Raw genomic sequence first — 57,671 nt, 5'->3', positions numbered from 1 at the left:
CAACGCCTGTGCGCAGTGCCCGATGGCGACCTGTTCAAGGCGCTGCGCGGGGGTAAGGCATCTGTCGTCACCGACCGCATCGAGACATTCACCGAAACCGGTATCCGTCTGGCCTCCGGCCAGGAACTGCCCGCCGATCTAGTGATCAGCGCAACCGGACTGAATGTACAGACGCTCGGCGGGATGAGCTTGGAGGTGGATGGCGAACCGGTGGCCATCCATGATCGGGTGATCTACAAAGGAGCGATGCTCGACGGAGTGCCGAACATGATGATAGTGCTCGGCTACACCAACGCATCGTGGACGCTGCGTGCCGACCTCTCGGCCGAATACTTCTGCCGTGTGCTCGAGCACATGAAAGCCAAGGGTTTCGTCCGGGTCGAAGCCATAGCCCACGACAGCGATCGTGGCCGGAATTCTGTGCTGGACGGCTCGCTGAGCTCCGGCTACGTGCAGCGTGGTGACGCAGTACTGCCGCGGCAGGGCACCAACGGCCCTTGGAAGGCAGTCAACGACTACTACCGCGACAGCAAGATACTGCGCTCGCATGAGCTCGAAGACGGCGTGCTCACTTTCCGCCGAGCAGGCGCCGACCATCGTGTATCTCTGGAAGGCTCGAAAAGCGCCTGAGCGCAGTGCCCGAAAAGCGCCTGAGCGCAGTGCCCGACATTTCGGCTCAACGGCGGGCACCTCGACCGGATGGTCATTGGGATAGAACGCTATCGGGTGGGACGGTAGGTTCTCAACCCATGACGACCGCGACACCGCAGCCGCTTCCTCGTTCCTTCGACCGAGTGCTGGCGATCGCCGCCCACCCGGATGATGCTGAGTTCGCCTTCGGTGCCACTACCGCACGACTGGTCGAAGAGGGTGCGCAGGTGGCTTATCTGGTGGTGAGCGACGGGGCACAGGGAGGTGAAGATCCGAAGGTGCCAGATGCTGAACTGGTAGCATCCCGGTACGCCGAACAGCGGGACGCGGCAAGAATTCTCGGAGTCACCGACGTGTCGTTCCTCGGTTTACCGGACGGGTCGGTCACCGATTCACCCGAGCTGAGATTGGCGCTGACTCGCCAAATCCGCAGAAAGAAGCCGGATCTCGTACTCACCCACCAGCCGCTGCGCTCGCTGCTGTTTCCGATCGGCGCCTCGCATCCGGACCACCTGGCGGTCGGCGCGGCCGCACTGAACGCAGTGTATCCCTATGCGAGAAATCCGCGGGCCTTTCCGGAACTGCTCTCCGAAGGGCTGGCTCCGCATCGGGTTGCCGAGGTGTGGCTGCCCGGTTACGAGCACACCGATCTGCTGATCGACGTCGATAACACGGCTGATCGAAAAGTGGACGCGATTCTGGCGCATCGCAGCCAGTTTCGTGACCTGCCGGATCCGCGCGGGTCCGTGTCCTGGGTAGTGGAGCGGATGCTGCGCTACGGTGAGCGCCTCGGCTGCCGCTACGCTGAAGGGTTCAAACGCATCGTCACGGATTAGCACGACGGCCGAGTACGCGACTTCACCGCTAACATGTCGAACACCACATCCGGACCTCTGACCGTGGACTCACACCGGCACAGTAACTCCTGGCGCCGAGTATCTGATCAAACACCACCAAGGCCTCGATATCCGCTGCCGGACAACCACTATCGTATCCAGAAACCGGCCGATCGAAGATCCTGGACCGAGAAGGACAACAGGACCTGGGATTGTTGCGGAACCGCCACCAAAGATGCGTTGCGAAAATACCACCGCCGGTGGGTTACTGGATACAGCGGTGGTGCGACCACCATGACATCCTTTGTATAACAACCTGTTTCCATGGTTGGGAGGCCCCACGATGGCGCCTGTGCTCACCTCGCTCGATCCGAGTTCCGGTCCCGAATCCGGTGGCAACACGGTACAGATCTTCGGCGGCGGGTTCGCCGGTGCCGGGCCGCTGACAGTGCGGTTCGGGGCGACGGCGACCACGTTCACCATCGTCTCCGACACCCAGATCAACGCCATCGCCCCGCCCGGTACCGGCACGGTCGAGGTTACTGTCGCCGCCTTGTTGGGCGGCACCAGCAACCCCTTGCCCTACACCTACGGAGGCGCAGGCCTGCTGTTCTTCACCGATAACAACATCCCCGGAAATGTGTATTCGGTGCCGCAAACCGGGGGCACACCGACTCTGCTGGCAAGTGGCCTGAGTATTCCCGATGATCTCGTCCGGGCCGGTGACCTCCTCTACATCTGCGAGGCCGCGGCCGGTCGGGTGTCGACGGTATCGATCACCGGTGGCACGCCGACCCCCTTGGTGACCGGACTGTCGATCCCTGTGGGGATCACCGTCTCCGGCAGCACCCTGTTCATCACCAATACAGGTACCAGTCAGGTGGTGTCGGCACCGATCACCGGCACCACCACTCCCACCGTGGTCGCCACCAGCCCCACCGGCATCTTCGGCATCACCGACGGGGTGCCCATCCAATCAGGGCTCGTGCCGGTCGCGGCGGCGCTGCTGGCCGTACCCGTGCTCACCACGCTCAACCCGATCTCCGGTCCCGAATCCGGCGGCAACACGGTGCAGATCTTCGGCAGCGGGTTCACCGGCCCGTTGACCGTGCGGTTCGGGGCGACGGCGACCACCTTCACCATTATTTCCGACACCCAGATCAACGCCATCGCCCCACCCGGCACCGGCACCGTCGGGGTCACCGTCACCTCCGTGGACGGCACCAGCAACGCACTGCCCTACACCTACGGCGGCTTGTTGTTCTTCACCGATGGCAGCACCAGTGCGTATTCGGTACCGCAGACCGGCGGCACACCGACTCTGCTGACGGCCGGCTTGACCGGTGCCGCAGGTCTCGTCCGAATCGGTAACCTCCTCTACATCTGCGAGTTCGCGACCGATCGGGTGGTGACTGTTCCGGTCACCGGAGGAACACCGACTCCTCTGGTGACCGGTCTGTCGAGCCCTGTGGGGATCACCGCCTCAGGCAGCACCCTGTTCATCACCAATACAGCTACCGTGCAGGTGGTGTCGGCGCCGATCACCGGTACCGCCACTCCCACCGTGGTCGCCACCAGCCCCACCAGTGTATTCGGCATCACGACTTGAGCGGCAACCCAACAGCTGAACTGTATGGCACGGTCACTGTATGGCACGGTCGAAATACCCCTCGGACCGGCGCCGAACAGCCCCTGCACGACCACACGGCCGATACAACGGGCTGGGTGGTCAGGTCGAGAATGCCCTTTGCGCCGGGCGCGGTGACTCCGAAGATCTCGGCGAAATGCGTCGAGATCTTCCCGGTGGTCAGCCCGTATGGCTGGTTGCTATGCGTTCGGGGGTGAATGGTGAAATGTCCACTGCGGAATATCCGTCGATGGCGAGTTGCGCCAGCGTTTCGCCGATTGCGGGCGCGAATTTGAAACCGTGCCCGGAGCAGACGCTCGCATAGACGACGCCTTCCACTTCCCTGGATCGACCGATCAGGAAACTCTCGTCTCGTGACATCGTGTACACACACGAGAGTCCGAGCCCAGTGCTGCGGACTCCCGGCAGCAGCGGCCGGATCGTCCGCCAGAGTTCGAGGCGTTCCGCTTCACTCGGCGGCTGCCGGTGACTGTCGATATCTACAGGGGACAGCTGCCGGTTGTGGAAGCCGATTTTCATACTGTTGTCGACGGCTCGCCATTCCGGCAGCCCGTACATCAGCGCCCCCGCATCGTTCTCGTAGAGGAAAACTGGCATACGGCCCGGCAGATGGTCTCGCTCGTACTGTGGCGTGAGATCGAAAGTGTAGACCGGAATGCGCATCGGCGTGACCAGGGACGCGATCTCCTGCGGCAGGAAACCCCCGATCCAGCCACCGACCGTCAGAATCACTGTGCCGCAACTGACCTGCCAATCATCACCGCGAACAAGCAGTGCTCCGCCGTTGTGTCGGGTCACCGAACGCACGGTCTGCCCGTACGCCACATGGGCGTGGCCATCGGCGGCCCGCGACAGATAACTGAGCCGAGCGCGATCAGCGAACAGCATCAGCGCATCCGGTTCGTACACTGCGACCGCGTCCTCGTCCGGATGGAACGCTGGAAATCGCCGGGATACCTCGCTCGCATCAAGGTATTCGTGCGCGAGCCCGCACCGGGCGGCTGTCGCCCGAGATCCTCGCACCAGCTTCGACTCCGATGAGCCGATGAACAGCCCGCCGGTTTTCAGCGCGACCGTGTCGTAGCTCGCCGCGTCGAGCTCCGTCCAGCCCGCATATGACCGATTCAGCAGTGGAACGAACTGATCACCTTCCCAGTAGGCCCGCCGGAAGATTCGGGACTGGCCATGTGAGGAGCTCAGATCGTTGAGTGGACCATGCGCCTCGACACCGATCACCTTCACACCTCGTCGGCTGAGGTGAAACAGCGCCGATGACCCCATAATGCCCAGTCCGACCACAACCACGTCGTACGTCGGTCGGATGGCCGGGGATACCGCGTCCACGACAACCTCCTACCGTTGGTTGGTGTGTGGTGCTGCGGATCCGGCCAGCAGCGGCAGCTCGGACAGCGACGTCGGCTCCAGTGCGGTTATGCTGACCTCGGTGATCTCGTAGAACCAGTATATGCTCTCACCCTTGTCGATGTAGGTCGCCGCGTATTCTTTCCGCCCCCGCTCGAATGCGGCGAGTAGGAAACTGCGCGCCTCCAACCATTCGTCGGTGTAGAACGTCAACGGGAATTCGAAGCGCTCCAATAGTCTGGTGAGAATCGACGAGCCGTTCTTCGGTAAGTGGGCCGACTGCGCACGCCGTAGGATGTCGGCGATGCCGATCAGCGAATTGAGCCCGATAATCGCACGACCGTTGTCGGCCAGCTGCTCCGGCAGCAGTTGCAAGAACCGCAGCACCACGCTGTCGCCGTAGAACATGGCGCTCAGATCGAGCGAATGGTGCTTGTATTCTTCCAGGAATCCGGGTGGCGTCCGCCATCCCGGCGGATTGAAGACGATCAGATCGAACGGCTTCTCCGCCGCGGATTCCCCGGCTGGAAACAGATCACAATGCACGAAGTCGATAAGCGCATCGCCGAAATTCTCGCGTTCGTTCTGTCGGGCCGTTTCCACTGCTGCCGCCCAGATATCGGTGGCGACTAGGGAGTCTGCGCCCATGGCACGCAGTAACATGGCGATCACGCCGCTGCCGGTACCCACATCCAGAATACGCCCGGCCAGCTCTTGTTCGTTCAGATTGTGGACCAGGTGATTCCCGATCGCCAGTCCGGCTTGGCTCAGACGGAAAGTGTCCGGTCGGTCGAGTAGACGGAATCGGTGCCCACCGTCGAACGCGACTTCGTAGTACTCATCGGTACAGTGCGCCTCATCGGTCATGGTTCGCTCCATGCCTCGCGGTGGCGCTCATGTCCGAGGCGAGTTCTCGCGATCGCTGTGCCGACGCGTCGAGCGCGGTGAGCACGGAGTTCGTCAGATCTGCGGCATCGAAGGCGGCGATACCGCGCTCGGTGGTGCCGTTCGGGGTCATCACTTCCTGGCACAGCCGCATGGGTGGTTTGTCACTGTCGCCTATCAGAGCGGCAGTGCCACCGAAGACCTGCACGGTCATTTCCCGCCCGGCCGTCTCGGTGAATCCACGGGAGACGGCGAACCGGCAGAATGCGTCGGCGATATAGCTGACGAATGCCGGTCCGCCGCCGCACAGTGCGGTGGCGTCGTCGACCAGTTCCTCCCTATCGACGCGCAGGGCCTTACCGATCGTCTTCAGCAGCTCGTCGGCACGGGCAATCGTCTGCTCGGCGACGTCCATACCCGCGTAATACACAGCCATGCCCGCGAACACCTCCGACGGCGTATTCGGAATCGCGCGTACGACCTGGGTAGTGCCCAGTGCCTCGGCGATGGAATGGGCAGTCAGTCCTGCCATCACTGACAGCACCGGGGTGTCGGATATGAATTTGTCCCGCTGGGTGCGGGCGAACTCACCGAAAACCTGCGGTGGCACGGCCAGTACTACGAAATCTCCTGGGGTGATGGACAATTCTTCAGAGATTGTCATTCCTTCGTGCGTGCGCAGGAACGTCCGGCGTTCAGCACTTGTCTCGACCACTACGATGTCCCACTCGGGCGCGGCACCTAGCAGACCTCGTACGATCGCGAAACCCATGTGACCGCAGCCGACAATGATCAGGCGTGCGCTATCGGCCATCACGGCATACCAATCTGCTGCGCTAGTAGATTCTCACTCGCGACGATGGTCTGCTGGGCATCGGTCGCTCGCTCCTGGAACGCGGTGACCACATCGGATACGGTCGCGCGGTGCAGGACTCGACGTTGGGACATGTCGTAAGGTCGGCCACGATGCATGGTGCAACGGTTGTCCCACAACACCAGGTCGCCGACGGCCCAGTTCTGGGTGTAGACGAACTGTTCCTGCGTAGCGAATTCGATCAATTCCTCCAGTATCGCCCGGCCTTGCTCGACCGGCATGCCGGCAATATGCGAGGCGTGCGAGGCGATATAAAGGCTCGTCCGCCCGGAATCGGGATAGTAGTCGACCATCCGTTGTGGTACTGGAGGCAATGAGCCGGGGATATCGTCATTGAATCCCTTGAAGCCGATTCGGCTGCGCGAGTAGGCGATGCTGTGCAACGCTACCAGATCGGCGATCTGTTCCTTACGCTCGACTGGTAGCGCATCGTAGGCCGAGCGCATATCCGCGTACTGGGTTTCACCACCAGTCGGTGTGACTTCCCTGGCCGACAACAGTGAGCACTTGGCTCGCCGTGCTTTGAATGATGAGTCCGTGTGCCACAGCTGATTTCCCAGATTGTACCTGTTGAGCCGGTCGTTGGGGTCGAGTAGTTCGCCCGTGTGATCAAGGTTGGAGATATCGGTGAACTGATTGCTCAGCCGCAGTGCTTCGCCGGCGTAATTCGGCGCGGACTCCAGCGGCCCGAACCTCTCGCTGAAGGCTAGTTGCTGTTTGTCGGTCACCGGCTGGTCCGGAAAGACCAGCACAGCGTATCGGTCGAAGGCCGCGTGAATTTCAGCGAAGGTGTCGTCCGGAACCGGCGAGGTCAGGTCCGTCCCAGTCACTTCAGCGACGAAGAGTGGATGGAGTTCTCTGAGCTGAACGACCATTGGTCCCTCCTATCGTTGGCGGTTCTGTTTGAAAGCGGCACCGATTGTCGGTGTCCGCGAATTATTCGGAAGTAGTCAATGGTCGACACAATCAGAATGGCGCGCAGGATGAATTCCTGTCGAAAGACCTGCACCCCGCATGACACTATCGAGGTGGGCGCGCGAAGTTGTCGAATAGATTCGCCTCATGATGGACCCAGCTTGCAGATCCACCCGATTGTGTCACTGCACCGCGCGTACGACCCCCTCTTACTTTCGGCCGGATGCGAATCGTGTTCGCAAGGACAACGACACCCGATGCCGGTGGAGCGTTATTCCCACGCATTTCGTACCCAGCTGACCGTATTTGAAATCTTCTGGCGAGCGTACCTTGTGATCTGTTGTATTGCAATACAATTCATGCCACTCGAACCATTTCGGCGGATCGCTTAACGACAACGCCGACGAACCCGGCCGCTGGAATGCGGCCAGGTCGAAGGATTTCTGGATTCACTGGTTCACGGTCGAAATAGAACCAGTGTAATGGTATTCAGAACGGAGAAAAGGTACTGCTTATACAACCCCTTCCGCCGCAGCGGTCATTGCGACCGCCGCGGCTACTGCAGGAACCACACGTGGGTCCAGCGGGCTCGGCACGATCTTGTCGATGGCGAGTTCGTCGGCTACGACCGAGGCGATGGCGTGCGCGGCGGCGATCTTCATTTTATCGGTAATCCGGCGCGCTCCTGCATCCAATGCACCCTTGAATACACCTGGAAACGCCAACACATTGTTGATCTGGTTCGGGAAATCGCTGCGCCCAGTCGCTACGATCGCGGCGTACTTGGCCGCCACATCTGGGTGGATCTCCGGGTCGGGGTTGGACATAGCGAACACGATGCAGTTCTGCGCCATCGATGCCACCAGTTCTTCGGCGATGCTGCCGGCCGACAGCCCGAGGAATACGTCCGCGCCAACCATGGCTTCGACCGGGCCACCGGTTATCCCGCGCGGATTGGTGCGGTCTGCCAAGACCGCTTTGACCGGATTCAGATCATCACGGTCGGTACTCACTATGCCCTTGGAATCCAGCATTACAACATCGGTGACCCCCACAGCCAGCAGAATATCGGCACACGCCACACCGGCCGCACCCGCACCGGAGATGACCACTTTTAGGCTCTCCATATCGCGGCCCTGTATTTTCGCCGCCCCCAGCAGCGCGGCCAGTACCACGATCGCGGTCCCGTGTTGGTCGTCGTGCATGACCGGGCAGTCGAGTTGGTCGATCAGCCGCTGCTCGATCTCGAAGCAGCGCGGCGCCGAGATGTCTTCCAGGTTGACCGCACCGAAGCTCGGTCGCAGCCGGACCAGTGTCGCGACGATCTCTTCGGTGTCGGTGCTGTTCAGCACCAGTGGAATCGAGTTGAGCCCCGCGAACTTCTTGAAAAGCGCGGACTTACCTTCCATGACCGGCAGTGAGGCGAGAGCGCCGATGTCGCCCAGACCCAGCACCGAGGTGCCGTCGCTGACCACCACCACGAGCCGGTCAGCCCAGGTGTGTGTCTTCGCAATACCCTCGTCCTCGGCGATCGCGCGACTGACCTGCGCGACGCCAGGGGAGTAGGCCATAGACAGATCCCGCTGCGATTCCACTCGCATGGACAGTTCGACGATCAGCTTGCCACCGAGATGACCAGCGAAGATCTCCTCCTCGGTAATTGTCGCGAGGGAATCCTGCGGTGCTTCGGTCACAGACGACACGTGTTCGACTCCTTTTCGTGTCTGAAAATCGAGCACTCTAATGGTCAAGTGCTACAACTGATTGCCTGGTCCAGGTCGGCAATGAGATCTTCGACGTCTTCCAGACCGATCGAGATTCTCACCACGCCGTCGGTGATGCCTGCCGCAGCTCGCCCTTGTGGCCCCATCGAGCGATGGGTGGTGGTAGCAGGGTGCGTGACCAGCGACTTGGTGTCACCGAGGTTGTTCGAGATGTCGATCACCCGCAGTGCGTCCAACAGCGCGAATGCGCGCTTCTTCGCGACTTCCTGGTCGGGGACATCGAGTTCGAAAGTAACGACGGTGCCACCCGCGCTCATCTGCCGGGTAGCCAATTCATATTGCGGATGCGACGGTAGATACGGGTAACGCACCCAGCTCACCGCCGGATGCTGTTCCAGGAATTCGGCGACCCGCAGCGCAGAGGCACTGCAATGGCGTACTCGCAGTGGCATGGTCTCCAGCCCCTTCAGCATCACCCAGGCATTGAACGGACTCAGTGCCGGGCCGGTGTTACGCATCAGCTTCTGCACCGGGCCCTCGATGTACTCCTCGGTGCCGAGGATCACGCCGCCGAGTACCCGGCCCTGTCCGTCCATATGTTTGGTGCCGGAGTACACCACCACGTCCGCACCCAGATCGAGACTGCGTTGCAGGACCGGCGAAGCCAGCACGTTATCCAGTACGACTGTGGCGCCTGCAGCGTGCGCCAGCTCCGACACCCGGGGTACGTCCACCAGCGACTGCATCGGATTGCCCGGCGTTTCGAAGAATACGGCCGTGGTCGGTTCACTCAGGGCTGATTCCCACTGATCGAGGTCCTCACCGTCGACAAAGATCGTCTCCACGCCCCAGCGGGGCAGTATCTCGTCGCACACCACAAAGCACGAGCCGAACAGCCCGCGCGAGGCCACCAGCCGGTCCCCGGCGCCGACCAGTGCGCCCAGTGCGGTGAACACCGCGCTCATGCCACTCGAAGTGGCGAAGCACGCCTCGGCGTCTTCGAGTAGCCGGATCCGCTCTTCGAACATCGACACTGTCGGATTGCGGAATCGCGAGTAGACGTAATGGTCCAGATCTCCGGCCAGGGCTGCCTCCGCGGAGGCAGCATCGGCGAATACGAAGCTCGAGGTCAGGTATAACGCTTCGGCGTTCTCTTCGAATCCGGATCGCATCAGCCCACCGCGCACGCCGAGCGTGGACGGGCCGAGGCCGGACGGCAGCGGTTTGTCGGTCGCCCCGCCGCGCGGAATCCTGGTCACGAGAACCTCCTGTGCTGATCGAAGAACGGTGGGGGTCGGCTCGTCAGAGTGCGGTGATGAGGCGATCGAGAGCGACTTCCAGGCGCGCAGGGTCTTGTGCGAAACAGACCCGGAAGAAGCCGTCATTACCGGGCCCGAAGGCCGAACCGGGCGCGATACCGACTTTGGCGCGGCGTACCAGATCCTCGGAGAAGGTCAGCGAGTTGTCCACGCCGTCGATGCGGAAGTAGGCGAAAAAAGATGCCTGCACCGTCGGAGCCATGATCCGGGGGTGTCCGGCGAACGCCTCGGCGACCATGCGCCGCCCGCGGGCGGAGTGCTCCTGCATCAGGGCGACGAAGTGCTCGCCCTCCTTGATGGCCGTTACACCGGCGTGTTGCACGAAGGTCGCCGAGCCAGTGCTGTTGATGGCGCTGAGATTGCCGACCTGGATGGCCACCTTGGTCGGGTGGACCAGCCAGCCCAGCCGCCAGCCGGTCATGGACCAGGACTTGGAGAAGCTCTGCACCACGAGCACCGGAGCGTCGTCATCCGCGACTTGCAGAAATGACGGGGTCGCGGTCGAGCCGTCGTACACGATCCGGCTGTAGACCTCGTCGGCGACGATCCAGGTGCCGACCCGGCGGGCCAGCTCGACAATCTCGTACTGTTGCTCGGCAGGCATGACCCAGCCGGTAGGGTTGCTCGGCGAAGTCACGAAGATCGCGCGGGTGCGCTCGTCGCATCGGGCCTCCACCTTGGCCAGGTCGAGCGTCCAGGCCCCGTCGACCAGATCCAGATTGACGAACCGTACTGTCGCGCCCATGGCCTCGATCGCAATGACGATATTCGGCCACACCGGCGACACTACGACGACGTTGTCGCCGGGTTCTACCAGTAACTGCAGCGAAATCATGATCGAGCTCATGCCCGAGGACGTCGCCGAAATGCGTTCCAGGTCGAGTTCGACACCGTTGATCTTGCTGTGATAGTCCTGGATGGCCAGGCGTAGCGGCTCGACTCCGCGTCGGTAGGCGTAGGTGGTCTTGCCTTCGGCGATGGCGGATGCGGCCGCGTCCACCACGAACTGCGGTGTCGGTAGGTCGGCCTGGCCGAAACACAGGTCCAGGGTCGCTGGGTCCTGCTGGCAGATGCGGGCTATGTAGGCGATCTCCTGGGTTCGCGTATGCAGCAAGGCAGAACGGAAGGACAGAGCATTCGACGCGGACGGCATGGCGGTGGCTCCTTCGGGGTTGGGCATCGGTGCGGTCACCGGACTCGCGGCATGCGGATCAACGGCCAGGGGTTGGGCATTTCGCCGGTCGGCACCTCGATCACGGTCGGGGTCGTGATGCGGGTGAACGCCTTCTCGATCTCGATTCGCAAGGCATCCGGTTCCGTAACGCGCACGCCGACGGCTCCGAACGATTCGGCGAAGCCGAGGAAGTCAGGATTGTGCAGGTCGGTGCCGATCGGTATAGACATACGATTCCGTTGGGAACGTTCGACATTGGTGTAGGAATTGTCGTTGAACACCACAGCGGCGATGCCGATGCCCTGCTGCACCGCAGTCGCTAGTTCCATTGCGGTGTAGAGGAATCCGCCGTCACCCGATATGGACAGCACCGGGGCGGTGGGATGCGCCACCTTTACGCCCAGCGCAGTGGCGAAGCCGAATCCGAGAGCGCCGAAATAGGTGGAGGACACGTAGGTCGAGGGCCTTAGTACCGGAAATGCCACGCGCGCGGTATATCCCACTTGAGTCAGTTCGTCGATGAAGAACCCCTCGGCAGGCAGTGCATCGCGCATTGCCCGGATGAAGCCGACCTGTGGTTCGAGTCGGCCCACTTCAGCGGCCATCTCGCGTTTGACCTGCGTCACTGTCGCAAGCCATTCGGAGCGGTCGGGTACCTGTGCGGTCTTCTCCCGCAAGGCCCGTACCACCTGACCTGCATCGCCGACCACCGCCACCGTCGGCGTGGAAGCGCGGTGGATTTCCTCTTCGTCGAGGTCGATCCGTATGATGTCCAGGCCGTCCGTACCCCATTCGGCCAGCGGTCGTCGCAGCCGGGTACCGATGGCGAGCACCAGATCGACCCGCGCCCAAAGCCGATGTGCGGCAGGCATCATTACCGCGAGTTCGTGTTCGTCGCTGAGGATTCCTCGGCCACCTATCTCGGTGGTCAATGGAATCCGGGAGTGCTCGGCCAGTGCGGCGATCTCGGCATTCGCCGCGACCGCGCCGCTGCCGACATAGATCATCGGCGACCGGGAAGCGGCAAGCGCGACGCTTGCCGCCTCGATCGCGCTCGGATCGACCGTGCGGGCGTCCACCGGCGGTACCCATGTCATGGGTGCGGTGATCTCCGCGCTCATGACATCGGTCGGAATCTCGACGGCCACCGGTCGCGGCCTGCCGTGTCGCAGCCGGTGGAACGCCTCGTCCAACACTGTGTTGACCATGTCCGGCCGTTCGATACGAGCAGCCCAACCGGTAAGGTTTGCGAGCACACTCAGTTGATCGGGAATTTCATGCGGCACACCCAGACCACGACCCAGGAAAGGGGTGGCGATCTGGGCTGCCAAACACAGCACCCGCACGTTGCCCGCGTACGAAGTAGCTAGTCCCGCAGAGGAATTGAGAACTCCAGGACCTGAAATGACCAGGTACACTCCGACCCGGCCGCTGGAGCGGGCGTAACCGTATGCCATGAATGCCGCTGCCTGCTCGTGCCGGGTCTGTACCACGCGAATCCCATTCTCGGCCAAGGCCGAGAAGATCGGATCGTGTTGTTCGCCTGGCACCGTGAAAACGACATCGATACCTTCGCGGACGAGAGTGAAAACGAGATGTTCTGCGACGTTCACGGTTCAGAGCGTGCTCTCGGCGTCGATGAATTTGGTGAGCTCGTCGATGAAAACGGCCCGCTCCGGTCCCACGCTGCGCCGGAAGCGTTTTTCTTTGCGCAGGTAGTCGGAGAAGAATTCGATGCGTTTGGCGAAGAACCTTTCCAGAGTGGATGGATCGTCGAAATACTCATTGACTATGTAGATCCGGTCTTCCAGCCCGAGCAGCTTCAGCATGTAGTCGGTGAAGTCGCCGACTGCGGATTCCGAGCTCCCACTCACGTGGTAAATACTCTGACCGGGTTGTGTCAGCTCGGTGTTCACGATGGCGCGGGCATCCTGAACCACGTGATCCACCGGGATGAACGAGATACGACAGTTCCGGTCGGCGGTGAATCGCACCGACTCATCGGAATCGCCCAGCATCTCCTTGAACTTCCGCAGTTCCGACAGGTAGCCGTAGAGTCCGGTGTAGCTGCCGCTGGGCCGATAGTCGGTCGAGGTGCCCACGATGACCGAAGGGCGCACGATCAGAGTCCGCAGTCCCTCGAAACCGGCTACCGCGTGCTCTGCCGTGCACTTGCTTTCTTCGTACACATTGCTGAATGTGGACGGGTGGTGCAGCTCCTCGGCGATGTCACCGTATAGGGTGCCGCAAGTGTACGCGGTGGACATGTACACAAACAGATCCGCGCCGACCGCCTTCGCCAGCTCCAGCGCTTGGCCGGTGCCCGCGACATTGGTCGCGAACACCTGATTCCGCCTCCCTTTTCGCCATTGCAGCGAGGCCGCGAGGTGCCAGAAGACCAATGGCTCGTCGCTGCGCTCGATCGCATCGGGGGCGACCCCACATTTCGGCTCGGTGAGTTCCCCGTTCACCACACGTACTCGGCCCGAGCCGTCGGCGCCGAAACCTGCGACTGTCAGCGCCTTGCGAATCCGGTCGGTGGACGACAGCTCGCCCCGGCCGCGGGCCAGTGCGTGCACGCTCGCGGTGGCGTCGTCCGCGAGTAGATCCGCCAACAGATGACTGCCGACAAAACCTGTTGCACCGGTGAGGATATGATCGGTCATGTCAGATCATCCTCTCGACCGCGCGTGCGAGATCGTCTGCGGAACGGTCCTCGATATCGTCGGCCACCCGCACCCGGAGATCTTTGATACGGGCCGTTTTCCAGCTCACCCAGCCGCCAGTGGTGCTCTTGAGGTCCAGCAGTGGGTGGATTTCGACTTCGGCGGTGACTCCGAAGGAATCGGTCAGCCGGCCGCCGACCAGTTTCTTGATCTCATCGTGGTTGGTCCCTTCCTTTGCCTTCACCCGCACCAACAGGTGATCGGCTCCATCTCGGGACCGCACTTCGACCTCGTATCCGTAGATCAGTTCCGGATCGACCAGAACGGCGTCGTCGATCTCAGCGGCACTACGTTGATGGCCACCGATCTCAGTGCGATCTTTCACTCGCCCTAGTACCTGCAGTGCGCGGTGGCCTCGCTCGTCCTTGGTAATCCGACACAGGTCGCCGGTCCGGTAGCGGATGAGCGGCTTGAGACCCGGCACCAACGAGGTCAGGCACAGTTCGCCGTAACCTTCGAAGCCGAGGGTCTGCTCGGTATCCACATCGAGCACTTCCAGCAGATAGCTGGGTTCGATGATGATCTGAGCGCCGTCGGGCCTGACCGCAGCGGGAGCACCGGCCTCCTGCGAGCCGTAGTTGAAGTTGTACACCTCGGCCTGCCAGCTCTGCGCCAGCAGATTCCGCATACTGTCCGAGCATATTTCACCTGTGGTGAGCAGTACCTCGACGAACAGGTCCTCAGGCACTTCCACACCGTAGGCGGAGCTCATTTCAGCCAGTGCCATGAGCAGACCGGGCGAGCAGTACAACATGGTGACCTTCAGTTCGACCAGCACCTCGAAGAAACGGGCGAAGCCGAGCGTGGGGGAGATCGGGAACAGGTCCAGCTTGGTGATGCCTATGTACTCGGCCGCGAACGACATACTCAGGCATGCCGAGTGCACGTCGTTGGGTGCGACCACTGCCAGTACGGGGCGTTCGTCGGAGTCGGTGAAGTGCTTGTCGACGATCCGCTGCAGTGCGTGCGCCAGCGGAAGCCAATTGCATTTGAAGTCGATCGGTGCGCGCGGGCACGGGGTCGGTCGGCCGGTGGTACCGGTGGTTTCGAAGTAGTACGCCGCATCACTGATCGGCCCGCACAACATATCGTCCAGTGCCTGGCGCAGATCGTCCTTGGTGGTGTAAGGGATGCGTGGCAGATCCGCGAGGGATTCGATCTCGAGATCCACGCCGTCCAACCGACTGCGGTAAAACGGCGACTTTTCGTGGACATGACCGAGCACGGTCCGCAGTGCCGACGTCTGCCATTCGGTGAGTTCCTCGGCAGTCACCTGTCCTTCGTTCCAGCGTGTCAGGAAATCTATCCATGTAGTGATAGCCACGTCGTGCCAGGACTCTCTGTGTGGGCGGGTTCAGGAAGCGGGTACAACCAACATCGCGAGCGCATCGGCCAGCCGACGCAAGTGTTCCGGCTGTGATTCCAGCAGCGGTAGTCGCACACTCGCATGCGGGATGACCCCGAGTTCGACCAGTGCGGCCTTGGCCATGATGGCGCCTTGCGAGGTGTGCATGATGGAGTCCGTCAGCGGTAGCAATGAGGTCTGGATGGCTCGGGCTGTGTCCAGATCGAAACTGCGGACTGCGGCAATAAGATCCGCGATGCGGTCGGCACAGATGTTGCCGACCACACTCACCACGCCGGTGGCGCCGCTGGCGAGATAGGGCAGATTGAGTTCGTCGATACCGCAGTAGTAGGCCAGCGAAGTGTGTGAGAGCAGCGACATCGCTTCGAACAGGTCGCCCTTGGCGTCCTTGACCGCGCGGATCTGTGGATGTCCGGACAGCTCTATGAGCGTGTTCGCCTCCATTGGCATGCCAGTGCGCGCGGGCACGTCGTACAGCATCACCGGCAACTCGGTGGCGTCGGCCACGGCTGTGCAGTGCGCCACCACCCCAGCCTGTGTCGGACATGAGTAATAGGGGCAGACCAGAAGCAATGCGTCGGCACCTGCGTCGGCGGCCTCGCGAGCTCGGCGCACGGAGACTGCGGTGTCGTAGGTACCGACACCGGCGATGACTCGCGCGCGGCCACCAACCCGGCGCGCCGCGGCGCGCACCAGATCGACCGACTCGGCGGCGGTCAGAGTGGGGGATTCGCCGGTGGTGCCACCGACGACGATGCCGTCGCAGCGAGTGGCGAGTAGATGGTCGACCAAGGTGCGCAGACCGAGTTCACTCAGCGAGCCATCGGGCTGCATTGGAGTCACCATCGCGACGAGATTGGTTCCGAAGAGTTCGTCAGCGGGCAGCTGCGTATCGGTCATTGCATGATCTTGCCGCGCACTCACAGAAGCGGTAAAGCGATACTTTTTCACCGGTATCATGTAGCCTCCGTTCATGATTGACATCGGGGGGCTAAGGGCGCTCCGGGCAGTAGCGGCATTCGGAACTATCGTGCAAGCTGCCGAGGAACTGGGGTTCACGGCCTCGGCGGTATCCCAGCAAATCAAGCGACTCGAACGACAGCTGGGCGTGACGGTACTCGCTCCGGCCGGGCGCAAGGTGGTGCTGACCCCGGCCGGACAAGTCATCGTGGACGCCGCACCTGCGGTGTTCCGGGAGCTGGAACGCTGCATCGAAGCGGCGCAAGCAGTTTCGCAAGGCACGCCACGCGGAACTCTGCGAATCGTGGCTTTCTCGACCGCTATCCGAGGGCTTGTGGCGTCGGCCGTCGCCGGGCTGGCGGTGTCCCGTCCGAACGTGCAAGTGCGTATCGTCGAGCACGATCCGGACGAGGCGCTGCGTAGCGTCGACGCAGGTACGGCGGACGTCGCGATCGTACATGATGCGGACGGGCTGCCGAATCCGCTGCCGTCGTCGATGACCCAACGTCTGCTCCACACCGACGTCGGCGATGTGGTGATGCACCGATCGCATCCTCTGGCAGCGCAGGACACCCCACTCACCATTGCAGACCTGGCCGGATATTCCTGGGTGTGCAGTCCCCGCGGAACGGTGTGTCACCAATGGTTCAGACGGCTGTTCGCCGAGGTTCCCGAGGAGCCCGATGTGCGGCACCTGATCGATGACTTCTCCACACAGCTATCGCTGGTCGCCAAGGCCGGTGTGCTCGCGCTCATCCCGCGACTGGCTCGACCGCCGCTGGGCGATGTGCTGGTGTGTCGGCCGTTGCGGCGCCAACCCAAGCGGGAGGTTTCGGTGGCCTGGCGTCGTAGTGCCGATGCGAGCCCGGCGATCCGCGCCCTGCTCTCAGAACTCAGCTCTGCTGCCGGGCCGGAGCCTGCGACTTCGCACCCGAAATTACGGTGACCCACTGGCCGAAACGCGCGCAATGGATTGCGACACATGATGCTGCCTAGTACATTTCGCGGCCATGCAACTCTTCGTCGAGCGTGATACCGACCGACTCTCGATTCAGCTCTACGACCGAGAAGAGGCCGAAATCGTTGTGTTGGTCCTGCCTGCCATGGGTGTTCCCGCCCGATACTACCGGCGATTGGCCGAGGCGCTCTGTGCCAGCGGAGCGATCGTGGCCGTCGCAGATCTGCGCGGCACCGGCGACAGTGCCCCACAGGCAGGGCGGGGCAGCCGCGCCGATTACGGCGACCTGTCCGATGATGTCGGCGCGGTACTGGCGGTATTGGGCGAATACCGCACGGGACGGCGTACGATCTTGCTCGGTCATTCGCTCGGTGGCCAGATCGCGGTGATGCACCTCGCGCGCTCGGGCAGCGTTGACGTGGACGGCTTGGTGCTGATCGCGGCCGGTATGCCGTACTGGCGGGCTTATGGCTCGCGCGGCTGGCAGGCGCATCTGTTGCGCGCTTTCGTCGTATCGACGGTTTCGATCTGCGGTTACTGGACGGGTTGGGGCTTCGGCGGTCGGCAGCCCGCCGGCATCATGCGGGATTGGGCGCACACCAGCAGAACCGGTGAATTCCCCGACCACCTCGGTGTCGCCGAGACGATGACGGGCATCACCACCCCTACTCTTGTCCTGACCGTCGACGGCGACCACCATACGCCACCCGCGGTCGTCGACCAGTTGGTCGATCGCCTGACCGTTGCGCCGGTCCAGCGCAAGCATATAACCGCAGCTGCCGCGGGTGCGCCACTGGATCATCTGCGCTGGGCCAAAACCCCCGCACCCGTTGTTGCGGCCGTTCTCGACTGGAGCAAAAGCCACTGATCTCGGTCTCCGCGGCAACACCCCTTCGCCAGCTCCCTCGTCAGACAGGACCGAAATGAAATATGTCATCCCAGCCAAACGTTCGTCGAGCCGGGTACCGAACAAGAATTTTCGCCCGTTCGCGCAAGGTAAATCCCTGCTGGATATTCTTGTGACGAAACTAACGGATATCGCCGCAGATCCGCGTGATGTGTACTTGTCCTCGGAGGACGAGGCCACCAAGGAATTCGCCGACAAGTACGGTGCTTCGTTCCTGCAGCGAGAACCGCACCTCACGGAGAATTCCTACCCTTTCCAGTCGGTAGTGAACGAGGTGTGCCTGGAGGTACCCGGCGACGACGACATAATGTGGTGTCATGCCACAGATCCGCTGTTCGACAAGCATGCAGCCGTGGTGGAAGCATGGGAGAATCGGACGGAAGGCACCGCGGACTCGATTGTCGTAGTCTATCCGATGAAAGATTATATTCTGGATTCGAATCATAATCCTATGGGTTTCGGATTCGGACGTTGGCACCGGCCGTCGCAGGAATTGCCGACCTTCTACATGCTCGGTTTCACTTGCTCGATAATGACCCGCCACACCGCCACGAATATCGGTTTGGTCGGTGCGCGCCCACTGTGGTTCGAGGCCGAAAATCTGACTATCGACATCGACACGCAGGCCCAATTCGATTTCGCGGGCAAACTCTACGAATTGACGATGCCCGCGCAAGAAAGCCTCGATGCCCGTGCCTAGTACCGACATGGTGGATATGTGGCGGCTAGCCGAATCGGTCGCCGAGCTGGTGCGTGTCCCGAGCGTGAACCCATTGCAGGCCGGACCACGCGCGCAGGAGCACGGCCCGGTCGGTGAACAGGTGCTCGCGCTGCTGCTGGCTGAACGATTCAAGGCGTACGGCGCCGATGAGGTCGTGCTGGACGAGGTGCTTCCAGGCAGGCCGAATGTATACGGCCGTTTTCCCGGCCGATCGGATCGGCTGGTGGTGGTCGACGTGCACACCGATACCGTGACCGTCGAGAATATGACCGACCCGCCCTTCGACGGCCGAATTGCCGACGAAAGTGTCTGGGGTCGGGGAGCTTTGGACACCAAGGCGACCATGGGAGTGCTGCTGGCCCTGCTCGAGTCCTGGAATCGGGAAGGGAGGCGGCCCGAGCCGACCCTGCTGGTCGTCGGGTCGGTCAGCGAGGAAGTGGGTGGGCTTCTCGGGGCCACTCACTTCCGACGATGGTCCGGGGAGCGAGGGCTGATCATCGACCAAATGCTGGTGGCCGAGCCGACCGAGTTCCGTCCAGTGCACGGGTTGAAGGGACTGGTACTGGTCGAGGTGACCGCTCACGGGATCGCGGCCCACTCGTCACGGCCGGAACTGGGGTCCAACGCTATCGAGGCGATGGCGCCGGTCATCGCCGCGTTCATTGCTGAGAATGCCCGCCTGGCATCGCTTCCCGCGACCACAGAACTGGGTCGCGGGACCATATCGGTCACACAGATCGCCGGCGGTTCAGGTAGCAACGTGATTCCGGACCGCTGCTCGATCTCGGTAGGGCGGCGCATTGTTCCCGGTGAGGAACCGGCTGAGGTAGTAGCTCAACTTTCGGCGATCGCCCGTGCGGCGTGCCCAGTGTCATGCGAGATCAGATCCCTGTTGCCACTGAGCCCGGACGGTGATCCCGGCACTCCTCCTTTCTATCAGCGCCCTGATAGCGGCCTGGTGCGATTCCTGGCGCAAGCGTGTGGTACGGAGCCGATGGTGGCCCCGTTCGGCACCAATGCGCTCCGGTATTCCGGGTTGGCCCGTGAACTGGTCGTTTTCGGTCCAGGTTCGATCGAGCGAGCGCATCAGTCGACTGAACGGATCGCTGTTTCCGATCTGGTGAAGCTTGCCGGTGTGCTCGAGGCATGGCTGGCTCCGACGAAAGTAGGTTAGGAACATGGCGACCGCCACTACTGCGGAAACCATCGATCGTGTACATGAGCCGATCCAACAATTCAGTCGCAGTTGGATGCTGGCGAAATCCACCGACGCCTACGGAGTCGAGCTGGGATTCGCCACCGGAGCCCAGTTCTGGGTGGTCGGCCGGGCCGGCGTGCTCGGCAGTTGCTCAGTCGAAGTAGCGGCTGCCGCAATCGCTTTCGAACCCATCGAGAAGGTCCGCTCGGCTTGGGAGAACGTCCCGGCGGGTCTGACCCACTTCGAGGTCGCCCTGCACTACCGCGACCGTATCACTGAGTGGGGAACTCGCGTCTTCGCTGGTCACGACCCCGCCCAGCTCGACACTATCGACACACTGGGCCGTCGCATCATCGACGCGGCACCCTCCGCTCTGGGCGTCTTGTTCGTCGGTTGGCGCGCTCTCGCTGCTCCCGACTCCCTGCCTGCCCGTGCCGCCCTCACCCTGCATCTGGTTCGTGAGCTTCGCGGCGCAGCCCACATCGCGGCCATCACCGCCTGTGCGCTCACGCCTCTCGACGCCATCCTTTCCGCTCCTCACCCTCCGCCTCGCACCGGCCCTGCCTACGCTGAACGTATGGGCTACCACGGACCCTTCCGTAACTCGGAAGAGATTCGCCCCCAACGCATGGAAGCGGAGAGACTGACAGGCGCAATACTGGAGCCCTACTTCGGCATGCTCACTCCAGAAGAGCTGGATTATTTCGGCGAAGCTGTCGAAACCGCTTGCTACGCAACCTTGTAGACCGAGTCCGTTGACGAGACCGAGCGTCCAGCGTACGTGTTGTCGGGCCGAGACACGGATTCCCGTGAGGCCGGCACAGCTATCTGCGCAGGTCGATCCTGTAGGCAGGTATTCATCGATGGATCGGGTGGTTCGGTTCGTGTCCGGTCGTTCGATGCTGCAGCATCGGCGTGTCGTCGGCGCGTTGTGACGGGGATGGCGATCCAGCCGATCCAGCACAGGAATCCGACACTCGAAAAGCTCCCGTACTATCGCGAGCGGAGTCGGCCGGCCGGGGACGAAGGAGGACGGTATGGAAGGTCGCATCGGAGACAGGCCACTGTGTTTACGGTGGGGTCGGCGAGTTCCCGGCCACGCCACAGATATGGTCGCCACAGTGCCGCAGTCCGGACTCGTGATCGTCCGATGAGCGACGTTGGCGCCCGGCTACGCTGCGCGGGGTGCGCGACCGTTGGTCTCGACAGCCGTTATTGCGTGTCCTGCGGACGCGAACTCGGCTACCGGTATGTCGCCTTACCTGTTCACGACTGGCCACCATGCCCGGACTGTGGCGGTGTTCGATTCAGCGCCGACGGGCAGTGCGTGTACTGCAGTCGACCTCGGACGGTGCCGGACCGTTCCGAAGCCGATCTCGGCGCAGTCGCTGTGCTCACCGACCGAGGGATCGTCCATGAGCGCAACGAGGACGCCGTCGCCGCGGGCGTGATCGACGGCACAGTGTCCGGAGTGCCTACGGCTGTCGTGATCGCGGTGAGTGACGGAGTCTCGAGCTCGGTGCGACCACAGGTGGCATCCGAGGCGGCGGTCCAAGCCGGTGTCGGTGCCATCGTTGTCGCGCTTACCGCCGGACAACCCGCGATCGGCGCCATAACGGCCGGGCTGGAGGCCGCTGCGCAGGCCGTACACGATGTCGATGTTTTCGGCGGTCCTGCTCCTTCGTGCACGTATGTGTCCGCCATCATGGTGCCCAATGGGGCCGGTACCGATATCACCGTCGCCAATGTGGGAGACAGCCGCGCGTACTGGCTGCGCCAAGAACTGCCAGCTCGACCGGGTAACGTACCTTCGCAGCGGCTGACAGTCGACGATTCTTTAGCGCAAGCGCTGGTCGACGTCGGTGTGCTGGACGAAGGAAAGGCGATGACCGATCCGCGGGCGCATACGCTGATCCGTTGGCTCGGCGCGGACAGTCAGCCGAAGCCGTGGGCAGACAATTGCGTGCGGGCGATGCGCACCACGGGTCCTGGCGTGCTGCTGTTGTGTTCGGATGGTCTGTGGAACTATCTGCCTGATTTTTCTGCTTTGTCCGAACAGGTCGAGGGGTTGACTCCGGCGGCGGCGGCCACCGCGTTGGCCGAGTTCGCCTTGCGCTGTGGCGGTGGTGACAACATCACAGCAGCGGTAGCTCCTGTTCCATGGCGGGGAAGCCTGGGCGAGGATCGGTGATTCTGCCCGCGTAGCTCTCGGGGCACTGTCCTCCATTTTCATAGACAGTGGTGTTCATGTTTGCGTATGGTCGTCGCCTATGACGAAGTTCCGCGGCAAGACCTGCTTGATCACCGGCGCAGCCAGCGGACTCGGTCGCAGTATCGCCCTCGCAGTCGCGGATGAGGGGGCGATACTCATCCTGACGGATATCGCTGCCGAAGGGCTCGCGCGGACTGCTGCTATGACACGTGCGCTGGGAGCGGTCGTACCTGTGGCCACTACCGCCGACGTCAGTGACTACGACCAGGTTGTCGCGCTGGCCGCCACGGTGCATGCCGAGGTGGGCAGTGTCGACATCGTCATGAATGTGGCCGGAATCGCCACCTGGGGCACCGTCGACCAGCTGACGCATGAGCAGTGGCGACGCACCATCGATATCGATCTCATGGGCCCGATCCATGTGATCGAAGCGTTCGTCCCGCCGATGATCGCGGCAGGCCGTGGCGGCCACGTGGTAAACGTGTCCTCGGCCGCCGGCCTGTTCGGGTTGCCGTGGCATGCACCGTACAGCGCGGGCAAGTTCGGCCTCCGTGGGGTATCGGAGGTATTGCGCTTCGACCTGGCTCGCCACGGCATTCGAGTAAGCCTGGTGTGTCCGGGCGCGATGGCCACGCCCATGGTCGACAGCGTCGATATCGCAGGTGTCGACCGCACGGCCGAAGCGGTGCAGCGCGGGATGTCGTTGTTCATGCGGCACGCTGTGACGCCTGAGGCGGCGGCGCGATCGATCGTATGTGCTGTCGAGCGCAACCGATACCTGATCTTCACCTCAGGTGATATTCGCGTGGGTTTGTGGGCCCAGCGCTATTTCCCACCTGCCTACATTCTTGCGATGCGCGGCCTGAATTGGGCGATGCATCGCTATCTCGCCCAGAAGGCGAGCGCGTCCCCGCGCTGAGGGCGTTCCGGTCGAGGCCGCTGTGCTGTCCTTGAACTGCGGGTGCTGTCCATATCGCCCGCGACCCGATTCCCACAACAGCGGCTGAACGCTGTCGGGAACGGGTCGGCCATGCCACACTATAGAAAGGTTGAGAGCACAGCCGATCCCGGTTCGACGCATTCGGCGCCGCCGGTCGATGGGACGGCGCGACAACCGATTCGTTCCCTATCGCCCCCGCCCAGCTGTCGCGGAGAACTGGAATCCCCTACATGGGAGGTTCGACTTGTCTGCCATTTCTCTGCTACGAGAGCCCGCCGAGAGCGAGCCTCTCGAGGGTTCGGGTCCGGGACATCGTCGCGGCGGCCTGTCGTGGGCACAGCAGGTGGATCGCCGGCAAGAATGCGTGGTGGTTCGGGTCGAAGGCGAGTTGGACGCCGCCGTATCAGCTGAGTTCTTCGACACGGTCGACCGAGCACTGCAATCATCATGCAATGCCGTGGTGATCGATCTGCGGGTGACGAGATTCTTGAGCTTGCGCGCGGCCGTGGGTCTCGGTGCGCTGCGGACAGGCCGGTCCGATGGTCCGGATCTGCGGATCGTTGCGGGTGGATCAGGAGTCGAGCGGGCGCTGGAGGTCACCGGGGTGCGGTCGCTCTTTCCGCGCTATCCATCGATGCGAACGGCATTGGGTGTATGAACTGAGCACGGAAGCGCGCAGTCGATCCGTGCGGAGGCTCGGCGGACAGACGCGTCGGCACCCGGAGTGTTGTGCAGTGGCCGCAAGAACAAGGTGGTGATGGGTAATGGGGGAGTGGACTTCCCGACCCCATACCGATACGACAACTGTCGGAGTGCGCGTGCCCGCGCGATCGGGGCAGTTGGTCATGTTGCGCGCTCTCACCGAGACTGTAGCCCTCAACGGAGATTTTGCCTTGGACGAGGTAACCGATATCAGACTTGTGCTGGATGAGGTAGTGACTTCGCTGATTTCGGCGGCGGTTTCCTGCTCGATGGTCGACTGTGAGTTCACCTATGACGCTGACGAGATGGTCGTGCATGTGTCATCGATCACTACCTCGGAGCCGGTGGTCGATCAGTCCGGTTTCGGTTGGCATATTGTGCGCCCCCTGACAGGTTCGATGACTGTCGCACAGAACCCCTACGACAGCGAGCTCGGCGGGTATCCGACGGTAGTAGATCTCGGCTGGGTGCGGGGTGCCGTAGATCGTGGGTGAGCCGAGGGCTGGGTGCGTACCACTTCAGCGACATCGAACCTCTATTCGAAAGAACCGCAGCCAGGGCCTCGGGTGATTCGCGCAGGGAAGTGCTTGAGTAGCCTGCGTATCTCGAGAATCGTCGTGAGCCTTGTCACCGGATGTGGCCACGGAGGGACACAGCACTGCTCGGGCTGAGCGCGGCCCCGCTTTCGTGACTACGTGCGTACCGTTCTCCCACGGTGCTCGCCGGAGAGCAGGCGTGATATCCTGTACAGGTAAAAGGCCCTGCGGCCGAAAGTAATTCGGCTGCAGGGGCGCGAAGTTCGAATTTTATCCGGTGGTTGACGGTGCGGGAAGGGGATGATCCGGACACCGCCGAGCCTGTGCAGTGGGTCACATCCGGTGGCGGGCAGGTGATTGTGGTGCTGGTCTGCCGGACGTTTACCGGCTGGGATCCCGGGTATCCGAAATCGAGCAAGGTTGCTCGAAAGCGGAAGGTCGCGTCGATATCGAGGATGCGGTTGTCCGCATCGTGGCGTGCTTCCGCATGTCTGCAAGGGATAAGGTCTTGAGCGCAAACCTGATGATCGTGGAGGACGACGACCGGGTCCGGGGCGCATTACGCCTCGCCATGGAAGACGAGGGATACGACGTAGACGAGGCGGAGGAAGCCGAGGACGCGCTCACCCATCTGCGCAGCAACGGCGTTCCCGATGTGATGATCGTCGACCTGATGCTCGGGGGTATGGACGGATTCGAATGCATCCGAGAGATCCGTCGTGACCACGACGTGCCGATCATTGTGGTGAGTGCCCGTGACGACACCCATGACGTAGTGGCCGCCTTGGAGGCAGGCGCCGACGACTTCGTCACCAAACCGTTCGAGATCAAGGAGATCACCGCCCGCATGCGCGCGGTGCGCCGCCGCGCCCGGCTGAGCGCCGAGCGGGACGCACCTCAGGAAATGGTGCTGGATGCCGACGAGACCGCCCCGTTGGTGCTCGCGCAGGACAGCGGCGTCGTGCGCCGCGGCGACGAGGAGATCCGGCTCACACTCACGGAATTCCGGCTGCTGTGTGAGCTCGCGGAGTCGCCAGGTCGGGTGCTCAGCCGTACAGTACTGCTCGAACGCGTCTGGGATCGGGGGTTCTTCGGTGACGAGCGCATCGTTGACGTGCATCTGCGCCGGTTGCGTACCAAGATCGAACGGGATCCGTCCGATCCGTGCATCGTGGTGACGGTGCGCGGCCTCGGCTATCGGCTCGATGTCCAACGCTGAACGCGACGAAAAAGCCAAACGCTGGAGTCCGAACGCATGGAGCCTGCGCGGCCGGGTGACCGCTGCTTTCGCGGCTATCGCCGCGTTGATGTCGTCGGTGTTGGTGGTCTCGGTGTTCGCCATCAGCCGCGGCTACCTGGAGACGCAACGGCAGCGTGCGAGCACCGAGCCGTCCGCCGACCTCGATGCTGATCTGGAGCTGCTGCGCAATGTGCTGATCGGCTGTGCTGTGGTGGTTACCCTGATCGGCGCGGCGATCGGCTGGTGGGCGAGCAGGCGGGTGCTGACCCCGCTGCATCAGCTCGCCCGTGCCGCCGCGCGGATCGCTTCCGGTGATCTCGACCTGCGCCTGTCCGCCACCCACGATCAAGACCTCGCTGTCACGGTCGAATCGTTCAACACCATGGTGGATTCGCTGCAGCGACGGATCGAGCGCGAACATCGACTCTTCGGTGACGTCAGCCACGAGCTACGAACCCCGCTGACCACCCTGATGGCCAGTGTCGACGTGCTCAATCGGCACCGGGACGAGCTTCCGGAACGTTCGCAGCGCGCCCTGGCCCTGGTCACCGCTGAAGTCGATCATCTCCGTAGGTTGCTGGATGACCTGCTCGCGTTGGCCCGGGTAGAGGCGGGCATGCACAACAGAGATGCCGAACCACTGTCAGTGCGTGATCTGCTCACTCATACCCTGGCCGACCGCCGCTACCCGGCAGAGCTGCTCGAGGTCGAGCAGGACGTCACGGTGCGCGGCCGCAAACTGGAGCTGGAACGTGCGGTAGCCAATTTGCTGCACAATGCGGACCGGCATGGCGGCGGCGTGGTCGCAGTCGCGGTACGCGGCGACAATGGGGGGGCGGTGATCACCGTCGACGACGCTGGTCCCGGCGTGCCACTCGCGGACCGGGCACGTATCTTCGAGCGATTCGCCACTGCCCGCAGTGGGCGTCGCTCGCCGACTGGGACAGGGATCGGCCTCGCTCTGGTCGCTGAAACTGTCGCTACGCATCGCGGTCGAGTCGAGTGTATCGAGCGGCCGGGTGGCGGCGCACGGTTCATTATGCATCTACCCCGATGGGAGGACATCTAGCTGTAATACGAACGTAAAGAAGTCGACAGGTTGACCTCAAAGTCGTTTCGGAAACCTGGATTAGTACTGCCGACCCGACGAGGGAGTTGCATGTCATTACCTACCCTGTCCCCAGCGCAGCTCGAGCGTTCGCGTGCAGAAAATGCCGCGGCCGCCCTGGGGGGCACCCCGACCCGGAGTGATGCCGGACCGGCCGTAGTTCTGCGCACGCCTCGCGAGGGCGACGGTGCTCCGATGTGGAGAATCGCCAAGGATTCAGCGGTGCTCGATGTCAATTCGAGCTACGCGTATCTGCTGTGGTGCCGTGATTTCGCCCGAACCTCGGTGGTTGCCGAGGTAGACGGCCGTGTCGTGGGATTCGTGATCGGATTCATACGCCCGCAGGCGCCCGACACGGTTTTCGTGTGGCAGATCGCGGTGGATCACTCGCAGCGTGGCCGCGGCATTGCCGCCCAGCTGCTGCATACCTTGCTCAACAGCGTTGCTGCCCAGGGTGTTTCGGTGCTCGAGACGACGATCGCGCCGGATAACGCCGCATCTATTGCCCTATTCACGTCGGTAGCGGAAACGAGAGAGGCCGACCTTTCCAGGCGCCCCTTGTTCGATTCCGACGAATTTCCGGACGGTCACGAGCCCGAAGAGCTGTATTACATCGCGCCGACCGTCCGCACCATCGAGGAGGATCGATGATCAATAGCGATACCACTGTTTTCGAGAGTTTAGAGTCGAATGTGCGCGGCTATTGCCGCTCCTGGCCAACGGTGTTCACCACTGCTAAGGGCAGTTGGTTGCATGATGAGGAAGGTCGGGACTACCTGGACTTCTTCGCCGGCGCCGGCGCGCTGAACTACGGCCACAACAATGATGTGCTCAAGCGTCCGTTGCTGGACTACATCGCAGGCGACGGCGTCACCCATGGTTTGGACATGTCCACTACGGCCAAACGGGATCTGTTGACGACATTGCACGAGACTCTCTTTGTCCCGCGCGATTTGGATTACAAGGTTCAATTCCCTGGCCCGACCGGTGCGAATGCTGTCGAGGCCGCGCTCAAACTCGCCCGCAAAATCACCGGCCGCGAGACGATCATCAGTTTCACCAACGCCTTCCACGGCATGACCCTCGGCGCACTGTCGGTCACCGGTAACGCAGCCAAGCGCGCGGGCGCCGGCGTGCCGTTGGTGCACGCCGCGCACATGCCCTATGACGGCTACTTCGACGGCACCACTATCGACTTCCAGTGGATGGAGAAGGTGCTCGACGATACCTCCTCAGGCTTCGATCGTCCTGCGGGGGTGATCGTGGAAACCGTGCAGGGCGAAGGTGGGGTCAATGTCGCGCGCGCGGAATGGCTACGCCATCTCGCCGAGTTGTGTGCGGTCAGGGAAATCCCGTTGATCGTCGACGATGTGCAAATGGGTTGTGGGCGTACCGGGCCGTTCTTCTCTTTCGAGATCGCTGGTATCAAGCCCGATATCGTCACGCTGTCGAAGTCGATCGGGGGCTATGGCTTGCCGATGGCCTTGGTGCTGTTCAAGCCGGAGCTGGACCAGTGGTCGCCGGGAGAACACAACGGCACCTTCCGCGGCAACAACCCCGCATTCATCACCGCGACGGCCGCGCTGCGCCACTACTGGTCCGACGATGCTCTCGTGACCGCGACCGAAGCCAAAGGCGAGCGGATCGAGCGCACCCTCGGGGAGCTGGCCGAACACTTCTCCGGTGTTTCCACCCGTGGTCGTGGCTTGGTGCAGGGCATCGTGTTCGAGGATCCTTCACAGGCGGGCAAGGTCTGCCAGATCGCTTTCGAGCGCGGTCTGTTGGTGGAAACCTCCGGTTCCACCGACGAGGTAGTGAAACTGCTGCCGCCCTTGACGGTCACCGAGCAAGAACTCGATCATGGCTTGCACATTCTCACTGACGCTGTGGAGTCGGTCTGCAGCGGGATCGGAGCAATCGTATGATCGTGCGTACAACGGCGGAGATCACCGATACCGAGCGTGACGTCGCGGGCAAGGGGTGGCGCAGCAAGCGCATCGTCCTCGGCGGCGACGGTGCCGGTTTCTCTTTCCACGAAACCACCATCGAGGCGGGTACGACGCACGAGTTCCACTACCTGAACCACGTGGAAGCTGTATGGCTCATCGAAGGGGAGGGAACACTGACCGACTTGGACAACGATGTTGTCTACGAGCTCGCCCCGGGCTCGATGTACCTACTCGACGGGCATGAGCGCCACCGCATCGAGGTACGTACCCAGATGAGGATGATGTGCGTGTTCAACCCGCCGGTCACGGGGCAGGAGGTTCACGACAGTAACGGCGTCTATCCGCTGGTAGCCGCGACGATCGGAGGTTAGGGACACTAATGGTTCTGCAGCACACCGATACTCGGTTCGAGGTCGATCGCTACGATCGTTACCCGACTCGTCTCGCTACGCCCGCTCCTCACTTGGAACGCGCCGACTCGACGGTGTGGGGCAAGATTGAGCGCCCGGAGCTCGAGTCTTTCGACTCCGACGGGTTCGTCATCCTTGATGAGATGATCACCCCCGCCGAGGTGACCGAGTTCAGTGGCGAGATCCGCAGCCTCGCAGAGGATCCCATACTGCGCGATGACGACCGACTCATCGTGGAGAAGACCTCGAATCGGGTCCGATCGATCTTCGAGGTGCACAAGCTCAGTGCGGCGGTCGCAGAACTTGTCCGTCGGCCTCGAGTGCTCGAGTTGGCCCAGCAGGTGCTCGGTTCGGAAGTGTATGTGCACCAGAGCAGAGTCAACTACATGCCAGGATTCCGCGGTACCGGTTTCTACTGGCACTCGGATTTCGAGACCTGGCACGCCGAAGACGGCATGCCTATACCGCGTGCGGTGAGTCTTTCGATCGCGCTGACGGACAACTACCCCTTCAATGGCAGCTTGATGGTGATGCCGGGCTCGCACCGCACCTTCGTGCCGTGCCTGGGTAGCACTCCTGCTGAGCATTACCGGGAGTCGTTGCGGGAGCAGGAGATCGGAGTGCCGACGACTGAGGACATCACCGTGCTGGCGGAGCGGTACGGGGTCACTCAGTTCACCGGCCAGGCCGGTTCGGCGCTGTTGTTCGACTCCAATCTGATGCATGGATCGGCGAACAACATCACACCGTTCCCGCGCTCGAACATCTTCATTGTGTTCAACAGCGTGGAGAACACGCTGGTCGAGCCGTTCGCCGCGCCAGCGCGGCGACCGGAATATATCGGCAGTCGCGATTTCACGCCGATATCGGTGTGAGTGTCGAGGTCCGAAGGTGGCGGAGCGGTGTGACTACGTGGGCTGCGAGATCCACCTGCACGAGTCCACGCTTACCCATATCAGCGGTGGTCCGTCGACATTGTCGACAGCTGTAGCTCCCCGAGGTGCAGCGCAGAAAAGATCCGGATAGTGATTCGAGCGCCCCGGCTCAGGTCCATACTCGGCACGACCTGAGCCGGGGCGCCACGCTTTGTCTATCGCCCCAGCACTATCGGGTGAGTCCCGGCACCGGATCGACTACGACCCGCCACCGGGTGTCGGCCAGCCGATGGTCCAGCGCGAACCGCCCTGCGCCGACCAGTACGAGCAGCAACAAGAGCAGCAGGAGCAGCCATTCTGACGCGTAGAAAAGATTGCTGAGTAGATCCTTGGGCGTACTGTAATCGTCGCTGATCGCGGGAATGGTCACCAACAGCAACGCGCCGACCATGGTCGCCGATAGCGCGAGTGCGGCGATCCTGGTGAGCGCACCCACAACCAGCGCCAGGCCGAAGACCAATTCGGCCCACGCGGTCAACGGAGCGGTCAGTGCAGGGATCGGAGCGCCCATCTCGATGAATTGTTCCTGGAACCAGGCGGAATCGTTCACCTTGCGGATGGCACCGAGGAAGAACATTCCACCGACGCTGCCTCGACAGCACAGCAGCCAGATATCGAAAGCGGAGACCTTCGGCGAAAACATGCCACACAGTCTGCCCGAAAATTGCCAGCTGTGCGGGCGCAGGTTCGAACCAGAGGTGGCTGCACGGTCGGGTGACAGTGGTTGTGCAACCTGACCGGCTGCTGCTGGGGACATGATCGCTTCGTATTCGACCGGGGTCGATGCATCGTTCCTCGAGGGCATACATGAACCGGCGGCGCAGGGTGCGTGGTTTGGGTGGTGGGCGGCCCCACATCCGGAGATGGGCACGGGTATTGAGTTGGGCGGTAGCGATCCGGGTGGCGTAAGTGATCTCGTCGGGACTGGCTGACCACCGAAAAACTACCCCCTATGCCTGTGATCTCAACCCCGGCGAATCCGCATGGGGCAACCTGAAATCCAGCGAGCTGACCAACCTGTGCCCCGAGGCCATCGACCAAGCCGCGACCGCCGCCGAGGCCGGACTACCCGCATCGGCAACAACTACCAGCTCTGCCACGCATTTCTCAACCGCACACTGCCGATGGTCCACAGGCCAGGACCGGTGGTGAGCGCTCCGTGGGGAATGCGGTCGGCGGCCACACTCGAGGTTATGAGAGACGTCGGATCGCTTCTGGGGTGAGGTCGGCGATCGAGGGGTAGCCGTCGATCGCCATGAGTAGATCCGCCTCCGCCAGCAGTGCACGCAGTACGTGGACGATGCCGTCCACGCCAGCGAGTGCGAGCCCGTACGGATAGGGACGGCCGATGCCGACAGCAGTGGCTCCGAGCGCCAATGCCTTGACGATGTCGGCACCGGTGCGGATGCCGGAGTCGAATAGTACGGGCAGACCGTCGGCCACTGCCGCTATCTCCGGCAGATGCTCGATCGCTGGGATGCCGCCGTTGGCTTGTCTACCGCCGTGATTCGAGCAGTAGATACCATCCACTCCCTGATCTATGGCCCGCCGCGCGTCCTCGGGATGGCAGATGCCTTTGAGTACCAGCGGCAGATCGGTCGACGACCGTAGCCAGGCCAGGTCATCCCAGGTAAACGCGTTGCTGAACTGTGAGATCCAGGTCAAAGTGGCGGTTTTCGGGTCCTGTTCCGGGGGTGTGGACAGCAAGCCGCGGAACACCGGATCACTGAAGTAGTTGGCCAGACAGTGTCCGCGTAACTGCGGAAAATTGGCGAGCGACAGGTCGCGTGGTCGCCAGCCGAGCACCCATGTGTCCACAGTGACCACAATGACCTTGAAGCCCGCGGACTCGGCCCGGTTGATCAGGCTCTGCGCCAGCTCTCGATCGGTAGGCGGATAGAGCTGAAACATTCCGGGTGTGTCGCCGAACTCGGCGGCGACCTCTTCCAAAGGGTCGACTGTCAGCGTTGAGGCGACCATCGGCACACCGGTGCGTGCCGCCGCGCGTGCGGTCGCGATATCGCCGTGCCCATCCTGAGCGCACAACCCGACGACACCGACCGGGGCCAGGAAGATCGGTGTCGGCAGCGTCATGCTGAACAGCTCGATCGACAGATCGCGGGTCTTTTCCGCGCGCAGCATGCGGGGGACCAGCCCAAGTTTCTCGAATGCCGCCGCATTGGCACGCTGGGTGAGTTCGTCACCAGCGCCGCCTGCCACATACGACCAGATGCCGGGCGGCAGTGCTGCCTGGGCTTTCGCCTCCAGTTCGGCATATGTCATGGGCAGATCGGGCAGTACGCCCCCGAGACCCCGGAAGTAGATCTCGTACTGGAAATCGCCGAAATTCGTCACGCGGTTCCTATTCGGTCTCGATACGAGAATGCTATCGAACCACAGACATCCTGCCTTGGGGCTGGCCACCGCGAACTCTTCGTGGGACCCTCGCGTTCGGGCAGGCACTCGCTATCACGAGTTGGCGCGCATTCTCGACCTCGCTTTCGCCGATGTCGTGGTGTGCCGGTGACTAGAGTGTTGCCCGCGATTTTACCCGGTGCACTAGGTCGGAGCTCCCGTGTGGTGAATGTGCAACCATCGGTCGGTATAGTCGCCGCGGATGAGTAGTGTCAGTGCCAACGCCGAAACGCCGATACCCCATGACCGTCGACTCGGGCGTGTTGTGTGGCTGGCACCGGTCTTCTCGATTGTATTCTCCGCGTTCGTTCTCTTGACGCCGGTCTGGCCGTTACACCGGATCACCGGCGGGTTCATCGACTTGCAGGTGTATCGTCTCGGGGTCGATGCCATGCTCGATGGTGCTGATATGTATGGGCAGCTGCCGCAGACCACCGTCGGCGCCGGTCTGCCGTTCATCTACCCGCCGTTCGCCGCGTTCGCGTTGGGACTGTTCGCGATATTGCCTTGGGATGTGGCCGCGGCGAGTTTCTTCATCTCCTCGGTAGCCGCGGTTGCCATCACCCTGTATGCGGTCGCGCGACGGATCTGGCCAGGTGAGCAGCAGCGCAGGCTGGCGATGTGGGCCACGGTCTGCGCCACGCCGCTCGGCCTGCTGCTGGAGCCGATTCATTCGACATTGGACTTCGGTCAGGTCAATCTGCTGTTGATGGCATTGGTTACCGCCGATTGCCTGACGCATAAGCCACGCTGGCGCCGAGGAATGCTGGTCGGTATTGCTGCCGCGATCAAACTGACGCCCGCCGCGTTCGTGCTCTACTTCCTAGTGCGGCGGGATTACCGTGCGGCCGCAACCGCCGCGATCGCCGGTGCGGCAGCGACGGCCCTCGCTTTTGCGGTCCTACCGAAAGAATCGATCGAATACTGGTTCGGAGGGCTCGGCAATGCTTCCGGGCTCAGCGGATCCGCGTTCCATACCAATCAATCGATTCAAGCAGTACTTGCCCGGTTCAGGGTGCCGGAGCCCACGTTCACCATCGCTTGGCTGATCGTGGGCGCCCTGTTGTTGGTGCTGGTCGTCGCCGCGATGCGTCGAGCCGGTGAGTCCCCAGGGCTCGCGCTGGCCATCAATGCTGTATTCGCTCTGCTGGTCTCGCCGATCTCATGGTCGCACCACTGGGTCTGGATCGCACCCGCGCTGTTCGCCGTCGTCGGTTGCGCGACCGGTCTTCCCCGCAAGCGGGCGATCGGCTGGTGGGCGACATTCGCAATCACCACGGCGCTGTTCGTGATCGGTCCACAGAATTGGCTTCCTGCCGGAGACCGTCCTGAATCCGCCTGGACACCGTGGCAGCACTTCATCGGCAACTCCTATGTCTGGTGCAGCGTAGGGCTGGTCGCGCTGTATCTGGTCAGCAGCAGAGGTAACGTTGTGCCGTGGCGCGGAACGCAGTCACGCTCGGCCGCCACTACAGTCCTGATGCGGTGACGTTATCGCAGAATATGGTGGAAGGGACCGCTGTTTCAGCCCATCCCAGATGCAGCGGGAGCGACGAAGAGAAAACTCTTCTCCTCGATCCGCTTCGTGATGCGCCACTGCCCCCGGACGCGGAGGAAAGTGTCCAGGTACCAGAGCCCGCATAGCATCATGGTCGGTACACCGTTGCTACCTGGCATCAACATGGGGTTGTGACACATTGTTCGCCCGGTCGCGGTGTCTCCTTCGACGGTGATGGACGAGTTGCTGATCAAGTGTTGAAATGCGAGGAAATTCGGCAGCGCTGCGGCGAGGAAGGCCTTCGTGGCTGCCAGATCGCCCACCGAGCCGCCCATGGCCGAGTAGTCGATATGCGCGTCCTGGGTGAACACCTCGTCCAACAGGTCCCACTGATGGGTATCCACCGCGTGCGCATAGCGCACCATCAGGTCCTGGATCTCGAGCCGATCCGAAATCTCTTGCAATGACAGCACGCGCGTCTCCGAGTGAGGTCGATAACTGAGTAGATCCACCAGTATCGACGAACAAGGCATGGCAGGTGTGGTTATGTTTCTGGCCTTGTCCGGATTCTTCGAACCGGCACCACACTCATCGGTCGGCCGCAATACGCGGGGTTGTGCAATCGGCTGCGCCGATATCGAGGGCCGCGGGCCGATCGACCGACGTCGGATCGGCAACCGCGTCGCTGGACGTTGCTGGAAAACGCGCTGAATGATCGATGCCACATTACGGCTTTCGCGTCAGCACATTCACCAGCTCTCCGCCTTGGTCACGCACACCGGCGATCGTGCTCCGCACCATTGCTTTCGTTGCTCGTTCGTTCTGTGTGCAGGCGACCGTATGACACGCGAATGATATATCGAGACAATACCTTTCACACATCAACTTCGAACGATTCGAGACCTATGCGCATCGTACGTTCAGAACGTCTTGATACGCTTTCGAATCCAACGAAAACGCAATGCGATCGCTCTTCACGTCGGTGTACGCGGAGGGGTATTCGCTGAGTTCTGGATCGGCAGCGCCGCCGAATCGGCTGATTCTCTCGGCGGCAACTGCCGGCGGCGCCTCCTTGCCTGATAGGGAGAGCTGCTGCGTTGTCCTCAGCCACTTGAAATCGATGGATATGGACCGCATGCCGCTCGCGCCGTCTGCGCGGCCGATGGCTCAGATACAGAAAACGACGCTGCCGAATGGGATACACAGGACGACCGAGCCAAAGGCCGGTGTGGCCGCCGCTGATGGAGAGGGGGAGGCCGTCGTGCTGGCGGAAGCAGCAGGGGCTGCGGCGAAGCCAAGGGACAGGGCCATGGCGGTCGAGGCGAGGATTGTTGTGATCTTGGTGGGCATTGCGCATCCTTCGAATCGAGTGAATTCTTCCTCTGGCTTATGGGTCTCATGGTTCACCCATAGGACAGCGAACGCTAGGCATAGAAACATCAAGTTTCCGCGCATGCTATAACGAGAAGATCACCGCAGGAGTGTTTTTCGGGCTTCTGGAATCGAATGTCGCCGAAAAGATACCGCTGGACTCTTGTTCGCCTGACAAACCCCGTGATCGAATCAGCCGGTCACATGGGGATCGTTGTGCAACGGAGACCGAATAAGCGCGGCAGAACATCGAGTTATACCTCTTTGCTCTTGTGTTTTGCTATGCGGCGGGCGTGCCCGTGATACTCCGCTATCGAAGCCGGGTATCGCACACATCGGTGGCTTCTCGGCATTACTCGCAGGTGCCGCTATCATCGTCGCCGTCTTCGCGGTCGTGGTCGATCTATACAGCCGCCGCCTTATCCCTGCGCGGATTGGAATACCACAGGTAGATCCCCTATCCGAAGCTCCACACGGGTTCTGAAGTCACGGCTGATGTACTCGATCAAGTCGGCCAGCCAGCGGGATTCGCTGGAGGCGGCCCATTCCAGGCACATATGCCGTACCCGCAGCGGTACCAGCCGCACCTGTGCCCATCCAGGATCGATGGATACGAGATACAACAGACGGAGATGGGTGCGATAGCGCTCGTGGCCGCGGATGCCTTCGTAGTCGTCGATGACATCGCCGCATCCGTACAGAATCGGTTTGCTCCGGTAGATCTCGATCGGCCGCGGATGGTGTGCGGAATGCCCGTGTATCAGATCGATCCCGACATCGATCAATCGATGTGCGAACCGGGTTTCGTTCCGGGCCACCCCGTAACCCCAGTTCGGTCCCCAATGTACGGAAACGATGGTGATATCGTCCTGACGGGTGTACGCCAATAGGTGCCCCGCCACGTCATCAGCGGCGTCGACGCTCGGCGCATCACCGATTCGCCACAGTCCAGGCCTATCTCGGCATGCCGTCCATGCCTCCGGGACTCCGCTCGATCCGAACGCGACTGAAGCGATCACCACATGGCGGCCATCACCGAGTTCCACGATCGCAGGCGTCCGCGCTTTGTCCACATCCACTCCGGCTCCGGTGTGGCGGATACCCGCGGCATCGAGTGCATCGAGGGTGTCGGTCAGCCCGGGAACACCGAAATCGAGTATGTGATTGTTGGCCAATGCGCAGGTAACCGGAGCGATCGCGGTCAGCACTGGTAGATTCGCCGGATTCATTCGGTAGTGAATACCTTTGGCTGGGGCGAAAACACCATCGGCAGTGATCGAAGTCTCCAGGTTGATCAATCGAACCTCGGGCCGGATTCGAGTGAGGAGTGGCAGGACATCGCCCCATATCTGGTGGAAATCGACCGGATAGGGAAAGGGTCCGTGCGTGTGTTCGGCCAATACCACATATAGTCGTGCATCGTCGGCGTATTGCTCGCGCAGCGCTGGATTACCGGGGTGAGGAAGAATTTGGTCTACACCCCGGCCCAGCATGACGTCGCCGCCCAGCAGCACCGTCGTCATAGCTCTTATTGTCGGCCATCCCGGACGTCCTGTCCGCGATCGAAGAACTATCAGGCCACAATATTATGCCGGATCGAGTTCCCTCCACGTGGTGTCACGGGACAGAGTGGAACAACGGCCGGTTATCGAGAGCAGCTGTCGCGGGTCGTCGGCATAGACCGTGGCGATAACATTCGCACGGGTGGCCAGATCACGGGCGAGATCGCGTATTTCGGGAGGTGCCGCAGGGGCGTTGCCGATCCCGATGAGCACCTCGCGGGTATGGATCGCCGTTGTCTGCGCGCAGTGCCGCAGGCGCTCCTTGGCTGCGGTGTCCAGCGCGGCGGGGCTGAGGTAGCGCTGGATGTGCTCACCACGGTCGGTGATCTGGTTGACCACCGGCTCCGTGGCAGCGTCGGTGAGCCATCGCTCGGCATCGGCGGTGATTTCGAAGACGAGATCGTGGTCGCGGATATCCGCAGGATGCGCGGAGGTGGTCAACAGCGCCAGGCTTGCTCGTCCGATCGCGAGAAAACCACTCATCGCATGGGCGAACAGGGTCGTCGGATCCGCTGTCGGTAACTGGTGTAGCCGTTGCCCGACGGTGGTGATCCAGCAAGCGAGATGTTCGGCTCCGGTATCGATCGACGTCGCTGTCGGCATAGCGCGACCATAGCCTGTGCCCCGTACGGGGTAATGACGAAACGCTGAAAGTATCGTCGGATATCCAGATGCCTCGGATATCCGGATGCCATAGCGTCTGCGTAGCAAATGATCCGGGCGCGTCGCAGTGCCATCCAGATACCGGAATCCCCAATGAGGTGCTACGCCGTCGGATCGTAGTGTTCTGCGGGTCGCCTGACCGTAGTGAACAGACGCACGCAACGTTCGGTCATGTCTTCGGGTGTGTAGCGAGGATGCTCGCTCCACCAAGAGATGGTGGTGGATACGATACTGAACCAGATCGCCAGCAGCAGCGAGTGATCGTCCGGGTCGGAGGTTCCTGCCTCTGCCAGCACCTGTGCCACGCCTTCTGAGCCCATACCGTTCAAGGTGTCCTGATACGCACGGGCCACTGCGTATGCCGCGCTCGGCCGGGGCAGTGTGGCATCGTAGATGATCTTCCAGTTCTGAGTGTGCCCGTCGAGCACATGGAAGATGCCGGCCAACGTCGCCAGCGCCTTATGTTGTGCACCGTAGGTGGACCGGGCCGCGGTCACGGCATCGACCAACTTTCTGCCGGCACGGTGAACACAAGCCGCGTGCAGTCCGTCGCGAGAGCCGAAGTAGGCATAGATGAGTGGTTTGGAAACGCCTGCGGCTGCGGCGATAGCCGCGATCGATGCCTTGACGTAGCCATGGTCGCCGAATTCGATGGTGGCGACGTCGAGAATCTGTTGTTCGCGTTGCTTCCGTGGTACCCCTTTGGTGCCGGCCTTGCTCACGGGGCATCACTTAGGGCATCGGTGTGTAGTTCCACGAGTGCCCGGTAGATATTCGCATCGCGCTCGATGTCCATACATTCCTGACCGGTCGGCTCTCGCCGTACCTTGCCCGAAACGCTTTCGATCAGCGATCCCGCTGGTACGTTCGTCCCTTCGGCAGTCAGCGCTTCGGCGGCGACCAGGCTGCCCGCGCCGATTTCGATAGATTCCAGGTCGGCACGGATCACGGCGCTATAGAGTACGCCGTCTTGTGCGTTGATCCGAATCTGTCCGATCACGATGGTCGTGGCAGCGATCCAGGTGTCGGAACCGATGTCAGGAGTGCAGCCGTCGAGACTGCTGATCATCGGTTTTTCCTCGCTGCTGATGTAGCCGGGTCTATCAAGACTCCGGGGTTGAGGATGCCCGCTGGATCGAGGGTCGATTTGGCCGCACGCAAAGCTGCGGCGAATGGTTCCGGGCGCTGGCGGTCATACCAGCGGCGGTGGTCGCGGCCCACGGCGTGATGGTGGGTGACGGTAGCCTCGTGGGCCGCGAGCGCTTCCGTGACCGCGATCTTGATTTCGTCCCATTGTTCGACAGTCCGCCCCCAGCGGCCGGCGGCGTAGATGCCGAAATAGGGAGCAGGCCCGTCCGGATAGACGTGAGTGAACCGGCACGTCACGATGCCGGTGACACCGACAGCGCGGAATGCGGCATTCGCCGCGGTGAGCACCGCGCTCCGCAATGTGTCGAAACGCTCCCAGGTGCAGGCGGTTTCGAACGTTTCTACGATCATGGACTGCGCGGCGAGCGCATCGCGCTGATAGGGCATACGAAAGAACGACGATCGCCAGGTATCGGCCGCTCCTGGACGCGCGTTGCCATCGGCCGAGTCGGTGATACGAATTCCGTCGGGTACTCGGCCGCTGTGGTCGCGACAGATCTGTACCGCCCGCCGTATCGGTTGGTCGACCGGATGGTCGGCGGATTCGAATCCGAGGACCAGCACCCCACCGGCCGTGTCGGTCCCGGCATTGAGGAACGCCTCCGCCGGATCGAGTAGCCGACAGTTCGCCGGAAAAAGCCCGGATTGGGCGATCACCCTGGTCGCGGTAACGGCTTCGCCATAGTCGTCGAACACCACCGCCGCTCCGGCCCTCCACCGCGGACGGCGCTGCACACGTACCCATGCCTCGGTGATCACTCCCAAGATGCCCTCGGATCCGAGGAACAGCCGGTCAGGAGATGGGCCTGCACCCGATGCCGGCAATCTGCGCGATGCGCTGACCCCGGTGGGCGACACCACTCGCATCGATTCGACCAGGTCATCGATATGGGTGTAGATCGTCGCGTAGTGACCGCCTGACCGGGTAGCCAACCAGCCACCGAGAGTGGAGAACTCGAACGATTGTGGAAAGTGCCGCAGTGTCAAACCTTCCGGCCGTAGGGCGGCTTCCAGCGCGGGGCCGAATACGCCCGCTTGAATTCTCGCCGCTCGGCTGGTGTGGTCGAGTTCGAGTAGCTGGTCCATGCGACTCATATCCAGTGCGATCGCCCCCGCGTAGTCAGCGGCGCAGCGCGGCTCGACGCCACCCACCACCGATGTCCCACCACCGAACGGCACGGCGGCTACATGGGCGTTCGTGCACCAGTCCAAGAGGTCGACCACATCCCGTTCGGTTCGAGGCCGCACCACCTGATCGGGCACATGGTCGATGCGACCGAGCAGATTGCGCACCACGTCACGGAATGCCTGCCCATGGCTGTGTCGAACGCGATCGTCGAGATCGTCCGAGGCCAGATGAGCCAACGAATCCGGTACTCGGCTACGGGAGGCCGGCACATCCAACGAGATCGGATCGGGCGCCTCGTGCACTGTCAGATCTGCCTCGGGCAGCAAAGCTGCCACCCGGCTTGTCAGCGCCACTCGCTCGGCGCCGGTCACCGCATTGTGGACAGTGCCCCATCCCCACCACGACCTCGTTGTCATAGTCGAACTTCCTTCGGCCCAGTTGATCGGCTAGATGGTAGATTCTGGACCGGTCGATTACCAGGGGTGATCTACCTTTTCTGCGCAGGGGGCTACGAGTGGGGCACTCAGTGCAGCGGTACTCTCCAGTACAGTCTGGTTCCGACAGCACTTCCATCCGAACCTGAGCCTGCTGTGATGGTAAGGGCTCCGGCAGCTTCTTCGGCCCGCCGGTGCAGGTTTCGCAGTCCGCTCGGCGTGACTTTCTCCGGTATTCCGCATCCGTCGTCTTCGACGAGGATGGTCAAGTCGTCGGCCACCGCGATCTCGACCGACACCGATCCGGCACCGGAATGCCGGACCACGTTGCTGACCGCTTCCCGGATGACAGCTTCCGCGTGGTCGGCCAGCTCGGGTTCGATCACCGACAGCGGCCCGGCGATGCGGACCGTGGCGCGGATCCCGCTGGCGGCGGTCTGTTGCCGGACCGCGTCCTCGATGCGTTGCCGCAGTCGCGTGCCATGGCCGCTGCCGCCGTGCAGATCGAAGATCGAGGTGCGGATCTCCTGGACGACTTCCTGCAGGTCGTCGATTGCTTCGGCGATCCGCTCACATACTTCTTCAGGCTCATGCGTACGCGGCACCGTGCCCTGCAGGTTCAGGCCTACGGCGAACAGCCGTTGAATGACGTGATCGTGCAGGTCTCTGGCGATCCGATCACGATCGGACAGGATGTCCAGCTCGCGCATGCGGTGCTGAGCGTCGGCCAGACGCATCGCCAGTGCTGCCTGGTCCATGAAGGACGCGGTCAATCCGAGGATCTCGTCATCGTATGGTGCCGATTCGGTGTTACGCAGCGCGACCAACACGCCGACGATGTAATCGGGGGTTTGCATAGGAAGAACCAGCGCGGGCCCGGCGTCTGGAAATATCTTGCCGAGATCGGCACGGCGGGAGTCGTCGAGCCGCTGTGGGGCACGCAGTCGGAACGCCTTGCCGATGGTTGTGTCTGTGAAAGGGAGTGTGCTGGGACGCTGCCAGTGTTCGGCACCTGTCGCGTGGGTGATCACGAGTTCGGTGATCTCCTCCTGGCTGTTGTCCGGTTCCGGAAGGACCGCGAGGAATGTCCGTTCTGAGCCGGTGAGTCGACGAGTGTGGTCGACAACGTGCGCCAGGACCTGGTCGGGCTTGGTTCCGGCAAGGAATTCTGTTGTGATGTCGCGGGTGGCCTCGATCCAGGCCTGCCGGGTACGAGCGGATTCGTAGAGATGCGCATTGTCGATCGCGATGCCGGCTGCTGCGGCCAATGCCCGCACAATGACCTCGTCGTCTTCGGTAAACGGCAGGCCGTTGGCTTTTTCGGTGAGGTAGAGGTTGCCGAATATCTGGTCACGGATGCGGACCGGGACACCCAGAAAGGTGCGCATCGGCGGGTGGTGGGCAGGGAATCCGACCGAGAGCGGGTGGTCGGCCAGGTCGTCGAGGCGGATCGGTTTCGGCTGGCTGAACAGCAGCCCGAGGACGCCGTGGCCTTGGGGGAGATCGCCGATGAGCTGTCGGGTCGGCTCGTCGACACCCTCGTAGACGAACTGGGTGAGTTGTTGATCGTGGCCGCGGATGCCCAGCGCCCCGTAGCGGGCGTCGACGAGTGAGGTGGCGGCATGCACGATCGTATGCAGGGTGTGATCCAGGTCCAACCCTGAGGTGACGGTCAGCATCGCTTCGATCAGGCCGTCCATCCGATCGCGCGCGTCGATGATCTGCTCGATTCGATCCTTGACCTCGGTGAGCAGTTCGTGTAATCGCAACTGCGAAAGTGTATCGCGCACCGAGTAGGTGTCGGTCGGCACGTCATCGGTCATGTCGACTACTCCCGAATCCCGGCGTGTCCACGGCAGGTGGCCATAGTGCAAGAGTATTTCACCTGCGCGCCACGCTCGAATATTCGGGCATAACGGGCCCTGTTGCGTGGCGGGCGCGCCTCATCGTGCGATCGGCGTCGGCTTGGTTCGCGGCACTGTTCAGAAGCCGATAGGGGGTCTGGTCGACTGCGACCGGAGTTTGGATGCGTATACGGCTGCTTGGGTGCGCCGTTCCAAGCCGAGCTTGGCGAGCAGCCGGGAAACATAGTTCTTCACTGTCTTCTCGGCCAGGAACATACGTTCGGCGATCTGTCGGTTTGTCAGTCCTTCGCCGAGCAAGTCCAGTAACTTGCGCTCTTGTTCGGTGAGTCCGGCTAGTGGGCCGTCTTGCCGCGTGTTCGCGCGGAGTCGCTGCATGAGGGCGGCGGCGGCACGGTTATCGAGCAGGGAACGTCCGGCGCCGACTTCTTTGATGGCCTTGGCCAGCTCCATGCCTTTGATGTCCTTCACAACGTAGCCGCTCGCCCCGGCGAGAATGGCATCGAGCATGGCCTGCTCATCAGTGAACGAGGTAAGGATCAGGCAGCGCAGATTGTCGAGTTTCGACAGGAGCTCGCGACAGAGTTCGATGCCATTGCCATCGGGCAGGCGCACATCGAGGACGGCGACATCCGGCTGAAGTGCGGGTATGCGGGCGAGAGCCTGGGCAACATCACCGGCTTCGCCGACAACGGAGAGCGCCGGGTCGGTCGAGAGCAGGTCGACCAGGCCTCGACGGACTATTTCGTGGTCGTCGACCAGAAACACCGTGATCATGGTGGCGTCCAATCCAGGGGTAGGTGGTGTGGTCGAGACTACGCAACCCGACGGCCCTGGAATGAGGACCAAAGTCCTTTTCCGGGTGACTACTCGATGATATCCGGGCTGAGCGGATAGGTCGGCTGGAGCGTCCGGAACCGACCCTGATGGACAACGGCTGTGGTGCGCGGCCGCGACGTGTGCGGGGTGCTGACCGGCAGACGCGGACATGTGGTTGCGATAGGCGGTGTCGCACAATCGGTCATGAGTCCATGAATCGCGCAGCCCTTCGACGATAGGGTGCGGGGATGCGCCTGCCCTACTCCAGGGTAGGGAGTATGGCGCGTGGGCCGTACACCGGACTGTCCGGATAGGCCGATCATGGTCGGAGGGCCCGATATTCGGTGACTTTCGGCCGTCATCTCTATCGTCGGATCGCGCGATGCTGAATGACGAACCCAGCGGTCGTGGCCGTCGGAGTTCGCGCTGAACGGTGGCGCCACCGCCGGTCGGGCGCCGGGCCTGCCAGAAGAATCCTGATAAGGGGCAAGCGATGCCGAGAACATACCCCGACCCTGAAACGCTGCGATCCGCGCTCGCACTGGCGGTACGAGCGCCATCGGTGCACAATACCCAACCGTGGTCGTGGCGGCTCGGTGACAATTCCGTGCATCTGTACGCCGATGAGAGTCGCCGGTTGCGGCATACGGACCCGGACGGTCGCGATCTGTTGTTGAGTTGTGGTGCGGCACTGCATCATTTCCGGATCGCAGCCAGGGCACTGGAGTGGGAGACACAGATCCATCGACTGCCGGATCCGGCTGAGCCCGAACATCTCGCGGCCATCGAATTCCTCCCGGCCACATTCACCCCTGAGGACGTCCAGATGGCGGGAGCCATCAGTACGCGTCGCACTGATCGCAGGCGCTACACCTCTTGGGAAGTGCCCAGTTCTTATGTCGAGAACATCATCGCCGCTGGTGCCGCACATGGGGTGCTTGTACGCGATGTCGATGCCGAACCTGCTCGGACCCAGCTGTTGCGGGCATTCGAACAAGCAGCGTGGCGACACGCCCGTGATTTCTCCTACGGCGCCGAACTGGCGCAGTGGAGCGGTAGGCATGCCGCACCGCAGGGCGTACCCGCGCGCAATGCGGTATCGCTCGCCACCGATCCAACGGTGCGGCCGTTCTCCAATCCAGGTCTACCGCAGGCGGTTGTCCGTGACATCGAGGCTGCCGACCGGATGATGCTGCTGAGCACGAGCAGTGATGATCGGATGTCCCAGCTGCGAGCGGGGGAAGCCATGAGTGCAGTACTGCTGACCGCCGCGACATTCGGACTGGCGACCTGTCCGTTGACCGAGCCGATGGAACTGACCGATACCCGAAACCGGATCCGTACGAACGTTCTGGACAACACCGGATACCCACAGATCATTATTCGAATCGGTTGGGCGGTAACCAGTGCCGACCCGATTCCGGCCACTCCGCGTCGACCTCTCGCGGAGGTCCTGTCTCCGCTGGATCCGACGGACTTGTGATGCGAGGTGCGCGAAAGAGGTAGGTCACGTGTCGCACTACCCGTCATTGCCGATTCGACTGTGGCGAGCACGGCCATGGAACGACAACCCGCTGGTACGCACCTCTGACCGGTGGGCTGTGTCGGTGCGACTATTCGCCGCGGTGGTAGTGCTGTTCGCTGTTCCGATAGCCGGCGCGGCGGGAAACGCGGGCTATAACTCAGCCACGGAGCGCATTCATACCGAGAACTCACAGAAAATCCCCGTACCGGCAATCGTTACGGGGAACCGACAGGCGATGACATCCGACCACTACCGCGGGGCAGCGGAACGGTCCGAAGTACTGGTGCGTTGGGATCATGACGGCAGACAAAGCAGCGCGACTGTGGAGGTAGCTCGGGCACCTGAGCTGGGTAGCCTCGTTATGGTATGGCTCGATCCGAATGGGCGGATGACCACACCGCCGCATCCGGCTTCCGAAGCATTCTGGTCGGCTACCATGTCCGGACTTGCTGTCATGTTCGGAATACTTTTCCCCGCAATAGCTCTGGTGCTGTCCACCGACTGGCTGCTCGGTCGGATCCGCAGTACCCACTGGGATTCGGAGTGGCGGCGGATGAGCAGGCCGATCGGCAGAGATGCCGAATGACAAAGCCAGAACCCGAGGAGGGTCGGATGGCAGAGAACACGACCACACAGGCCAAGCAGGTGAATCTACCGATTGTGGTCGCCGTGGACGGTTCGACCACCTCATACCACGCGGTCGCGTGGGCAGCCGTGGATGCCGCGGTGCACCGCGGCAGACTGCACATAGTCACCTCTATTGCACTCCGGCCCGGTTTCGGCTTCGGGCGCCAACCGGTCGAAGCAGAAACGGAGTTGCTCCGCGAGGACGGTGAGCGCGCGCTCACCGAGGCGGTCCGAGTGGCCCGGACGACGACGCCCGGCGAAGCGCCGGCGATCAGCACCGAATTAATTCTCGAACCGATCGTCACCTACCTGATCGACCATTCCCGACAGGCCAGAACGCTGGTTGTGGGCAGCAGGGGGCTCGGAGCATTCCGTCGCGAATTGTTCGGCTCGGTGGGGGCAGCGCTGACCCGACACGCACATTGTCCCGTCGCGATCGTGCGTTCGACTTCGGCCACAGATGCTGTCTCGTCGGAAAAACCCGTCCTTGTCGGAGTCGACGGCACCCACAACAGCGTGGCCGCCATAGAGATCGCTTTCGAGGAGGCTTCGCGGCGCAGAGTCGGGTTGATCGCACTGCACGCGTGGAGTGACATGACGGGAATCGACCTTCCACTGCTCGACTGGGATATCGTGCAGGAGCATGAGGACATCCTGCTCGCGGAGAGTCTCGCAGGCTTCAGTGAGCGGTATCCGGACGTGTCGGTACGGCGTGTACTGATGCGGGATCGGCCGGTTCGCTCATTACTGGAAGAATCGGAAAACGCTCAGCTGCTTGTAGTCGGCAGCCACGGTCGGGGAGGGTTCACCGGAATGCTGCTCGGTTCTACCAGTGCCGCGCTGTCGCATTCGGTGGAATGCCCATTGATCATCGTACGTGCGCGCTGAAACACATGCGATCCCATCCTCGGCGCTGTCACGACCGAGGTTCCTTTTCGACTGCCACACAGTCTCAGCCCCGCCTCCGTACCCCATTGCTGCCGCCGTATCTCATTGCTATTGCCATGTGACGACGGTCATGGGCAGCGGTTACCTTCGCATCTCACGATGCTGTGCCTCGGTCGGCAGTATGGCATGAGTGGCGACGTCAGTTCCCCGGCCGACAACCGAACTGCGCCCCCTCGATTCAGGCTTCATGGAGCTAGAGGACGCTGATCGGCATATCAGTCTCGGTATCGCCGTAGTGGCAATCATTTCCGGTATGCCGCCGAGCCGGAACGAGATCACCGCCCTGCTCACCGGAGCGGTGGAACACAATGTCCGGCTTCGGCAGAAAGTGCGCCGGGCGCCCTTTGACCTGGTCACCCCTGTCTGGGAGAACGATCCTCATTTCGATCTCGCCCATCACCTCAGTCGAGCCGCGCTGCCCGAGCCAGGCGATGAGCGGACACTGTGTGAACTGATCTCGGGCGAACTCGAAGAGCGACTCGACCGCGACCATCCATTGTGGCAGTGCATTATTGTCGAGCATCTCGCGCAGGATCGCTGGGCGCTGATCGTCAAAGCGCATCACAGCTTGGTCGATGGGGTGTCGGGAGTTTCTTTGCTCGAATATCTCTGTGATGAGATGCCGATGGAACCGGCGAATCGCGTCGAATCAGAGCCGGGTAGCGGGTCCGGTTCGCGGTTGATCGGCATGGTTCGCGAGGGAGTACGGCTGTCTGTAGTCGTACCGCGGTGTGTGGTCGGGACGGTGCGCAGGTTGGCGCCTTTGGCTGTGGCCACGCTCTCCCCGGCCGTTGAGACTTCGCTCAACGGACCAATTGGACGACAGCGGCGCTATGTTGTCGCCAGGGCCAACCTGTCGGAGGTCCGCGAGATCAGTGTAGTGTTCGGCGTTACTGTCAACGATGTTGTCTTATCTGTTGTCACGGCCGCGTACCGCGACTTGCTACTCGGTAGACATGAGCTGCCGGCCTCCGACAAGTTGCGCGTTCTCATCCCGGTTTCGATAACGACCACGCAGACAAAATGCGCCCTCGATAACCAGATCTCGGCGATGTTGCCATTCCTGCCGATCGATGTTTCCGATCCGGTCGAGCGGCTGAGCACGATTCACGCGCGGTTATCGGAGCGCAAGTCCAGCGCCGAGTCGCGGGCGGAGGATTCGGTGTTCGCGCTGGTCGGTCGGCTTCCGTTCGCGCCAGTGGCGTGGACTCTGCGGCTGCTGGCGCGCTTTCCTCAGCGCAGTGTCGCCACGTTCGCGACAAATGTGCCTGGACCGCGGCACGAACTATCAGTGTGCGGATGTCCGGTTCTGGACTTGCTGCCTGTTGTGCCTATCGCTATGCGGTTGCGCACTGCGGTCGCGGTCCTCAGTTACGCTGATTGCCTGACTTTCGGAATCACCGGGGACTATGACAGCGCACCCGATATCGCGGTGCTCGCCGAAGGCATCGAACAGGAGATCCAGCGTCTCCGTGAGCGCATCACAATCTGGTCACCGCGACCGGATACGACCGGACGATAACGGTACCGATCGCATATCCCCTTCCTGGTTACCGGTCCGCCCGCGCCGGGTGCGACACCGGACAGCCTCTCGGAAAGTACGATTCCGGTCGCGTGATGCCGGTGGCTGCCGCCAGTGGGGTCTCGATGGTAGCTCATGTATGTGCGCCTTTCACGGATGAATCGTGGTGAAGTGCGCTGGGGGCAGCTGTAAGCTACGGGCGATGGTGTCGGCCCATGCGCGGATCGCGATCCAGTCCCGGAGATCCCCGTAACGTCTACCGCCCAGCAGTCGGTAGACGAGACGCTTGCGCAGCGAGATGCTCGTTTGTTCGTAATAACCCGCGAAAGCTTGATAGTCGTGCGCGACAATCGAATCACGGAGCATGGCGATCCGCTTCGGTACGACCCGGCCGACACGACGGCCGATCGGCCCACGCAGGGCTGGGGCGAGTCCGACGCTGAACAGCCAGACATCGCGGTCGGCCAATTCGTTGTGGTGGGTGCGCACATAGTTGGCGGCAACGGGCAGAAGAGCTCTGTCGTGCACGGCGCTCCCCAAGATGAGAGTGTCGAAACGGGACAAGTCTGGGGCATGGGCGATATCGGCGAATTCGACAGTCGCTTCGTGGGCCGCCAGTTCGGTGCCGATGAATTCGGCGATATCGCGAGTCGACCCCTGTTCGGTCGCATAGACCACTGCGATATGGGGGGTTTCCTTTTCCATATCGGCAAGCCTGCTCGTATGCCCATAGCTCGGTGAGAGGACTCCTGCCCGGGCGGACGGGACCATGGTCACCGCTGGTGAGCGGTGACCTGTTCCGCTGCCATACCCCGGTCGCGGCGTTGCCGAGGTCGATCACATCGTCGTAGGTGCTGAATCGCGGAGGCTCTCCAATGCGGCGGCGAGCAGCTGACGCGTGGCATCGGCGACCGTGCGCAGTGCGGATTCGCCGGTGACACGGACAAGAATGTTGGGATCGGTAGACTCGACGAGAGTGCCTGTCTCGACTGAACGCACCACGATGCTGCACGGAAAAAGCAGCCCGGCTCGGCGATCAGTGGTCAATGCGTGGTGGGCAAGCCTGGGATCGCAGACTTCGAGGATCAGATAGTCCTCTATGTGCTCGCCGATCTTCTCCCGCAGGACGCTCCGCACATCGATCTCGGTGATCACACTGAGCCCTTGGGACTGCAACGCATCCCGAGTCCGTGTGGCGGCGTCTGTGAACGGAACAGCCAGATGAACCGCGATGGCCGGTAACGGGGCCACCGGCAGTCTGATCTCGGTGAGCAGTCGATCCGGATCGCTTACCTCGTCCGGACCGATCAAGTACGCCTCGGTCGGCGGGCCGATCGGCTGATAGCCAGCCTCGCGCAACCATTCCTGTAGCGCGCGATAGGCAGCGCCGAGATCGCGGTAACTGCCATGGTGACAGGTACGCGCAACGAGAGCACCCGGCAGTACGATGACCTGCGCGCCGGAACTCGGTCCGAGGTTGGGCGCTGGTTCGACCGGCACACCGAAATCCACCGAGATCGATTCATCGGTCGGCAGCTTTTGGTTGAACGTGATCGTCGGTGCGCCACTGGCGGTCAGTCCGGCGTGCTGCGCGATCCGGGTCAGTTCCCGCATTCCTTCCACGACGTCCTCGCCGAGCAGATGCGGGTTCGGACGGATCTCGCGCGGCACACGAAGCACCGTCTCCGGCGCCGATTCAACCAGGGCCACTCGATACTCCATCAAAGCCTCCTCGATCTTCGTGCGATGAGCGTGCGCCGCGCGAGTTACCGCTGCACAGGGGCGAAGGTCCCGCCATGAGAGGTACTATCGACGTCCTGACTTACGCAGATGCCGGTGGCCACTGCCCGGAATGGTTCTGCTCCACGGACATGACTATTGTTCGCGCAGGTCAGAGCCGGATAGTTGGCTGGTGAGCATTCGTGTACAACGCATCCGTGTAGAACGGAGGTATGACTTCGAGTGCAACGGCTGGTTGGTATCAGCATTTCGCCGAAGTCGAAGCACAGGGTTATTCCTCGTGCTATGAGGCATGGGCGTCGGGCATCGCCTCGGATCCGCAGCTATTGTCGTTGATCGATCAGCTGCCGGAGGAGAAGAAACAGCCGAATCTTGTGCTCGCGTCGGCGCGCTATCTCGGGCTGGCCGAGGCATCGTTTCACGAGCTCAGGGACTGGATGCTGCAGCATTGGTATGATGTCGCGGCGGTTGCGACCGCGCACAGGACGCAAACCAACGAGGTCGGCAGAACCGCGGTACTTCTTCCGGCCTTGGCCCGGCTTCCCGGCCCCCTGGCCCTGATCGAAGTGGGTGCATCCGCGGGTTTGTGCCTTTACCCGGATCGGTTCAGTTACCGTTACGACGATCGATATGAGCTGCATCCCGCCGACGGCCCCGCACAGGTGCTCGTGCAGTGTACGACTTCGGGCGATCCACCGCTTCCAGATCGACTGCCCGAGGTGATCTCACGAGCCGGGGTCGATCTGAACCCGCTGGATGTGCATGATGCCGATGAGATGCGGTGGCTCGAGTGCCTGGTCTGGCCCGGACAATCCGAACGGCTGCAGCGCTTACGCGACGCAGCGGCGATTGCCAGGGCCGATCCGGTGGATGTGATCTCCGGCGATCTGAACGAGACAGTGCCCGCGCTGGTAGATGCCGCGCCCGAGGAAGCGACGGTGGTGGTCTTCCACAGCGCTGTCCTGCGCTATCTAAGCGTCGACGAGCGGGTCCGTTTCGAACGAACGGTTAGGGGCCTGCCCTGCCACTGGTTGTCCAACGAGTTCTACGGCGTCATCGGTTCGGTGAGCGATCAGCTCCCAGTGCCGGTATCGGATCCGCCCGGGCGATTCGTTGTAGCGTTGGACGGATTTCCGTTGGCGTATGCCGGTTCTCATGGGCAGACACTCCACTGGCGCCCCCGGTGAGGGCACCGACGACTGATACGTATACCGGCGCTCGATCGGAAGCTATCGATCGGTATCCCGGTTGCGGCGGGCCCGGCTCGCCACCCATACGCCTGCGCCGATCGCTGTGGCCACCGGCCACGACACCAACCCGGTGACAGCTGCCGCACCGAGGCCGCCGTAGTAGAGCAACGACTCGCGATCGGTCAGCCGACGGCGCACCGCCCCAGTGGCAGACGAAACGCCGGCCGCCACCGTATGTGGTCCGGGTGGCCGTGGCACACGTGTCGTCCGCACTCCGATCGTCGGAATCGGGACATACAGCCCATCGTCCTCAGTGGTCTTCGTTTCCGATTCGGTGGTCTGTGATGTTGCCTCGGATTCGGACAGCGCCTCGGACGATTCGATACCGGATTCGCTTGTTTGCGGGAGTGCTGTCTTATGAGACATGACCGCTCCTGTCTCCGTTTCGGCATCCACACGATCTGTACTAGAGCCAAGTCGAGAAAGTTCAAGACCGCTATATCCCTTGGCGGTGTAGTGCATAGACTTTGGTCACCGGCACCTGCGGTGGCATCGCGGCTCGGTTCGATGGCAACCGATGACGAAGGTCTTCGCGCGCCGACGACCATATCCAGGGACCAACGGCCCTCGACTGAGCAACGATCGGACCTGCTGTCGTATCCCCTCGAAGCCCACGCTGAAAAGAGCCATGAGGAGGTGTGCGATGGTGTTCGACGATCGCCGTGACGCTGGACGCCGATTGGCTCAGCGGCTCGAGTATCTCCGTGCTGAGGATGTTCTCGTCGTCGGTTTGCCTCGCGGTGGTGTGCCGGTCGCTTATGAGGTCGCGCGGGCGTTGGGTGCGCCGTTGGATGTGATCGTGGTACGTAAACTCGGTGTTCCGTATCAACCGGAGTTCGCGTTCGGTGCAATCGGTGAGGACGATGTGCTGGTGATCAATCATGTCGTCGTCGCGCACGGTGGACTCACCGGTGAGGACATGGCGATGGTGGAGCGCCGGGAACGTGGTGAACTGACACGGCGGGTCGAGTGGCTGCGGCGCACGCACCCACGTATCGAGTTGTCGGGCCGCACCGTGGTCATTGTCGACGATGGCATCGCTACCGGCGCGACTGCTCGCGCCGCCTGCCAGGTCGCGTGGGCACAAGGAGCGCAGCGGGTAGTGCTGGCCGTTCCGGTGGCACCGGATGACGCGCTGGCCATGCTGAAAGACGAAGCCGACGAGGTGGTCTGTCTGGAAGTGCCCACGTGGTTCGGTGCTGTCGGCTGCTGGTATCGCCGTTTCGAGCAGGTATCCGCCGAAGAGGTCGATGAGCTGCTGCGCCAGGCCGAGGGAGCGCGGCTGGAACTCCGAAAAGACCCGGAGAGCGATCCGCCGCTGTGTGATGAGGAGGTGTGGATCCAGGCCGGTGAGGTCGACCTGGCCGGGCATCTCACTATTCCGGAGAACCCGCTAGGGGCAGTGCTGTTCGCGCACGGCAGCGGCAGCAGCCGACACAGCCCACGCAATCACTACGTGGCCGAGGTGCTGAATCGGGCTGGACTCGGCACACTGCTTTTCGACCTGCTCACCCCGGAGGAAGAGATCGACCGGGCGCGGGTCTTCGATATCGGATTATTGTCGCGGCGGCTAGTCGAGGCCACCGGTTGGCTGACCGGTCGCGCCGAGGTCGCCGGTATGCGGATCTGTTACTTCGGGGCCAGCACGGGGGCTGCCGCAGCGTTTATGGCGGCAGCTCACCCCGGCGTGGAGATCGCCGCAGTGGTGTCACGTGGTGGCCGGGCAGATCTCGCCGGAGCTGCGTTGGCCGCGGTACGTGCGCCGACCCTGTTGATCGTAGGCGGTCACGATCATGTCGTGCTGGAGCTGAACCGGTGGGCGGCACAGGAGATTCCAGGGGAGACGGTGCTATCGGTGGTGTCGGGTGCGACACACCTGTTCGCGGAAACGGGCGCATTGGAGAAGGTCGCGGAACTCGCCCGCGACTGGTTTGTGAGCAAGCTGGCATCTGCTGCGGCACTCGATATCGACAATGGCGGGACAACCGGCACCCGGTCATGACGCCGCCTCGCCGACCTCGTCGTTCTTAGAGCCTGGTGACAAACACTTTGCTTGGTGAGATCCGGCCTCGGCGTGAGGTGTTGAGCCGCTACATGTTCAGAGATTCGAGCGATCCACCCGCGAACGAGGCGGGCTCCTGGTAATCGAGGTGTTGTCTACGCACCACCAGAACCAGGAGCCCACCTGTCTGTCTACACTCTCGTACCCGCGAGCGCCAGCGGTTGCGCTTCATCGGGCTGCCGATGCCATGTCCGGACGATGTCGTATCCGTCCGATCTCACCGATACCGAGTGGGCGGTCCTGGAGAAAGAGGCGCGAGCGGTGATGGCCGAACTGGTCAGAGCCACCGGCCGGCCGATGGTGCACGATCTGCGCGCGATGCTCGACGCGATCGGGTATGTGGCCCGCTACGGCATCGAGTGGTGCGCCCTGCCGGTCGATTTCCCGCCGCAGGCGGCGGTGTATGCGTTCTTCACCCGCTGGTCAGCGCGTGGTCTGCCCGAACGCCTCGCCGACCGGCTACGTGGTCGCCTGCGAGTGCTGGCCGGGCGCGGTGAGCTGCCCACCGCCGGGAGCATCGATTCCCAGACCGTCCGCGCGGCCGAGACGGTATGGGCCGGGGCGTGTGGGTACGACGCGGGCAAGAAGACCAAGGGCCAGAAACGACACATCGCGGTCGACACCCTCGGGCTGCTGCTGAGCGTGGTCGTCACCGCCGCGTCGGTCCAGGACCGTGACGGCGCCCACCCGCTGCTGGCCCGGCTGCGGGAGAAGTTCTCCACCGTCACCTTGGTCTGGGCCGACGGCGGCTACGCCGGCCGCCTGGTCGTGTGGGCGAAATCCGCTCTGGCGCTGTCGGTGTCGATCGTGAAACGGTCGGACGACACCCGGGGGTTCGTCGTGTTTCCGCGCCGGTGGGTGGTCGAGCGGTCCTTCGCGTGGCTGACCCGCTACCGGCGGCTGGTTCGGGTCTACGAGCGCGACCCCGCCCATCACGAGGCGATGATCTGGTGGGCCACAGTGCATCACATGACGCGGCGGTTGACTCGGGAACTGGTCGGTGAGCCGCCAGCCAGTCGGTGGGGCGACCCGCCACCGCTGCCGGAACTGACCAGTCTTGACGCGCGTGGGAAGGTGGTGGAGCTGGTCACCGCGCAGCCGTGGCGGGCGTGGAAAGGCGTCGAGCTGGCCGCGATTCTCGGGATCGACAACCACAACAGTTTCCGGGTCCGGCTGTCGCAGTGGTCGCACCAGGACCACATCAGAAAGATCGGCCCGGCCCTCTACGGGCCGGTCCTGGCCAGCGCTTAACCCTTTGTCACCAGGCTCTGAAAGGGTGCTGACGCGAGTCGGGTGAGCCTGCGAACAACTCGATGACCGAATCGTCAGAACTGGAAGGGGCAAGTTGGACACCACAATGCTGGTGAACGGACCCGCAGACCCGGTTCCCGACTGGGATGCCGTGCGTTGGCGCACGGTCGAGGATCAGGTACGGCGGTTGCGGCAGCGGATTTTCGCGGCCTCACAGGCAGGGGACCTGAAGAAGGTCCGGAATCTGCAGAAGCTGATGCTTTGTTCCCGCGCGAACGCACTGATGTCGGTGCGGCGGGTTACGGAGCTCAATGCGGGCCGCAAGACCGCCGGGATCGACGGCGAGGTGGTGGCGGATGCGGAGCAGAAGACCGACATGGTCGACTGGTTGCAGCACGGCACTGCCGCGTGGTTGCCTCGGCCGGTCAAGCGGGTGTTCATACCGAAAAGCAACGGACGCCGCCGCGGGTTGGGGATTCCCGTGATCGCTGATCGAGCGCTGCAAGCGCTGGTGGTCAACGCGCTGGAACCCGAGTGGGAGGCCCGGTTCGAACCCAGATCCTATGGGTTTCGGCCGGGCCGGGGATGTCACGACGCCATCGTGGCCATACACACCACTGCCAGCCGCACCGACGCCAAACGCGTGTGGATTCTCGACGCCGATCTGGCCGCCGCGTTCGACCATCTCGACCACGACCACATCCTCGGCTCACTGGGCACTTTCCCTGCACGGGGACCGGTGCGGCAGTGGCTGAGTGCCGGCGTGGTCGATCAGGGTCGTTTCGCGTCGACTGAGGAGGGAGCTCCCCAGGGCGGGGTGATCAGTCCGTTGATACTCAATGTTGCTCTGCACGGCATGGAGGCCGCCGCCGGGGTCCGCTCCTACACCACCGGCACCCGTGCCGGGAAAACGGTGAAGGGCTGCCCGGTGGTTATCCGCTACGCTGATGACCTTCTCGCACTGTGCTATTCACGCGAGCAGGCCGAACAGGTCAAGCAGCAGTTGGCGCAGTGGCTGGCTCCCAGAGGACTCGTCTTCAACGAGGACAAGACTCGCATCACGACCCTGGATCAGGGCGTGGATTTTCTGGGGTTCAACATTCGCCGCTACCCGAACGGGAAGCTGCTGACCAAGCCGAGCAACGCCGCGCTGCGGCGCATCCGGCTGAAGCTGTCCACCGAGATGAAGCGGCTGCGTGGCTCCAACGCCGACGCGGTGACCGCTACTCTCAATCCGATCATCACCGGATGGGCGGCCTACTACCGGATCGGGGTTTCGAAACGGGCATTCACTGCTCTGGACGCCCACGTCTGGCGGCTGGTCTACAAGTGGGCCAGATTCCGTCATTCGAACAAACCGATGTATTGGGTCAAAGCCCGCTACTTCGGAGCGTTCAACCCCGCCCGAGCGGACAAGTGGGTGTTCGGGAGCCGCGACAGCGGCTTCTACCTGCGCAAGTTCGCTTGGACACCGATCGTCCGGCACCGAATGGTCACCGGCGCGGCGTCTCCGGACGATCTCGCGCTGGCCGACTACTGGACCGAGCGGCGTCGCCGCCGCACACCCCCGGTGGGCAAGGACACCCTGCGCCGCTTGCGCGCGCAGAACGGCCGATGCCCACTCTGCCGGGGTTTGCTGCTGCACACCGACCGTGAACCACAAACGCCGCACCAGTGGCAGCAGTGGCTCACGGCCGCCCGCACCGCGATCCGCCGACAGGCGATCACCATCTCGAACGCTCACCAACCGGACGACTACACCGCAACGCGTCTCGTCCACGCCCACTGCCACCACAATCACACTAAAAACGGTGGCGGGCACCGCACTTCAGCCGACCTGTGAGCCTTCAGGGCTTGCTTGAGCCAGTTGCCTGGAAAGCGGGCACGGCCGGTTCTTAGGGGGCGAGGGCGTGGTAACACGCCCTCGCTACCCGCCGAACGCTGGTTCGGGTTCCTCACCGACCAACTCCTGCGCCGCGGAGTCCACACAAGCGTCGCGGCACTGGACAAAGACATCACAGCCTGGATCGAGCAATGGAACGCCGACCGGAAACCATTCGTCTGGCGCAAAACTGCAGAAAAGATCCTCGAATCACTCGCTAAATATCTTCAACGCATTTCAGGCGCGACACACTAGCACGTCAGCCACTGCTGCTCGGTCGGGATCCAGGGCAATTTCACCAACCGCGGCACCAGCCCGCGCTGCTGGCCTCCCCACTTCCTTCCAGACGTATATCGACCCCGCCCAACAGGATTGGACTCCCGGACACCTTCCTTGATCAGAAAGTCATAGAACAACCGAATCGGCACCAGTCGCTGCTGAATTGTCGCGTTCGCCAGCCCGCACCCGGAATCGATCGATACCACATTCGCCCCGCGGCGGCTGGCCCGACCGGTCAGCTCTCGAACGAAGATCACGACGTCAGCGTGGTTCGCAGTGACCGGCTCGAACCCATGCTCCGTACAGACCTGCAAGAACTCCGCCAACCCCGTTGCCGCCAAACCTGCCTCCAGTTCCATGGTCAAATTCGGAGCCGTCGAACCTCTCGGATTGATTCCACGTGACTAATAAGCAAGCCGCGTTGAAGTGCCTGTACCTGGTGACCCGTTCGCTCGACCCGACCAGCGTAGGTCGGGCACGATGGACCATACACTGGAAGCCCGCGGTCAACGCGTTCGCGATCACCTTCGCCGACCGCTGACCTGACGCGCAAACCTACTCAGAGAAACTTCCGGAAACACCGATGCCGAGATAGTTCCCCCGCGATATTCTTATGTTGTATGAATTTTGTATAATGCATGTCTTGCGGTTCGGACGATAGCTTATATTTCGTGAACAGTGTGCTTCATAATCGTGTTGCTTCAAGATATTGTTATCGGCGTTTCGATTGTGTTGCGTGAGGGTGCCGTATCCGACTGAATTAGTTTCGTGTTCGAGCGTTGTGTGGTTTTGGGTGCTGCGGTGGTGTGGGTGAGTGGGTAGGCTCGGGGAAATTTCCGGGTTGCATGTTTTCTCTCTGGTCCTGTTCGGTCGTTGTGGATTGGTTCAGTGTGGTGATCCGGGTTATCGAGGAACTTTTCTCACCGAGCTATTCACGAGGTATTCACGATGACGGATCTGGTTTCTTCTTCTTGTTCTTGCCCGTTGACGGTGAATCAGTTCGGGGTGTGGTTGTCGCAGGAGTTGGATCCCGATCTGCCGTTCAATGTGGCGGGTTATCTGGATGTTCACTACGAGAGTGTGATCGATCTTGATGTGTTGGGTGAGGCTGTGCGGCAGGCGTTGGTGGAGGCGTCGATGGCTGGGGTGAATGTGGTTGTGGGTGTGGAGGGTCCGTGTTTGGTGGTGGGGGAGTTGGGTGGGTGGAGGCCGGAGGTGGTGGATCTGGAGGGAGTGGCCGATGGGGTGGAGCGTGCTGGTGTGTTGATGGAGGAGTGGTCGCGGACGCGGTTCGATCTGCAGCGGGATCGGTTGGCGGTTGTTCGGGTGGTCCGGTTGTCGGGGCGGCGGGTGTTTCTGCATTTTGTGGCGCATCACGTCCTCTTTGATGGTGCTAGTGGCGGGATCATCGGGAATCGGGCGTTGCA

General features: G+C 62.4%; 54 protein-coding genes and 1 pseudogene (1 of these 55 running past the window's edge). 30 read left to right on the top strand and 25 right to left on the bottom strand.

Translation table 11 applies throughout. The annotated features are described in order from the left end of the window. The 3 genes from ACX4ZE_RS17425 to ACX4ZE_RS17415 form a co-directional block, all read left to right on the top strand. Positions 1-630, top strand: partial view of a flavin-containing monooxygenase gene (locus tag ACX4ZE_RS17425; RefSeq protein ID WP_480274508.1) — the final stretch only. The gene continues 873 nt to the left of window position 1, outside the view; 630 of the gene's 1,503 nt are visible here — the last part of the coding sequence; its start codon lies beyond the left edge, outside the window; it ends in the stop codon at positions 628-630. 119 nt (positions 631-749) lie between these two features. Continuing rightward, positions 750-1,487 carry a PIG-L deacetylase family protein gene (locus tag ACX4ZE_RS17420; protein ID WP_480274507.1) on the top strand — a complete coding sequence of 246 codons (738 nt, stop codon included), beginning with the start codon at positions 750-752 and terminating at the stop codon, positions 1,485-1,487. A gap of 343 nt (positions 1,488-1,830) precedes the next feature. Further along, positions 1,831-3,096, top strand: a complete 1,266-nt coding sequence (locus ACX4ZE_RS17415) for an IPT/TIG domain-containing protein (RefSeq protein WP_480274506.1) — start codon at positions 1,831-1,833, stop codon at positions 3,094-3,096. A 198-nt stretch (positions 3,097-3,294) separates the two neighbouring features. On the opposite strand, the gene solA is transcribed toward ACX4ZE_RS17415, so the two are convergent. The 11 genes from solA to dapA form a co-directional block, all read right to left on the bottom strand. Further along, positions 3,295-4,479 carry an N-methyl-L-tryptophan oxidase gene (gene solA, locus ACX4ZE_RS17410; RefSeq protein ID WP_480274505.1) on the bottom strand — a complete coding sequence of 395 codons (1,185 nt, stop codon included), beginning with the start codon at positions 4,477-4,479 and terminating at the stop codon, positions 3,295-3,297. A 9-nt stretch (positions 4,480-4,488) separates the two neighbouring features. Next, positions 4,489-5,364, bottom strand: coding sequence for a methyltransferase (locus ACX4ZE_RS17405; protein WP_480274504.1), 876 nt, complete (start codon positions 5,362-5,364; stop codon positions 4,489-4,491). Beyond that, positions 5,354-6,196 carry a pyrroline-5-carboxylate reductase gene (gene proC / locus ACX4ZE_RS17400; RefSeq protein ID WP_480274503.1) on the bottom strand — a complete coding sequence of 281 codons (843 nt, stop codon included), beginning with the start codon at positions 6,194-6,196 and terminating at the stop codon, positions 5,354-5,356. The genes ACX4ZE_RS17405 and proC overlap by 11 nt, the downstream gene beginning before the upstream one ends. Further along, positions 6,196-7,131: a TauD/TfdA dioxygenase family protein gene (locus ACX4ZE_RS17395; RefSeq protein ID WP_480274502.1), complete on the bottom strand. Its 936-nt coding sequence runs from the start codon at positions 7,129-7,131 to the stop codon at positions 6,196-6,198. Before ACX4ZE_RS17395 ends, proC begins: the two co-directional genes overlap by 1 nt. 552 nt (positions 7,132-7,683) lie before the next feature. Further along, entirely contained in the window at positions 7,684-8,874 is a 1,191-nt protein-coding gene (locus tag ACX4ZE_RS17390; RefSeq protein WP_480274501.1) for an NAD(P)-dependent malic enzyme, read from the bottom strand. A gap of 44 nt (positions 8,875-8,918) precedes the next feature. Then, positions 8,919-10,154, bottom strand: a complete 1,236-nt coding sequence (locus ACX4ZE_RS17385) for an O-succinylhomoserine sulfhydrylase (protein ID WP_480274500.1) — start codon at positions 10,152-10,154, stop codon at positions 8,919-8,921. A 43-nt stretch (positions 10,155-10,197) separates the two neighbouring features. Then, positions 10,198-11,367, bottom strand: coding sequence for a pyridoxal phosphate-dependent aminotransferase (locus ACX4ZE_RS17380; protein WP_480274499.1), 1,170 nt, complete (start codon positions 11,365-11,367; stop codon positions 10,198-10,200). A 35-nt stretch (positions 11,368-11,402) separates the two neighbouring features. Further along, complete coding sequence (locus ACX4ZE_RS17375; protein WP_480274498.1) at positions 11,403-13,001, bottom strand: thiamine pyrophosphate-dependent enzyme; 1,599 nt, start codon at positions 12,999-13,001, stop codon at positions 11,403-11,405. A gap of 3 nt (positions 13,002-13,004) precedes the next feature. Further along, positions 13,005-14,054, bottom strand: coding sequence for an SDR family oxidoreductase (locus tag ACX4ZE_RS17370; RefSeq protein WP_480274497.1), 1,050 nt, complete (start codon positions 14,052-14,054; stop codon positions 13,005-13,007). 1 nt (position 14,055) lies between these two features. Continuing rightward, positions 14,056-15,387: a phenylacetate--CoA ligase family protein gene (locus ACX4ZE_RS17365; protein WP_480274496.1), complete on the bottom strand. Its 1,332-nt coding sequence runs from the start codon at positions 15,385-15,387 to the stop codon at positions 14,056-14,058. An 81-nt stretch (positions 15,388-15,468) separates the two neighbouring features. Then, complete coding sequence (dapA, locus tag ACX4ZE_RS17360; RefSeq protein ID WP_480274495.1) at positions 15,469-16,380, bottom strand: 4-hydroxy-tetrahydrodipicolinate synthase; 912 nt, start codon at positions 16,378-16,380, stop codon at positions 15,469-15,471. Between the two features lie 73 nt (positions 16,381-16,453). Here dapA and ACX4ZE_RS17355 point away from each other — a divergent pair, with 73 nt between their 5' ends. From ACX4ZE_RS17355 to thpD, 15 genes are all read left to right on the top strand, one after another. After that, positions 16,454-17,386, top strand: coding sequence for a LysR family transcriptional regulator (locus ACX4ZE_RS17355; protein ID WP_480274494.1), 933 nt, complete (start codon positions 16,454-16,456; stop codon positions 17,384-17,386). 64 nt (positions 17,387-17,450) lie between these two features. Next, positions 17,451-18,266 (top strand): alpha/beta hydrolase family protein, encoded by an 816-nt coding sequence (locus tag ACX4ZE_RS17350; RefSeq protein WP_480274493.1) that lies wholly within the window; start codon positions 17,451-17,453, stop codon positions 18,264-18,266. A gap of 55 nt (positions 18,267-18,321) precedes the next feature. Then, positions 18,322-19,005 (top strand): cytidylyltransferase domain-containing protein, encoded by a 684-nt coding sequence (locus ACX4ZE_RS17345; RefSeq protein WP_480274492.1) that lies wholly within the window; start codon positions 18,322-18,324, stop codon positions 19,003-19,005. Next, a complete protein-coding gene (locus ACX4ZE_RS17340) occupies positions 18,992-20,200 on the top strand; it encodes a M20 family metallopeptidase (protein WP_480274491.1) in 1,209 nt (402 codons plus the stop codon). The genes ACX4ZE_RS17345 and ACX4ZE_RS17340 overlap by 14 nt, the downstream gene beginning before the upstream one ends. A 4-nt stretch (positions 20,201-20,204) precedes the next feature. Beyond that, positions 20,205-20,969 (top strand): helix-turn-helix domain-containing protein, encoded by a 765-nt coding sequence (locus ACX4ZE_RS17335; RefSeq protein ID WP_480274490.1) that lies wholly within the window; start codon positions 20,205-20,207, stop codon positions 20,967-20,969. Positions 20,970-21,575: 606 nt separating this feature from the next. Then, positions 21,576-22,415, top strand: a complete 840-nt coding sequence (locus tag ACX4ZE_RS17330) for a PP2C family protein-serine/threonine phosphatase (protein WP_480274489.1) — start codon at positions 21,576-21,578, stop codon at positions 22,413-22,415. Positions 22,416-22,494: 79 nt separating this feature from the next. After that, on the top strand, positions 22,495-23,355 hold the full coding sequence (locus ACX4ZE_RS17325) for an SDR family oxidoreductase (protein ID WP_480274488.1): 861 nt from the start codon (positions 22,495-22,497) through the stop codon (positions 23,353-23,355). 265 nt (positions 23,356-23,620) lie between these two features. Next, positions 23,621-24,034: an STAS domain-containing protein gene (locus tag ACX4ZE_RS17320; protein ID WP_480274487.1), complete on the top strand. Its 414-nt coding sequence runs from the start codon at positions 23,621-23,623 to the stop codon at positions 24,032-24,034. A 160-nt stretch (positions 24,035-24,194) separates the two neighbouring features. After that, a complete protein-coding gene (locus ACX4ZE_RS17315) occupies positions 24,195-24,572 on the top strand; it encodes an anti-sigma factor (protein WP_480274486.1) in 378 nt (125 codons plus the stop codon). 550 nt (positions 24,573-25,122) lie between these two features. Next, the gene (locus ACX4ZE_RS17310; RefSeq protein WP_480274485.1) at positions 25,123-25,833 is read left to right on the top strand and encodes a response regulator transcription factor; all 711 of its coding nucleotides are present in this window, start codon (positions 25,123-25,125) and stop codon (positions 25,831-25,833) included. Beyond that, positions 25,820-26,923: an ATP-binding protein gene (locus tag ACX4ZE_RS17305; RefSeq protein ID WP_480274484.1), complete on the top strand. Its 1,104-nt coding sequence runs from the start codon at positions 25,820-25,822 to the stop codon at positions 26,921-26,923. Before ACX4ZE_RS17310 ends, ACX4ZE_RS17305 begins: the two co-directional genes overlap by 14 nt. Positions 26,924-27,013: 90 nt before the next feature. Further along, positions 27,014-27,613, top strand: coding sequence for a diaminobutyrate acetyltransferase (gene ectA / locus ACX4ZE_RS17300; protein WP_480274483.1), 600 nt, complete (start codon positions 27,014-27,016; stop codon positions 27,611-27,613). After that, positions 27,610-28,887: a diaminobutyrate--2-oxoglutarate transaminase gene (gene ectB / locus ACX4ZE_RS17295; RefSeq protein WP_480274482.1), complete on the top strand. Its 1,278-nt coding sequence runs from the start codon at positions 27,610-27,612 to the stop codon at positions 28,885-28,887. The genes ectA and ectB overlap by 4 nt, the downstream gene beginning before the upstream one ends. Beyond that, the gene (locus tag ACX4ZE_RS17290) at positions 28,884-29,282 is read left to right on the top strand and encodes an ectoine synthase (RefSeq protein ID WP_480274481.1); all 399 of its coding nucleotides are present in this window, start codon (positions 28,884-28,886) and stop codon (positions 29,280-29,282) included. The genes ectB and ACX4ZE_RS17290 overlap by 4 nt, the downstream gene beginning before the upstream one ends. Positions 29,283-29,290: 8 nt before the next feature. Further along, entirely contained in the window at positions 29,291-30,196 is a 906-nt protein-coding gene (thpD, locus tag ACX4ZE_RS17285) for an ectoine hydroxylase (RefSeq protein ID WP_480274480.1), read from the top strand. Between the two features lie 229 nt (positions 30,197-30,425). Here thpD and ACX4ZE_RS17280 read toward each other — a convergent pair whose 3' ends face one another. Continuing rightward, complete coding sequence (locus ACX4ZE_RS17280) at positions 30,426-30,899, bottom strand: DoxX family protein (RefSeq protein ID WP_480274479.1); 474 nt, start codon at positions 30,897-30,899, stop codon at positions 30,426-30,428. A 266-nt stretch (positions 30,900-31,165) separates the two neighbouring features. Between ACX4ZE_RS17280 and ACX4ZE_RS17275 the strand changes: the two genes are divergently transcribed. Then, the gene (locus ACX4ZE_RS17275; RefSeq protein ID WP_480274478.1) at positions 31,166-31,408 is read left to right on the top strand and encodes a hypothetical protein; all 243 of its coding nucleotides are present in this window, start codon (positions 31,166-31,168) and stop codon (positions 31,406-31,408) included. Between the two features lie 39 nt (positions 31,409-31,447). On the opposite strand, the gene ACX4ZE_RS17270 is transcribed toward ACX4ZE_RS17275, so the two are convergent. Then, positions 31,448-32,611 carry an alpha-hydroxy-acid oxidizing protein gene (locus ACX4ZE_RS17270; RefSeq protein WP_480274477.1) on the bottom strand — a complete coding sequence of 388 codons (1,164 nt, stop codon included), beginning with the start codon at positions 32,609-32,611 and terminating at the stop codon, positions 31,448-31,450. A 262-nt stretch (positions 32,612-32,873) separates the two neighbouring features. On the opposite strand from ACX4ZE_RS17270, the gene ACX4ZE_RS17265 reads away from it, so the two are divergent. Continuing rightward, positions 32,874-34,160: a glycosyltransferase 87 family protein gene (locus ACX4ZE_RS17265; protein ID WP_480274476.1), complete on the top strand. Its 1,287-nt coding sequence runs from the start codon at positions 32,874-32,876 to the stop codon at positions 34,158-34,160. 35 nt (positions 34,161-34,195) lie between these two features. On the opposite strand, the gene ACX4ZE_RS17260 is transcribed toward ACX4ZE_RS17265, so the two are convergent. From ACX4ZE_RS17260 to ACX4ZE_RS17225, 8 genes are all read right to left on the bottom strand, one after another. Further along, entirely contained in the window at positions 34,196-34,642 is a 447-nt protein-coding gene (locus ACX4ZE_RS17260; protein ID WP_480274475.1) for a nuclear transport factor 2 family protein, read from the bottom strand. A gap of 1,317 nt (positions 34,643-35,959) precedes the next feature. Then, a complete protein-coding gene (locus tag ACX4ZE_RS17255; RefSeq protein WP_480274474.1) occupies positions 35,960-37,063 on the bottom strand; it encodes a CapA family protein in 1,104 nt (367 codons plus the stop codon). Between the two features lie 63 nt (positions 37,064-37,126). Further along, positions 37,127-37,705: a hypothetical protein gene (locus tag ACX4ZE_RS17250; RefSeq protein ID WP_480274473.1), complete on the bottom strand. Its 579-nt coding sequence runs from the start codon at positions 37,703-37,705 to the stop codon at positions 37,127-37,129. A gap of 161 nt (positions 37,706-37,866) precedes the next feature. Then, a complete protein-coding gene (locus tag ACX4ZE_RS17245; RefSeq protein WP_480274472.1) occupies positions 37,867-38,487 on the bottom strand; it encodes a TetR/AcrR family transcriptional regulator in 621 nt (206 codons plus the stop codon). Next, complete coding sequence (locus tag ACX4ZE_RS17240) at positions 38,484-38,834, bottom strand: hypothetical protein (RefSeq protein ID WP_480274471.1); 351 nt, start codon at positions 38,832-38,834, stop codon at positions 38,484-38,486. The genes ACX4ZE_RS17245 and ACX4ZE_RS17240 overlap by 4 nt, the downstream gene beginning before the upstream one ends. Continuing rightward, positions 38,831-40,459 carry an FAD-binding oxidoreductase gene (locus tag ACX4ZE_RS17235; RefSeq protein WP_480274470.1) on the bottom strand — a complete coding sequence of 543 codons (1,629 nt, stop codon included), beginning with the start codon at positions 40,457-40,459 and terminating at the stop codon, positions 38,831-38,833. Before ACX4ZE_RS17235 ends, ACX4ZE_RS17240 begins: the two co-directional genes overlap by 4 nt. Positions 40,460-40,566: 107 nt before the next feature. Beyond that, positions 40,567-42,300, bottom strand: a complete 1,734-nt coding sequence (locus ACX4ZE_RS17230; RefSeq protein ID WP_480274469.1) for a sensor histidine kinase — start codon at positions 42,298-42,300, stop codon at positions 40,567-40,569. Between the two features lie 159 nt (positions 42,301-42,459). Further along, entirely contained in the window at positions 42,460-43,116 is a 657-nt protein-coding gene (locus tag ACX4ZE_RS17225) for a response regulator (RefSeq protein ID WP_480274468.1), read from the bottom strand. A gap of 535 nt (positions 43,117-43,651) precedes the next feature. Between ACX4ZE_RS17225 and ACX4ZE_RS17220 the strand changes: the two genes are divergently transcribed. The 4 genes from ACX4ZE_RS17220 (at position 43,652) to ACX4ZE_RS17205 (ending at position 47,780) form a co-directional block, all read left to right on the top strand. Further along, a complete protein-coding gene (locus tag ACX4ZE_RS17220) occupies positions 43,652-44,641 on the top strand; it encodes an Acg family FMN-binding oxidoreductase (protein WP_480274467.1) in 990 nt (329 codons plus the stop codon). Positions 44,642-44,669: 28 nt separating this feature from the next. Continuing rightward, positions 44,670-45,269 carry an Rv1733c family protein gene (locus tag ACX4ZE_RS17215; RefSeq protein ID WP_480274466.1) on the top strand — a complete coding sequence of 200 codons (600 nt, stop codon included), beginning with the start codon at positions 44,670-44,672 and terminating at the stop codon, positions 45,267-45,269. A gap of 26 nt (positions 45,270-45,295) precedes the next feature. Beyond that, positions 45,296-46,198 (top strand): universal stress protein, encoded by a 903-nt coding sequence (locus tag ACX4ZE_RS17210; protein ID WP_480274465.1) that lies wholly within the window; start codon positions 45,296-45,298, stop codon positions 46,196-46,198. A 190-nt stretch (positions 46,199-46,388) separates the two neighbouring features. After that, positions 46,389-47,780: a wax ester/triacylglycerol synthase family O-acyltransferase gene (locus ACX4ZE_RS17205; RefSeq protein ID WP_480274464.1), complete on the top strand. Its 1,392-nt coding sequence runs from the start codon at positions 46,389-46,391 to the stop codon at positions 47,778-47,780. A 150-nt stretch (positions 47,781-47,930) separates the two neighbouring features. Here ACX4ZE_RS17205 and ACX4ZE_RS17200 read toward each other — a convergent pair whose 3' ends face one another. Both ACX4ZE_RS17200 and ACX4ZE_RS17195 read right to left on the bottom strand, forming a co-directional pair. After that, positions 47,931-48,485 carry a flavodoxin domain-containing protein gene (locus tag ACX4ZE_RS17200; protein WP_480274463.1) on the bottom strand — a complete coding sequence of 185 codons (555 nt, stop codon included), beginning with the start codon at positions 48,483-48,485 and terminating at the stop codon, positions 47,931-47,933. A gap of 132 nt (positions 48,486-48,617) precedes the next feature. Next, the gene (locus tag ACX4ZE_RS17195; RefSeq protein ID WP_480274462.1) at positions 48,618-49,502 is read right to left on the bottom strand and encodes a DUF302 domain-containing protein; all 885 of its coding nucleotides are present in this window, start codon (positions 49,500-49,502) and stop codon (positions 48,618-48,620) included. Between the two features lie 230 nt (positions 49,503-49,732). Here ACX4ZE_RS17195 and ACX4ZE_RS17190 point away from each other — a divergent pair, with 230 nt between their 5' ends. Then, on the top strand, positions 49,733-50,707 hold the full coding sequence (locus ACX4ZE_RS17190; protein ID WP_480274461.1) for a DUF2332 domain-containing protein: 975 nt from the start codon (positions 49,733-49,735) through the stop codon (positions 50,705-50,707). Between the two features lie 42 nt (positions 50,708-50,749). Here ACX4ZE_RS17190 and ACX4ZE_RS17185 read toward each other — a convergent pair whose 3' ends face one another. Further along, positions 50,750-51,136: a hypothetical protein gene (locus ACX4ZE_RS17185; protein WP_480274460.1), complete on the bottom strand. Its 387-nt coding sequence runs from the start codon at positions 51,134-51,136 to the stop codon at positions 50,750-50,752. 277 nt (positions 51,137-51,413) lie between these two features. Here ACX4ZE_RS17185 and ACX4ZE_RS17180 point away from each other — a divergent pair, with 277 nt between their 5' ends. The 3 genes from ACX4ZE_RS17180 (at position 51,414) to ltrA (ending at position 55,926) form a co-directional block, all read left to right on the top strand. Then, complete coding sequence (locus ACX4ZE_RS17180) at positions 51,414-52,772, top strand: phosphoribosyltransferase family protein (protein ID WP_480274459.1); 1,359 nt, start codon at positions 51,414-51,416, stop codon at positions 52,770-52,772. A gap of 258 nt (positions 52,773-53,030) precedes the next feature. Further along, on the top strand, positions 53,031-54,083 hold the full coding sequence (locus tag ACX4ZE_RS17175) for an IS5 family transposase (protein ID WP_480274458.1): 1,053 nt from the start codon (positions 53,031-53,033) through the stop codon (positions 54,081-54,083). A 106-nt stretch (positions 54,084-54,189) separates the two neighbouring features. Continuing rightward, entirely contained in the window at positions 54,190-55,926 is a 1,737-nt protein-coding gene (gene ltrA, locus ACX4ZE_RS17170) for a group II intron reverse transcriptase/maturase (protein ID WP_480274510.1), read from the top strand. Positions 55,927-56,216: 290 nt separating this feature from the next. On the opposite strand, the gene ACX4ZE_RS17165 is transcribed toward ltrA, so the two are convergent. After that, entirely contained in the window at positions 56,217-56,603 is a 387-nt protein-coding gene (locus ACX4ZE_RS17165) for an integrase (protein ID WP_480274457.1), read from the bottom strand. A 38-nt stretch (positions 56,604-56,641) separates the two neighbouring features. On the opposite strand from ACX4ZE_RS17165, the pseudogene ACX4ZE_RS17160 reads away from it, so the two are divergent. Continuing rightward, positions 56,642-56,785: pseudogene (locus ACX4ZE_RS17160) on the top strand (IS256 family transposase); the annotation flags it as partial. A 407-nt stretch (positions 56,786-57,192) separates the two neighbouring features. Continuing rightward, positions 57,193-57,671, top strand: a 479-nt coding sequence (locus ACX4ZE_RS17155; RefSeq protein ID WP_480274456.1) for a condensation domain-containing protein, incomplete at its 3' end; no start/stop codon positions are given.

The organism is Nocardia sp. TBRC8007 (assembly GCF_056629435.1).
This window is presented reverse-complemented; position numbering and strand designations above follow the sequence as displayed.

Excerpts from the sequence above, each read along its gene's own strand:
- ACX4ZE_RS17420 (WP_480274507.1), top strand. The coding sequence starts at position 750 with ATGACGACCGCGACACCGCAGCCGCTTCCTCGTTCCTTCGACCGAGTG.
- ACX4ZE_RS17415 (WP_480274506.1), top strand. The coding sequence starts at position 1,831 with ATGGCGCCTGTGCTCACCTCGCTCGATCCGAGTTCCGGTCCCGAATCC.
- ACX4ZE_RS17405 (WP_480274504.1), bottom strand. The coding sequence starts at position 5,364 with ATGACCGATGAGGCGCACTGTACCGATGAGTACTACGAAGTCGCGTTC.
- proC (WP_480274503.1), bottom strand. The coding sequence starts at position 6,196 with ATGGCCGATAGCGCACGCCTGATCATTGTCGGCTGCGGTCACATGGGT.
- ACX4ZE_RS17395 (WP_480274502.1), bottom strand. The coding sequence starts at position 7,131 with ATGGTCGTTCAGCTCAGAGAACTCCATCCACTCTTCGTCGCTGAAGTG.
- ACX4ZE_RS17380 (WP_480274499.1), bottom strand. The coding sequence starts at position 11,367 with ATGCCGTCCGCGTCGAATGCTCTGTCCTTCCGTTCTGCCTTGCTGCAT.
- ACX4ZE_RS17370 (WP_480274497.1), bottom strand. The coding sequence starts at position 14,054 with ATGACCGATCATATCCTCACCGGTGCAACAGGTTTTGTCGGCAGTCAT.
- dapA (WP_480274495.1), bottom strand. The coding sequence starts at position 16,380 with ATGACCGATACGCAGCTGCCCGCTGACGAACTCTTCGGAACCAATCTC.
- ACX4ZE_RS17355 (WP_480274494.1), top strand. The coding sequence starts at position 16,454 with ATGATTGACATCGGGGGGCTAAGGGCGCTCCGGGCAGTAGCGGCATTC.
- ACX4ZE_RS17350 (WP_480274493.1), top strand. The coding sequence starts at position 17,451 with ATGCAACTCTTCGTCGAGCGTGATACCGACCGACTCTCGATTCAGCTC.
- ACX4ZE_RS17345 (WP_480274492.1), top strand. The coding sequence starts at position 18,322 with ATGAAATATGTCATCCCAGCCAAACGTTCGTCGAGCCGGGTACCGAAC.
- ACX4ZE_RS17340 (WP_480274491.1), top strand. The coding sequence starts at position 18,992 with ATGCCCGTGCCTAGTACCGACATGGTGGATATGTGGCGGCTAGCCGAA.
- ACX4ZE_RS17335 (WP_480274490.1), top strand. The coding sequence starts at position 20,205 with ATGGCGACCGCCACTACTGCGGAAACCATCGATCGTGTACATGAGCCG.
- ACX4ZE_RS17325 (WP_480274488.1), top strand. The coding sequence starts at position 22,495 with ATGACGAAGTTCCGCGGCAAGACCTGCTTGATCACCGGCGCAGCCAGC.
- ACX4ZE_RS17305 (WP_480274484.1), top strand. The coding sequence starts at position 25,820 with ATGTCCAACGCTGAACGCGACGAAAAAGCCAAACGCTGGAGTCCGAAC.
- ectA (WP_480274483.1), top strand. The coding sequence starts at position 27,014 with ATGTCATTACCTACCCTGTCCCCAGCGCAGCTCGAGCGTTCGCGTGCA.
- ectB (WP_480274482.1), top strand. The coding sequence starts at position 27,610 with ATGATCAATAGCGATACCACTGTTTTCGAGAGTTTAGAGTCGAATGTG.
- ACX4ZE_RS17290 (WP_480274481.1), top strand. The coding sequence starts at position 28,884 with ATGATCGTGCGTACAACGGCGGAGATCACCGATACCGAGCGTGACGTC.
- thpD (WP_480274480.1), top strand. The coding sequence starts at position 29,291 with ATGGTTCTGCAGCACACCGATACTCGGTTCGAGGTCGATCGCTACGAT.
- ACX4ZE_RS17280 (WP_480274479.1), bottom strand. The coding sequence starts at position 30,899 with ATGTTTTCGCCGAAGGTCTCCGCTTTCGATATCTGGCTGCTGTGCTGT.
- ACX4ZE_RS17265 (WP_480274476.1), top strand. The coding sequence starts at position 32,874 with ATGAGTAGTGTCAGTGCCAACGCCGAAACGCCGATACCCCATGACCGT.
- ACX4ZE_RS17255 (WP_480274474.1), bottom strand. The coding sequence starts at position 37,063 with ATGACGACGGTGCTGCTGGGCGGCGACGTCATGCTGGGCCGGGGTGTA.
- ACX4ZE_RS17250 (WP_480274473.1), bottom strand. The coding sequence starts at position 37,705 with ATGCCGACAGCGACGTCGATCGATACCGGAGCCGAACATCTCGCTTGC.
- ACX4ZE_RS17240 (WP_480274471.1), bottom strand. The coding sequence starts at position 38,834 with ATGATCAGCAGTCTCGACGGCTGCACTCCTGACATCGGTTCCGACACC.
- ACX4ZE_RS17235 (WP_480274470.1), bottom strand. The coding sequence starts at position 40,459 with ATGACAACGAGGTCGTGGTGGGGATGGGGCACTGTCCACAATGCGGTG.
- ACX4ZE_RS17230 (WP_480274469.1), bottom strand. The coding sequence starts at position 42,300 with ATGACCGATGACGTGCCGACCGACACCTACTCGGTGCGCGATACACTT.
- ACX4ZE_RS17225 (WP_480274468.1), bottom strand. The coding sequence starts at position 43,116 with ATGATCACGGTGTTTCTGGTCGACGACCACGAAATAGTCCGTCGAGGC.
- ACX4ZE_RS17220 (WP_480274467.1), top strand. The coding sequence starts at position 43,652 with ATGCCGAGAACATACCCCGACCCTGAAACGCTGCGATCCGCGCTCGCA.
- ACX4ZE_RS17210 (WP_480274465.1), top strand. The coding sequence starts at position 45,296 with ATGGCAGAGAACACGACCACACAGGCCAAGCAGGTGAATCTACCGATT.
- ACX4ZE_RS17200 (WP_480274463.1), bottom strand. The coding sequence starts at position 48,485 with ATGGAAAAGGAAACCCCCCATATCGCAGTGGTCTATGCGACCGAACAG.
- ACX4ZE_RS17195 (WP_480274462.1), bottom strand. The coding sequence starts at position 49,502 with ATGGAGTATCGAGTGGCCCTGGTTGAATCGGCGCCGGAGACGGTGCTT.
- ACX4ZE_RS17190 (WP_480274461.1), top strand. The coding sequence starts at position 49,733 with ATGACTTCGAGTGCAACGGCTGGTTGGTATCAGCATTTCGCCGAAGTC.
- ACX4ZE_RS17185 (WP_480274460.1), bottom strand. The coding sequence starts at position 51,136 with ATGTCTCATAAGACAGCACTCCCGCAAACAAGCGAATCCGGTATCGAA.
- ACX4ZE_RS17180 (WP_480274459.1), top strand. The coding sequence starts at position 51,414 with ATGGTGTTCGACGATCGCCGTGACGCTGGACGCCGATTGGCTCAGCGG.
- ACX4ZE_RS17175 (WP_480274458.1), top strand. The coding sequence starts at position 53,031 with ATGTCGTATCCGTCCGATCTCACCGATACCGAGTGGGCGGTCCTGGAG.
- ltrA (WP_480274510.1), top strand. The coding sequence starts at position 54,190 with ATGCTGGTGAACGGACCCGCAGACCCGGTTCCCGACTGGGATGCCGTG.
- ACX4ZE_RS17165 (WP_480274457.1), bottom strand. The coding sequence starts at position 56,603 with ATGGAACTGGAGGCAGGTTTGGCGGCAACGGGGTTGGCGGAGTTCTTG.